The following is a 57671-nucleotide window of genomic DNA, read 5'->3' as shown; positions in this document are numbered from 1 at the left end:
AAAATCGGGTATATTTCACCATTGATTTACAAGCCGATACTATTTTTTCTGAAAACTGGCGACGAACTACTGTAATTTCAGCAGAAATGCTTCAAGAATTAACAGGCGTTACTGATTCTTCCCTAGAACTTCATGCCGCTTATAACAGCTATGATTATCGTTCTGGCTGGAATTCTGCTTGGGGACTGATGAAAGATGTGGAGTTAGTTACCAATAAAGGGTCTGTATATTTATTTAGCACCTCTGGCGAAGATTTATGGATAAAAGCTTTGGAAGATTTAGAAGTAAAAGGAATAGGCGATCGCACTTGTGAAGGCTTTGGACAAGTGGAGGTTTGTAATGAGCTTCATAGTGTATTTCGGGAGAATGCGGTATAAATTATGTCAAAAATTTCTGTTATTGACTTGGAAGAACAACTAGCGTTGAGAATTAATCAAGAATTGAGTAAACAATTAGATGATGTCATCATAAAAATGCAACAAATCGCTCAAGAATTTGCTATTAAGCAAGTCAAAGAACGTTCACCTCTAAAAAATGTTTTGACTACAGCTACAGATCCAATGTCTTCTATAGAGGTAATTAAAAACTATATCCGTTATCAAGTAGGTCGTAAGGATGCAAGTAAAATTTGGAAGTTAGAAAAAATTGAGAATGGTAAAAAAGAAATATTTGCTAATGCAGTAATTACTCAAATTAATGATTTAACAGCTAATATTGAGAGTATATTTAATGCTATCAATATTAGTCTTGATAAAGAATTAAAGCCGTTTTTGGAGAAAGATAAAGATAATCAAGACTCTATTAATCCCAAGCTAAATCATAATCAGCTAGAAAAATTAGAGTTGCTAAAGGAATATTTACATAATAATAAATCTCATATTAGACAGAATATTCATCTAAAATTAACTCAACTATACCTTGGTTATCTCAGTCGTGAACACACGGCTTTAATAGGTTCATAAATCAATAAGTTTAAATTGTAAGATGATAGTTTAAATATGTCAAAAATTCTGTTAATTACAGTTGAAGGTTCTCACCAAACTATTATTAATGCTAGAGCTTTGGAATTATTAGCTCAGATTCGGCTTCTGAAATCTTATGGTATTAGAACAGGCGATATTGACATTCAAAAACTACCGGAATCTTTACAAAATTAGTATGAGCAAAAGCGCTCTCCTGTTAAAGATAAAATTCAATTAGCTTTGATAAGTAGCTATGAGCTTTTAAGTAAGCTTCCTGATGACCATATAGGTAAACTTTATCAAGAAAGTGCAAACAAAATTATGAATGCTCTAGAAGTTCGCAATAATTCACTATTTGCTCATGGATTTCAGGCGATCATTAGTAGTGACTACCAGAAGGTAAGAGAAGTCTTTGTCAATTTTATTGAAGCTGCTATTACGGCTGTTATTCCACCTAAAATTGCAATTAAAGCCACCACAGTTTCCTAAGAATTTAGAAATTTCAAGTACTACTTACAAGTGATATTCAGATTAATCAATGTCAGTTGAAAATTTAAATCATGTTTGACACATTCAAAAATCGCTTAGAAATCACAGGTAAACTCACCACAATTACAGCATTACGCATCAGTGCAGGGCGCTCTAGTGAACCGATAGGATCTGATTTACCTGTTATTAAAGATGCCTTGGGTAATCCATTAATACCAGGTTCAAGCTTTAAAGGAGCATTGCGATCGCGCCTCGAAAGTTTTCTTCGTAGTATCGTTGGAAATAATCGTAAATTAGTCGCAAATCCTGCAATTGAGGAAGAATGGTCACTTACATCTAATGAGCTTAAAAAAATCAAAGGACTTAATTTACAAGAGTTAATAATTCTGCATCAACTTCGGACAACAGAGGCTTTTATTGATTTATCTTTGGATAAATTAATTGAATATATTAAAGATAAAAGTTTGCTCCCTGAAGATGAAATAAAGAAGCAGATTGTAGAAATAAAAGAACTGAATCTAGAACAATTAATAACCTTGCATCAAGTGTGGAAAACAGAAGATTTCATAAGTTTATATTTTGAGGATGTAATGCAGCATATACAAGCCGGATATTTACTACCAGAAGATAAACTAAATAAATTGAAGGAAAAATACAATAATGACTTTGCTTTAACATCTGTAATTCAGCAAAATACTGACTTAGTTTCTTCTCTCTTTGGTTCACCCTGGATTGCTAGCAAATTCCAAGTCAGGGATTTAACTGTATTATCTGATACTTGGTTTGGACAATATCAAGAAAGAGACGGTGTAGCAATTGACCGAGACACCGAAACAGCCGCAGATGGTAAACTTTACGATTTCCAAGTAGTTCCGGCTAGTACACAGTTTGAATTTCGGGCTGTGGTAGAAAATGCCGAAGAATGGGAATTGGGACTGTTGATGATTGGGTTACACCAGTTTGAGACAGAACAAATACCTCTGGGTGGGGGGCGATCGCGTGGATTGGGTGTCGTTAAACTAGAAATTGACAAAATGCGCTGGTTTGATGTCAATAACGATCCAGAAAAATTACTGAGATACCTACAAGAATTAGTCAGCAGTAATACAATCGATGACATATCGAGTTATGAAGACGGTAAGCAATCCAAAGAGACTTGGACTCATGCTCTCATCAATCATTTAAGAGACAATATGAATAAGAGTTCTACGGTTGAAGCAACACAAAATTCTTGAAGAGGTCAACATGGATTTCAGTAGTTTCAAAACCATTGGTGAAGTTATCAAAGCATTTCAAGTCACCTATACAGAATCAAATTTCATCAGTGAAGTTCAGTTCAATATTCCTGATTACTTCCGCGAAGATTTAGAACTTATGATGCGGGATGCTGTCGTTGATAACTCGGAATTTGCTATTTGTGAAAATCTTATTTATCCCGTACTCAAATGTGAATTTTATATTCCAACAGTGTGAAGCACAGCTAAATACTTTAGTAGCAGCTTAATCTGTATATTTGTCCAAATAAATCCAGTCATGCACAAAAAATTTGTTAATCACTGCACCATTGATTTAAGCATTATTCCCGACGGGCCAATTCTAATTAAATCAGGTAAAGAAGGAGCCGATCCGACTAAGCCTGATATGGAATTTGTAGAAACTTACCATGCTGGCGGACGTTCTATATATTTACCTGGAAGCAGTTTAAAAGGTGCAATTCGCGCCCATGCAGAACGGATTGTGAGAACGGTGGGTAAAGACAGACGCGATCCAAATAATTCGGATATACTTTGGGCTAATGATCCTTTGACTGATAAGTACGATTATCTCCAGAAAAAATCAGCACCAGATATTTACAAACTCTCTAGTTTTACAGACCAAATGTTTGGTAATACTTCCATTGCTAGCAGAGTCAGAATTGAAGATGCTTATCCTGATAAATCTCAGCCTCTCAAAATTGAAGAACGTAATGGTGTAGCAATTGATAGAGTGTTTGGTTCTGTAGCAGTTGGGCCATTCAATTATCAAGTTTGCACTGCTGGTGAATTCCACACAAAAATTCATTTGAAAAACTTCACTTTGGCACAATTAGGTTTAATTGGTTTAGTGTTGCGAGACTTAGATGATGGCTGGTTTGGTTTAGGTTTTGCCAAATCTCGCGGATTAGGTACTGTGCAAGTGAAATTAAATCAAGCCGTGGTGCAATATCCAGGTTGTGTTCTGTCGGAAGATAAACAACAAATTAACGCTTTCGGTAGTCAAAAACAATGGAATAAGACTTTTCTCTTGGGGGCTGGAGAATTTTTAGAATCTGAAGAAGCAAAATTATATAGTTTTCCCAAACCAGATAGCCAATATACCCCTGTTGCTGCACAAGAAATGGATTTAGGTTTTGGCGTGCAGCTAACTTGGCGAGAAGGTACCGTTAATGATTTGTTTGAGCGAGGGGTTAGGTCTTGGAGTAGTCTACTTGTGGGGTCAAAATGAAACCTTTTGTTGGTGTTAGCAAAGAATCTTTATCAGTACCTAAATTGCTAAAGTTAATCGCAAAATTGGCAACTCAACCTAGCTATTACTTCTTGCGCTGGACTCATAAAGTTAGTAAAGATTGGGAAATAGCACCCATAGAAACTGACTTTCCCATGATTGAAGGCCAGATGTTTAATCAAAATTTTGAACTCAGGTGGAAGCTAAAACGCAAGGATAGTTATGAAGTTCTACTTTTAAGTATAGCTGGTGAATATCCTGATTTTACAATAGTAGGTGAAGATTGGCAGACTCAAGACCAAGATGCTCATTTATATTCTTCTACTGAAACTCGTTTTCCTAAAGGTTTTCCATCTAAAAAATTGGATATCGCCCAGCGCTATTTTATCGATAAAAAAACGGCAACGGTACACTTTGTTGCTCTCACAGTTAAAAAATAAATATGACTAGTAATCGTCCTCAAAGACCTCAGCCACCAAGTAGGCCTAATCGTTCTAGTGATGGAGGTTCATCGCCTGAACTTGCACCGAAACCTTATGAATTCGTCTCTTTTCCCAAAGAACGCCCTAACTTACAGCGTCCTGTTGGACATCACAAATATTTTAGCGATCGCTTGCATGGCACTTTATATCTTACCCTAAAAGTGCAGACATCCCTCCACGTCTCCACAGGGGTAGTTTTCATGGGTAGCGACATTGGCAACAATCGCATTCCCTTAATCAAAACAATGGTACAGGGTATTGACCAAAAGCTATCAATACAAGGTAGTTCCCTTAAAGGCTGCATCAGGTCTGTGTATGAGGCAATTACTAACAGTACTTTAGCAGTAATTACTAATAAATATAGAAATCAAATCCCTACCGAACGTTTACCTTGTCGCAACAAAGAACAACTTTGCCCAGCTAGTCGAGTATTTGGTGCATTAGATTGGCAAGGTTTGCTTGATTTCAACGATGCTAAATGTGAAAATATGGGCTTTTCTACAGGATTTATGCCTTCCTTGTATCGTCCCCGCCCAGATGAAAGTAGTGCATACCTTATTCAAGGTAGAGTTGCAGGACGAAAATTTTACTACAACACAATTAGAGCAATTGATAAAGGGCAAAATGCTGGTATTCCTGTACAGCAAGCGGGAAGAGAATATATTTTCAAAACTAAATTAAATTTCAATAACTTGCTACCAGAAGAGTTAGGAACTTTGTTGATTGTCTTAGGACAAGACTCTAAGTGTCCTATTGCTTTAAAAGTAGGTGGCGGTAAGCCGATTGGGATGGGAACTATGACAGTAACTATAGACAAAATTGCCCGGCCGCAAAGTCTGCAAAAGCGATATTCTGCCTATCAACTGAATGAATCTGATGAGTTAACGGAGGATGCTTTACAACAGTTTATGCAAACACAAATCAAAGCAGCTTACTCCCGCCTGATTCAGCAACCCCAACTAGACGAACTTAAAGCTGTGCTGCGCTATCCAAGCGATCGCGAACCCCCATCGGGAATGTACTAATTATGACTATAGTTGAATTTACCTCGGAAACCCTTACAGATGCACAGTGGGAAATTGCTCATGCGATCGCTCAAACACTGGTAAAAGAAAATATAGATGTTAACGAATTGGGAAAAGCAGTTGCTTATCTCCGCGCATCCATCCACCAACCAGATCCTACGTCCAGATTTTTCAAATATTTGAAAACCCTAGTGAGTAGTGGTAGACAAATTGGGCACAGTGGTAGAACCCCAGATTATTACCGCAGTATCGATAAAGCTTGTGGTTATTATCTCAAAAATGTTCAAGATGCCTACACAATACTCCAAATTTTAGGCTGGGTATCTCGCTTGATGCGTTACTACAAAGATGCAGGGCCAATTGGAGAAATTCCAACTCCCAGCACAGCTACTTTTGAGTCACCCCGCCAAGTGGAAATTAGCAAAGTTGCTAAATCGCAAAATTTTAAGGTTGACCAGATATTAGAGGCAACAGTGACCAAAATCAATGGTAATAAGGTCACTTATGAAATTTTGGGGACAATTAAGCTAACTGAGAAAGAACCGAAGAAAGCTAGTTTGCTTCATGAAGGGCAGACAGTTCAGGTGAAAATCGTATCTCTCAAGGACGATGGGAGTATTAAAAGCGTCAAATGTGTTGATTTATGAAGAGTTTTTTGCAACTCACTTTATCTCAAGTAATACAACATAATCTTGACTTTTTGCATACTTCATACCCTTTTGGGGACGAAAATAATTAGATTAAAGCGCATTCTTCCCCTAGAGGGGATGGAAGTTGATACAATATTTGACATCATTTGCATAGCAATCAGCGATGCCAAAAGCAGCTATATCCACTAGGCGCAAAACTAAGCCACAGCCAGAGTCTCTTCCCACATGGGCAGATGACACTGAACTGGTGGGATTGGTGTTTGAACTTGAGCCAACCACTTCCACTTCCCTCTACTCTCAATACACCATTGGACTCCATGCCTGGTTTCTTGACCAAGTAAGGAAATTCAACCCAGAACTTTCTGCATATCTCCATGACGGAGAGTCAGAAAAGCCCTTCAATATTTCGGCGCTGGAAGGTCAACTCCTCGCCAGTGGAAGACAACTGCAATTGGAAGCCAAGCAAATTTACTGCTGGCATGTTAATGCTTTGTCTCCAAGAGTGGTGCAGTTTCTCAAACAATGGTTAACCCAATTGCCCCAAATTCTGGACTTAAGAGGCGCTCCCTTGCAAATAAAACAGGTGAGTATCGCCCATCCACCCACTACCTACGCGCAATTATTGCAGTCACAGCCAGAGAAACCCTCTAATGTTAACTTCAGCTTTGTCTCGCCTACCAGCTTTCGTCGCAAGGGTCATCATTTCCCCCTGCCGGTGCCAGTAAATCTCTTTCACAGCTATCTGCGTCGCTGGAATGACTTTTCAGGAATCCCAATTGCACAAGAAGCTTTTCTCGATTGGATAGATGAAGGGGTAATTATCCATCAGCATCGCTTGGAGTCGGTGAAGGTGGCGGCTGGCAAGCGGGGTTCGGTGACTGGATTCACAGGGGCAATGTCTTGTAGTTTGAGTAAGGCGGCTTTGGCGAATTCTGAGTTTACCGAGTTGTTTTATGCTTTGGCTCGACTGGCTCCCTACTGCGGTACGGGACACAAAACTACTTTTGGATTGGGACAAACTCGCTTAGATTGGGTGGAACCAGTGGTAAACTTACCGACCCAAGTGCTAACAAATCTGCTGGGAGAACGCATTGATGAATTGACAGCGCTATTCACTGCACAACGAAAACGCACAGGAGGCGATCGCACTGATAAAATTGCTTCTACTTGGGCAACTATCTTAGCACGCAGAGAGATGGGAGAATCATTGCAGGTTATATCCCAAGATTTAGAGATGCCCTATGCTACTGTGAAAACTTACGTAAAGTTAGCTCGGCGGGCGCTCAAGGATAATGTCAATCAATGAAGGGGATTGGTTGAGATTGAGAAGAATATAAGTTTCCGTTGAATAAACCAAGCAAGAAATGTGCCCATTTATACAACAAAGCAGTAATGATTGTTATAGGCTTGAAAAGCCCTTTACTTTTATACTTTTGGCGAAACTTCACCGCCAAAAAAGCACCAGAGCGATAGGAAATTACCTGTGACCAAATGCGATTGATACTTATCAAACGTTAATCTGGTTAAGTTGAACATATTCCTGTCAGCAGCATAGGTGACTTCCTACGCCCTGGTTATCTCTTGTAATTATTTTAGGTCAAGGTAACTAACGTAATAGCCAATACCATCCAGAACCTTTACGGATTAGCCAAGAGTCATCTAAGTAGGGATGATAGGCGGGGACATCAGAAAAATCTGAGTCGTTTTGAGAGCGAATCCTGAAATTGCGACAACTTCCCTCTACTTCAATGATAACAGTGTGATTGCGATCGCTAGGAGTAGGTTGCAGGATGCTATCTCTAATACTTTGTCGGTTCCTATCTATGTAAAGACAGCGCACTCTTACCAATGAGTTTTCATTGGGATTATCTAGCAAATAGGGAAGGATTTGAGAGTCACGAATTGTGCGAGAAGGATTGGCAGTTTGTGCGCTTGCCAAAGATGCTATGGACAAAAACATGGTTGTAGTCAGGATAATAATTTTCCCTCTTAGCCTGTTTTTCATAGTTTCTCCTAACGGCTAAAGAAAGCAATTGTTTGTTGTCCTTTGACTTCTGAATTATTCTTCAGTAACAGCTTATTTATTTTCCAACAGTTGATTGACTTGCTGTCCCCGACGACCAGTTTTTATTTCATAGCGCTGGGTGAGGTTATCTTCGTAATTCATATCTCTAGCAGCGGCGGAGTTAACAAAAGCATCGCAATTCCTGCCTTGAACAACTGTTGAAGAACTACTACTATTTTCCTCTGTGCGGTTGCTGCTTTGATCGCGGGAATTACTATTATTTTTACTACCTTGGCTAGAACCACTACCGCTAGCACCAATACCCAAAAAGCTAAAACCTCCACCACCACCGTCATTGTGGCTTTCGGCAGAACTAGAACGAGTATTGTTAAAGTTTGCCAAGGCAAGTTTGCTAGAACTGCTGCGGGTGCTATTACCCAAGCCAACATCACTGCACAAAGCGCGGGGGTCATTTGCTAGGGTTTTCGGGTCAACCCAAGATTGATGGTCGCCTAATCCTTGAATTTCAGTATTACCAACTGGATTGCTAGGTGAGCTAGGAGTTGGAGTCCTAGGAATTGCATTCCCTACAGCTGCTCCGGGGGTAATAGTAGCCGGTTTGAAGATACCAGTTGACTTGACATCAAAAGGGCCGGCGAAAGCTGGTAGTGTAATGCCCAGAAGTGCGGTAGCTGTTAACAAAGAACTAGCTAAGTGACGGAATTTCATGGTCATTTTCCTAATGTTTAAGTGTTAGTGTGTTTTGGGTTTTAACCCCTTCACTTACCTAATAGGTTGACCTTTATTTGTTTATGCACCCTTGACTAAAAATTTTTAACTGCTGCTAGCAGTCACCAGGATTAATATCAATATGCTTGGGTTAAGGGCTAATTGTACAAAATTGTGGGTTTTCGAGACGCGATAAATTGCCGTATCTATAAGACGCGATAAATCGCCGTCTCTACAAGTGTTTTGGTCTTATCTGAACTGTATTGGGATTAATGTTACTTTTCCCCTAGTATTGGGATTAATAGGATGATAATTTTCATGTTTTACCCAAAACTATGCAGTATCCTCTGGAGCTTACCTTTAAATTCTGGGCTTTAGCACCACAAATGTCTGTTGTTGATGCTCAAGGTAATTTGGCTTTCTATGTCAAACAGAAACTCTTCAAGCTCAAGGAAGCAATTACAATTTTTGCTGATGCTGAACAAACTCGTCCTACATACTACATCAAAGCAGATCGCATTATTGACTTCTCGGCACGCTATAACTTTACCGATAGCAACGGTACTTACATTGGTTCAGTAAAACGACGCGGATTAAAATCACTTTGGCGTGCGCGTTATGACATCTTTGATGGCGACACGACTGTTTTGAACATCCAGGAGAAAAATCCGTGGGTGAAAATTGCTGATGCTCTCTTTGCAGAAATCCCAATTGTGGGTATGTTCACTGGTTATGTTTTTAACCCAGTCTACTTGGTTAGCCGAACTGATGGCACGATTGTGATGCGTTTGGAGAAAATCCCCACTTTCCTCTCCAGAAAATTTATCATCAAAGCTGTGGATCAACTCAGCGATCGCCAAGAGCAGCAAATTTTGTTAAGCTTGATGATGATGCTACTGCTAGAACGAAACCGTGGCTAATTCGACTAAAAGCTGAAGCATGAAGGCACACCACTGAACCTCTACTCAGTTCAGTGGTGGGTAGTTTACGCTTTACACTTCAAACAGCTTTAGTCTAACCGATTAATTTCTGCCAGCTAGCAGGCCCGACAATCCCATCGGCATCTAAACCATTTTGCTTTTGAAAGTTCTTAATTGCAACCTCTGTTTGCGGGCCATAGACGCCATCATTATCAACACCTACACGGTATTGCAAGTATCTGACAACTGCACCACCAGCATGGTTTGGTCGGATAATTCGTTTTGCCAAAATTAGATTGATAGCATTCCATGTAGTTGTATCAGCAATTCCAGTCGGCTGAACTCCAACAATAGTCTGAAATTTTTCTGTGGCGGATTTTGTGTTAGCCCCAATGAAGCCATCTTCTACTAAAACCTTACCATTTCTATCAGTTATTTTGAATCTATTTAAGGCTTTTTGCAGTCTGAGAATAGTTTCATCTACATTATCTTCTTCATCTTGTACAGGGGTAACAGGGGCACTTGGCAGTTTACCAGTTAAGCCTTTAACAATTGCATTAGCCATTGTTTCTGGATTAAAAAGATTCATATCTTTTTGCGAATCAATGAAGCAACATTCTACCAAGATAGCAGGCATATTTGTATTTTTCAGGACATACAAGTGGGAACCACTCTTAACACCGCGATTAAAAAATCCCAACTTGACGATTTCATCTAATACAGGTTTAGCGATTTTTCTCCCATTTTCGCTAGTTGCAAATACTTCTGTGCCATTGGCTTGCCTGTTAAAAGCATTAAAATGAATCGAGACGTAAATATCTACTCTACTGGCATTAGCTGTAGAACATCTTTTTGATAGTGATTCCGTGACTGTTCTAGCACTACTTGGTTTACATACTACGACTTCATGTCCTAAAGCTCTTAACTTAGCTATAACTCTATTACCTACATCTAGAGTTAAATTATCCTCAACTTTGATTCCTCTAGCTCCTGTGTCTGGTGGACAATTGTGCCCACTATCAATTCCAATTTTCATGATTTCATCCTCAACTTACTTATTTTTACGCTAGTTCAAAACTTTTACAATTATAGAGACAAAGTTTTGTTAATAAATTTATTGAAGTACTTGTTAGCAACACCTGCATTATTTTCAGCATTACTACGCTAGTAAACAAAATAAGTTTTTGTGCGAACCTGAACAGCAAATTTTATGTGTAAAATTCACTAATCCAAAGTGTATTACCACAAAAAACACAACCATTATAATTTATCAATATCGGGAATAACCAGTTAATTTTTGCAATAAATTGCAATGCGGTAATTGCCTCCATTATTCAGATAATAACTCTTTATAAAAGTAGAAAGCTATGACAAATGTACCTAGTAAACTGTGGCGGAACTTTGTTTAGGGCTTAAGCCCCTTATTGAGTCCCAAGTCTTGTTAATTGAGATGGTGCATAGGTTTACACTGTGCTGTAGTAGTTCGATGCCCAAATCCCTAGACCGAATACACCCTTTGATATGAATGTGGGCTGATAAAATCGTAAACTATTTACAGACTCTACCCTAGGCTTTTTTACCTGAGCAGCTTAACACATAATGCTTTACAGTACTAACTAATACCTGATGGCTTCTAGACATCTGCCTGCGGGAGATTAATCAGATAAACTGCTCAAGAAACGAGGCTCAACATGGGATCTTTAAATTTTGTGAAGTTACTGGAGAATTCCATCAATGAACCCGGTTTAGGGTGGACTCTCTGCTTTATAGGAGAAGATCAATCTAACAAACTTGCAGAACTCACGCAGGAATTGAGAGGAGAATTTTCCACCACAGGCGATGGAAAAGAGATTTTATCTGGTTTTTCCTATTGGGGAATAGGCCCAACGATCGCATGGGATCATGCTTGCAATGATCGATTCTATCTCGTGATGAAAGAGAGTATAGAGTCTTTTAGATATCGATGGCATCAAATTCATTCTAATCATATCAGAGATCAGAAATATCATTATGTAAGTTTAGGTGTCGGCACAGGTGAAAAAGACCAAAATATTTTAAGTTTATTACTCAATACAAATTCCGATTTACTCTATTTTCCTGTTGATATGAGTTCGGAGATGTTAAGGCTAGGTGTGCAACGGGCAACTCGAGGTTCACAATTGCAAGGTAGTCATGTGCTGCCAATTCAAGTTGACTTTTCAATCGAGAGAAATGTTGACGAATTACGAAAACTACTAGATAAAGTCATCAATGATAGTCCTGTACTATTTTCTCTATTGGGAAACACATTAGCTAATTTTCAACGAGATACAGAACTGCTGGAAAGTCTTTCTAAGTTAATGCGACCTGAGGATAGGCTACTCCTAGAAGTAGCAACCACTGAAGATTTAAGCGAAGAAGCAGCACAAAAGGCAGCGAAAGAGTACGCTAAAACTAGGTCTTTTAAAGAGTTTGTCACAAGTGCATTGCTGCAAAACACTGATTTACATATCGACTTGAATAGTGTATTTTTTGATGGTTCTATAGAGACTGATAGAGGAATTTTAATAAAAATCCTATATCGTAACCTCACTGGAAACAAAATTGAAGTGGTGTTACCTGATCGGTCAGTAATGAATTTTGAAGACCAAGACACGATTCGTTTGCTTCTGACTCGGAAATATACTTCTAATGGTATCGATAAAACTATATCAGACAGTAAGCTAGTCCTTATTGATAGGCTACATACAGTATTGGAACCACGTTTGAAGAATGGATTTGGTATGGATTTAATCTTAGTTGCCCCTGACTCTTCAGGAATTAACAAGAATTCTTCTGTAGCAAATAGTATATGGTCTAAACGGTAAGATGTGATATGAGTATGAAAAACTTAGTGACATTTATCACGTTTTTCCCTTTACTTCTAGGATTTATTCTAGCTGCCGTCTGGTGGACTCAGGGAGGAAGTTTTGAGTCACTACTAACAGGCTTGGGATTATTAGCAACAATTACCGGGATTTTTGGCGAACGATGGGCATCGGCTAACGAAAAGAGGATAGAATTTCTGCGTGCTTTACTGAATGAGTGCAGATCAAATGAGGTAATTTTATCTGATAGCCGCTTCAACCCAAACTCACATAAGCCGGGACGACCAATAGTCTTTCCGCGATTAATTATATCTGTTACCGAAACAGCGATCGCATCTAATGTTTTTGCAGAACGTCAAGATAGAGAGTTGTTTTCGCTTATACATCAATGGCGACATACTGCTAATGAGTTTAACCGGAGATTAGATATTACCGAGTTGCGTACATTCACAAACCTGTCACCACAAGAAATTCGTTCACTATACGAAGCACTACAGGAATCAAAAGAGTTCAATGAAGCACTGAATTTGACTCAACACATCACAACTTTTTTGAAATCAAACTATCTAAAAGGCTTTGGTGATAGTGAAGTTTTAACTCCTTCAAGGAACTAATGACCGGAATCTGTGGGTAGATATTTAACAATCAGCCTGAAAGCATGTTTAAAATTTAAGTAAAGAAATATTTCGTAGTTTACAGGCATGAAACGCATCGTCTTGGTTGCTGGGTTTGAATCGTTCAACGCTGACTTGTATAGAAAAGCAGCCTTTTTGGCTAACTCTCGCTGTCTGGAGTTGGATATTCGGGTATTTAGCGATCGCGATCTTACCAACAAACGCACCGAGGTAGAAGCAGCACTTGATGGCGCTGATGTGTTTTTCGGCAGCCTCCTATTTGATTATGACCAGGTTGTGTGGTTGCGCGATCGCATTGCCCAAATTCCCATCCGCCTAGTCTTTGAGTCAGCCTTGGAATTGATGAGTTTAACCAAGCTGGGGGACTTTGCCATTGGGGACAAACCCAAAGGAATGCCCAAACCAGTTAAATTCATCCTCGACAAATTTAGCAACGGACGAGAAGAAGATAAACTCGCTGGTTACATCAGCTTCTTAAAAATTGGCCCCAAACTACTGAAATACGTCCCAGTGCAAAAAGTCCAAGACTTACGCAACTGGTTAATTATCTATGGTTACTGGAATGCTGGCGGCCCAGAAAACGTCGCTTCATTATTCTGGACACTGGCAGAAAAATACTTGGGTTTAAAAGTCGGCGACATTCCCCCGCTAGTCGAAACCCCCAATATCGGATTACTCCACCCCGATTATCAAGGATTTTTTGAATCCCCCCGTGAGTATTTGGAATGGTATAAAACCCATTGTAGAGACGCGATGAATCGCGTCTCTACAAAACCGATTATCGGAATTCTCCTCTACCGAAAACACGTCATCACCAAACAACCCTACATTCCGCAACTGATTCGCAGTTTTGAAGAAGCCGGCTTAACTCCTTTACCCATCTTCATCAACGGCGTAGAAGGACACGTGGCGGTACGAGATTTGATGACAACCGACTATGAAATTCAGCAACGACAACTAGGTAATATAGAGACAGCCTCACTTTCTAGTGAAGCAGTAAAAGTAGATGCGATCGTTTCCACAATTGGCTTTCCTTTAGTGGGTGGCCCGGCTGGTTCAATGGAAGCAGGGCGTCAGGTAGAAGTAGCAAAGCGCATCCTCACAGCCAAGAATGTACCTTATATTGTTGCAGCACCACTATTAATTCAAGATATTTCCTCGTGGACGCGCCAAGGTGTCGGCGGATTGCAAAGTGTAGTGTTGTACGCGTTACCAGAATTGGATGGGGCGATTGATACCGTTCCCCTCGGTGGTTTGGTGGGCGAAAATATTTATCTGGTTCCCGAACGGGTGCAGCGATTAATTGGTAGGGTGAAAACTTGGGTGTCTTTACGGCAAAAACCTGCATCAGAACGCAAGATTGCCATAATTTTATATGGATTTCCCCCAGGTTATGGTGCTGTAGGCACAGCTGCATTATTAAATGTGCCGCGTAGTTTGCTGAAGTTTCTCCACGCACTCAAAGAACAAGGTTATACCGTCGGGGATTTACCGGAAGATGGAGAAGAATTGATTCGCTGGGTGAAAGAAGCGGATGAGGCTAATCCTCTTGTGGGTGTAGATAATGATGCTCATATTGCCCACTCCACAAATAGTGTAAACGTCCGCACATTAGAAAAATGGCTGGGATATCTGCAAACCTCGCGCATCGAAAAACAATGGAAATCTCTTACGGGAACTGGAATTAAGACATACAGTGATGAATTTCAGATTGGCGGTGTGCAATTAGGAAATGTGTGGATAGGTGTACAACCACCTTTGGGGATACAAGGCGACCCGATGCGCTTAATGTTTGAACGAGATTTAACGCCCCATCCGCAATATGTCGCTTATTATAAATGGCTGCAAAATGAGTTTCAAGCTGATGCTCTAGTTCACTTTGGGATGCACGGGACGGTGGAATGGTTACCTGGTTCTCCTTTGGGTAATACTGGTTATTCTTGGTCAGATATACTGTTAGGAAATTTGCCTAATCTATATATATATGCAGCAAATAATCCGTCTGAGTCCATGTTGGCAAAACGTCGTGGTTATGGTGTATTAATTTCTCATAATGTACCGCCTTATGGTCGTGCAGGTTTATATAAAGAATTAGTGTCATTGCGGGATTTAATCTCGGAGTATCGCGAAGATCCGCAAAAGAATTATCTGCTTAAAGAAGGGATTTGTAAAAAAATTGTGGACTCTGGTTTAGATGCAGATTGTCCATTTGAAGATGCGAAAAAGTTAGGTATAGCCTTTACTCCCGAAAATGTTCGGATGTTTAGTAGTCATGCTTTTGATGATTATTTGGTGGAATTATATGAGTATTTGCAAGTTTTAGAAAATCGGTTGTTTTCTTCTGGGTTGCATATTTTGGGGGAAGCACCAAATGAGGAGGAATTGGCGTCGTATTTGCAGGCTTATTTTGGGGATGAAGAAGGAATAACTGAAGAAAGAGAAGAGGAGGAAAGACTAATCAAAGATTTGTTGATGCAATCTACGGATGAGTTAACGAATTTATTAAGGGGTTTGAATGGGGAATATATTCCGCCTGCGCCTGGTGGAGATTTGTTGCGAGATGGGGCTGGTGTGTTACCAACTGGGAGAAATATTCATGCTTTAGATCCTTATCGAATGCCTTCACCTGCTGCATACCAACGGGGACGAGAAATTGCTCAAAAAATTATCGCCCAGTATTTGGATGAACATGATAAATATCCAGAAACGGTGGCGGTGATGTTATGGGGATTGGATGCAATTAAAACGAAAGGGGAATCTCTGGGTATTCTGCTGGAATTAGTGGGGGCTGAACCTATTAAGGAAGGAACTGGCAGAATTGTTCGTTATGAATTGAAACCGTTGATGGAAGTTGGACATCCCCGCATTGATGTGTTGGGTAATTTATCTGGGATTTTCCGGGATAGTTTTGTAAATATCATCGAATTGTTGGATGATTTATTTCAACGGGCGGCTGATGCTGATGAACCGGATGATCAAAATTTTATTAGAAGACACGCTTTGGCTTTAAAAGCCCAAGGTGTGGAAAATGCATCAGCGAGATTGTTTTCTAACCCGGCGGGTGATTTTGGTTCTTTGGTAAACGATCGCGTTGTGGATGGTAACTGGGAATCTGGTGAGGAGTTGGGGAATACTTGGCAAAGTCGCAATGTATTCAGCTATGGGAGAGAAGATAAAGGTCAAGCTAGACCAGAAGTTTTGAATACGTTGTTAAAAACTAGCGATCGCATTGTCCAAGAAATTGATTCGGTAGAATATGGTTTAACGGATATTCAAGAATATTACGCCAACACCGGCGGTTTGAAAAAGGCGGCAGAAAAACAAAGCGGTAAGAAGGTTACAACCAGTTTTGTGGAAAGTTTCTCGAAAGATACTACACCCCGTAATTTAGATGATTTGCTGCGAATGGAGTATCGCACCAAATTGCTAAATCCCAAATGGGCGCAAGCGATGGCGAATCAAGGTTCTGGTGGTGCATTTGAAATTTCCCAACGGATGACAGCGTTAATTGGTTGGGGTGGTACTGCCGATTTTACCGATGATTGGGTTTATGACCAAGCGGCTGATACTTATGCATTGGATGCAGAGATGGCGGATAAATTGCGTAAGGCAAATCCTGAAGCTTTTCGCAATATTTTAGGGAGAATGTTGGAGGCGCATGGGCGGGGTTTCTGGGAAGCTGATGGTGAGAAGTTAGATAAATTGCGCCAATTGTATGAGTTGACAGATGAAGAGTTGGAAGGAGTGACGGTTTAGTGAATTGGGTACATTAGTGTACGTCAGGATTTGATGTCTGTCTTAGAGGTTATTTGAAAAGTGTTTCGCTGTGACTTTAGACACTTTTATATCCCCCTAAATCCCCCTTAAAAAGGGGGACTTTGAGAATTTTTTGCCCCCCTTTTTAAGGGGGGTTGGGGGGATCTAAAGGCTGTGAAGCAATTTTCAATACTTGTGTGTACACCGTAGCCTTTTTAAGGGGGGAACCAGAATCAAAGTCTCCTTTTATCCGGGAATTTAGGGGGGTCTAAAATTTTTGATGCCGACAAGAGGACTTTTCAAACATCCTTTTATCAATTCAAAATATACCAAATACCATCATTACTTTTGGATAAAATACGATATCTTTTCTCAATCAATTCTAGAATCTTAGGAAACCCTTCTTTAATGCGACTCTCATCGTTATCACTAATAAATATATAAGGAGGCTTGGATAAATCTAACTCCTGTAGAAGTTGTGGCCATTGCTCAGATAAAAATAATTCCAGTGACCATCCATTTAATGATGTTGCTTGAGTCCGACCAGATAAGTAGTAGATAGATGGATCACCAGCAACAAAAATCTCACCAGGTAAACTTCCTGGTTGAGAGAGAAACTCAACCTCAGAACGAAGCAATGTATAGTCTTCTCTAAATACATTCTGATATTTAAATCGTGTATCTTCAGTTAAAGCAAAATTATTCTTCACTAAAGCCACACTCTTGAATTGGAAATTTAATAATAAAGGTAATAAAAATAAAAATGACACCAGAATCTTAATTCGTCGTGAACTCAATTCCTTGAAAGGCTGCCATAATATGTCTAAACCTTTAGTTGCTAAAATACCTGTAGGCACAAATAATAGTAAATAATGGTAGCTCCATAGTGACCTGGTTTGTATAAAAATAATACCCAGCCCTAAAACAAACCAAACAACAAGTAACAAAGTCAATAAATTTTTACCCTTACGCAAGGATATATTTACTGCAACAATAGCAATTAAAACTAAAGTGACAAAATTCTTTAAGAACCATGCTGTTCCAAAAACTAACTTAAATATATTAAAAGTGCCATCAGCAACTACTTGCCTGGGATATACAAAAAATGTCTTATATACAATTGATAAACTATTAACTCCAGCAAAGTAGCTGACAACAACTAGGATGGGAAAGATAAGTCCTAGAAAAATTGGCACGCAAATTTCAATAAATATTTTCTGGAAATTCTGATGTTTGATCAATACAGAATGGAGTAAGATAGTTAGCCAGAAAGCAAGCAAAATAGGCAGAAATATTAATTTAAATATCAGGACGATTCCACCCATAAAGCCTGATATTAAAAGTTGAATAAATCTTGCCTTGCCTTCATGATAAAAAGATTGATAAGTCAGCCAAAGGCAGATAAACAAAGGAAAACCAACTAGTCCTTCTACTTGAGTAAATTGCCGATGATATGAAGAAATATAGTAAACACCAACCGTTAACAAAGGTACTAAACTTGCAATTATCCGATGCTGAAAATAAGTTTTTAAAGTCAGTTGCAATATTATGGAGAAAAGCATCATATATATCAGTTCAAATATATGGATGCCAATCTCATTAAAACCAAACAAATTTCCTGCTAAAAAATAAAAGTAATAAATTCCAGGTTGCTTTAGATCCCAAAAATCCCGATAGAGTACCTTTCCTTGTTGCATCTCCAAAGCACCTGTTGTAAATAGTGCTTGATCTCCTGAAAATGGAAAAGGTAAATGCATCAAACCAATTATGACGACAGAAATTAAAACCAGAAAGTCAATTTTGCTTAATTTAGGAAGATTAATCATGAAAATTTACTCCTGTTGACTCAATATAATATAGGACTTAAGCATTGACAGAAAATACCAAATATGTGTTCTTTGAAAAGTCAACTTAAGCTAACACCCTTTTCAAATCTCGTTTTCAGCCTCTGGCTGGAAATGCGGCTCCTGGCGGCTCTGCCGCCAGTAAGCGAGGCGGAGCCTCAACGACGAGCATTCCCAGTCGGAGACTGGGAACGAGGCAATCTAAAAGCTATTTATAGACTTGCTTTGACGTTAAGTTGACACCAATGAGCAATGTGCTTTACCCCTACAGCTGACCATCAAAGAACGATTAATAAAAGGCTGAAACGACCCATTCTCGTATATGCATACCATGATTAAGTCATAGGAACAAGATAAATGACAGAACAATCGGAAATTGAGCTTTTTTGACTTGTATGTACACCGTAGCTTTGCTAAGGGGAGGGAAACCAAAGCTACGCTTTGTCTTGTTGAGGTTCTTATTTTTGATTTATGCAAGAGGTATTATTTCAGACAACAAGCAGAAGCTATGTCTACGACGGGCTACGCCTATGCTCCTACGCTTAAGGCTATGAAAATTTAAACCTTTGCAGCTAATGTTACTTCATTTATAAGAAAGGCTTAAGTTTTTCTTGCAAATGTATAAGTCGTTGCTGCAAACGCTTAATACTTTGCAACAAATGTTCTTTCATGTATAAGAAAGGCTTAAGTCTTTCTTGCAAATGTATAAGTCGTTGCTGCAATTGTTTAATACTTTGCAACAAACGTTATTCCATATATAAGAAAGGCTTAAATCATTGCAGCAATTGTTGTAACGAACTTATGTATCTATTTACTGCCGGAAATAAAATATAGTCTAAGTGAAATTAACTAAATTTTTTGAGATGCGATTGCAACTGATTTGCTATATTTTCCCATGACAATTAGAAATACCTTGGTATAAAACAGTACTAATAACCTAGTAGCAGAGATGCATTATGGCACGTCGTAAAAGAAATTCCAGCATTTTAGAACGAGCCGATCGCCGGATTGAAAGTTTGCAATCTATCAGTGTAGAACTTGACTTTGGCGAAGGATTGACTATCCAAGCTTACACCATGACAATTAACGATCTCCGGTCTAAGCTTGCTGCTTACAACACTGCATTATCTACCATTGACAAACTTACAGATGACGTGAATAACGCAGAAAAGGCTGTAATAGCAATGTCAGAAAAAATGTTACTAGGAGTTGGCAGCCGTTACGGTAAAACCAGCCCACAATACGAGATGGCAGGTGGTGCGCGACGAGGTAATACCAAGAAGAAGCAAAGCGTACTAAGTAATTCTAAACTCACCAATTCTTTAGCAGCTGATTCTGTGAAGCTTTCTTCTGCAAATGGATCTATGAATGGGGTGTCGGGTGCGGGTGCGAGTTGAGTACAATCCAATAGGGTTTAGTGTCAACTTAAGCTCAAGTACTCAATTTACCGTGCTTTGAGATCCCCCAACCCTCTTAAAAAGGGGGCACTAGTTCCTCTTTTTTAAGGCTACGGTGTATAAGCCAAATTACCCCCCTTAATCCCCCCGATGCATTGGGGGGAAACCGGAAAATCTTGTTCCCTCCCCAATGCATTGGGGAGGGTTAGGGTGGGGTAAAATCTAGAATTTATGCTGCATAACATAGGCCAACTAGCTATCATTAGCTAAGTGGTATGTCAGATATGACGGCAATACTATTTAGTTTGCAGTCTTTATCAACTGCTTACACTCGCACCCATAAAAATTAGTTTAATCCACTTTCTATTCCCTACTCTCTATTTTTATCCGCATTACCTAAAAGTTATCTCACTAGGTACGGGGTGCAAAAAATACAAAAAATTCCTCAAGATTCAAGATTAAGGATAAGGCTATGGCAACCGAACAGTTAACTAGAGACAGCGACAATCTAGATTTAAATCAGCTATTGAGAACGCTGAATGCTGTTAAACAGGGTGACTTCTCGGCTCGGATGCCCATAGATCATACTGGTGTGGCGGGGAAAATCTCTGATACGCTCAATGATATTATTGATCAAAATGAGCGGATGGCGGCGGAGTTACAACGGATTGGTAATGTTGTCGGCAAAGAAGGCAAAATTGCCGATCGCGCCTCTCTCGGAGATGTTCGTGGTTCTTGGTCAGATTGTGTTGCTTCTGTCAATACTCTGATTACAGATTTAGTTCAACCAACTGCTGAAACTACTCGTGTAATTCGGTCAGTCGCCAATGGTGATTTATCCCAGACGATCGCAACAGAAATTGATGGCAGACCCCTCCAAGGTGAGTTTCTCCAAACTGCTAATATCGTCAACACAATGGTAGAACGGCTTGGTTCCTTTGCATCGGAAGTAACACGAGTTGCCCGTGAGGTGGGAACTGAAGGGAAGTTGGGCGTTCAAGCCGAAGTGCAAGGTGTGGCGGGTACTTGGAAAGATTTAACTGATAACGTGAACTTGATGGCGGGTAATCTCACCGGACAAGTTCGTAATATTGCCGAAGTTGCCACCGCGATCGCAAATGGCGATCTATCAAAAAAAATCACCGTCGATGTGAAAGGCGAAATTCTGGAACTTAAGAACACCGTCAACACGATGGTGGATCAACTGAATTCTTTTGCATCAGAAGTCACAAGAGTTGCCCGTGAGGTGGGAACTGAAGGTAAATTAGGTGTCCAAGCTGAAGTGCGGGGAGTGGCGGGTACTTGGAAAGATTTAACAGACAACGTGAACTTAATGGCGGGTAATCTCACCGGACAAGTTCGCAACATCGCCGAAGTTGCCACTGCGATCGCCAATGGTGATCTATCGAAAAAAATCACTGTCGATGTCAGAGGTGAAATTCTCGAACTCAAAAACACCATCAATATTATGGTGGATCAACTCAGTTCTTTTGCATCGGAAGTAACGCGGGTTGCGAGAGAAGTGGGAAGTGAAGGTAAACTGGGCGTTCAAGCAGAAGTGCGTGGAGTGGCTGGCACTTGGAAAGACTTGACCGACAGCGTAAACTTTATGGCGGGAAGCTTAACGGCACAAGTACGGAATATTGCCGAAGTGACTACTGCTGTGGCAAATGGCGACTTATCAAAAAAAATCACCGTTGATGTGAAAGGCGAAATTTTGGAGTTGAAAAACACCATTAACACAATGGTGGATCAACTTAGTTCCTTTGCTAGTGAAGTAACGCGGGTGGCGCGGGAAGTAGGAACTGAAGGAAAACTGGGTGTGCAAGCAGAAGTTAGAGGAGTGGCTGGCACTTGGAAAGACTTGACCGACAATGTAAACTCAATGGCCGGGAACCTCACCGATCAAGTACGAAACATTGCCGAAGTTGCAACTGCGATCGCCAATGGTGACTTATCCAAGAAAATTACTGTTGCTGTCAAAGGTGAAATTCTCGAACTCAAAAATACCATCAATATCATGGTGGATCAACTCAACTCCTTTGCAAGTGAAGTCACAAGGGTGGCGCGGGAGGTGGGAAGTGAGGGTAAATTGGGTGTCCAAGCAGATGTGCGCGGCGTGGCTGGTACTTGGAAAGATTTAACCGACAGCGTGAATTTCATGGCGGGAAGCTTAACGGCACAGGTGCGAAACATTGCCGCCGTCACCACCGCCGTAGCTAATGGCGACTTATCTAAAAAAATCTCCGTTGATGTCAAAGGTGAAATTTTAGAGTTGAAAAATACCGTTAACACAATGGTAGATCAACTCAATTCCTTTGCAAGTGAAGTCACGCGAGTTGCTCGTGAGGTGGGAACTGAAGGTAAATTAGGCGTACAAGCAGAAGTCAAAGGTGTAGCCGGCACTTGGAAAGATTTAACTGACAGTGTAAACTTCATGGCGGGAAGCTTGACAGCGCAAGTGCGAAACATTGCCGAAGTTACCACAGCCGTAGCAAACGGCGACTTATCTAAAAAAATCACCGTCGATGTCAAAGGTGAAATTCAGGAACTCAAAAACACCATTAATACAATGGTGGATCAGCTAAATTCTTTTGCATCGGAAGTTACCAGGGTTGCCCGTGAGGTGGGAACGGAAGGTAAATTGGGCGTGCAAGCTTACGTCAGAGGAGTTGCTGGAACCTGGAAAGATTTAACAGACAACGTGAACTCAATGGCGGGGAATCTCACCGGACAAGTTCGCAACATCGCCGAAGTTACGAAAGCGGTAGCAAATGGAGACCTTTCCAAGAAAATTACCGTCGATGCCAAAGGCGAAATTTTGGATTTGAAGAATACTACCAACACGATGGTAGATCAACTCAGTTCCTTTGCCAGTGAAGTGACGCGGGTGGCGCGGGAAGTCGGAACTGAAGGGAAATTGGGCGGACAAGCGCAAGTCCAAGGTGTAGCAGGTACTTGGAAAGATTTAACAGATAACGTGAACTCAATGGCGGGGAACTTAACAGCCCAAGTACGCGGTATTGCCAGAGTTGTGACAGCCGTTGCTAACGGTGACTTGAAACGGAAACTGATGCTAGATGCCAAAGGAGAAATTGAAACCTTGGCAGAGACAATCAACGAGATGATTGATACCCTAGCGACATTTGCCAATCAAGTAACCACAGTGGCGCGGGAAGTGGGAATTGAAGGGAAGTTAGGCGGACAAGCTAGTGTCCCTGGGGCGGCTGGGACTTGGAAAGATTTAACAGATAATGTGAATGAACTTGCTGCGACACTGACAACTCAGTTGCGAGCGATCGCAGAAGTTGCAACAGCTGTAACTAAAGGTGATTTAACTCGTTCAATTGCCGTCGAAGCATTAGGGGAAGTTGCGATACTTAAAGACAACATCAACCAGATGATTGCCAACCTGCGGGAGACAACGCAGAAAAACACCGAACAAGACTGGTTGAAAACTAACCTAGCCAAATTTACCCGAATGCTCCAAGGTCAGCGAGACTTGGAAACTGTATCTAAATTAATTCTCTCAGAACTAGCACCCTTGGTAGGAGCGCAACACGGCGTATTCTTCCTCATGGAGTCTGGGGAAAATATGCCGTATTTGAAACTAATTAGTAGCTACGCTTATCGCGAACGCAGACATTTAGCTAACCGCTTCCAATTGGGTGAAGGTTTGGTGGGACAATGCGCTTTAGAAAAAGAGCGAATTCTGCTAACGGAAGTACCGAACGATTATGTCAAAATTACCTCTGGCTTAGGAGAAGCCACGCCCCTCAATGCCGTGGTGTTACCTGTATTGTTTGAAGGACAGGTGACAGCAGTGATTGAATTAGCCTCCTTTCGCCGCTTTAGCGAAATTCATCTGACATTCTTCGACCAACTTACCGAAAGTATAGCGATCGTTCTCAACACGATCGCAGCATCGATGCGAACGGAAGAATTACTCAAGCAATCCCAATCTTTAGCCGAAGAACTACAAACCCAGCAAAGCGAACTCCGAGAAACCAACCAGCGTTTAGAACAACAAGCCCAATCACTCAAAGCCTCCGAAGATTTACTCAAAGGACAGCAAGAGGAACTGCAACAAACCAACGCCGAATTAGAAGAAAAAGCAGAATTGTTAGCTCAACAAAAGAAAGAAGTCGAGCGCAAAAATCGTGAAATTGAACAATCAAGACTGTCTTTAGAAGATAAGGCGGAACAACTCGCCCTTTCCTCAAAATACAAGTCAGAATTTCTCGCCAATATGTCCCATGAATTACGGACACCGCTAAACAGCTTGTTGATTTTGGCCAAGTTGTTAACAGATAACATCGATTGCAACCTCACCGCCAAGCAAGTCGAATACAGCCAAACAATTTACTCAGCCGGTACTGACTTGTTGACGTTAATTAATGACATTCTGGATCTCGCCAAAATCGAATCTGGAACGATGTCCATTGACATGACTCAAATGCCATTGGCAGAGTTGGGTGAGCAGATTGAGCGTACCTTCCGACAAATCGCTCAGAGTAAAGGACTTGCTTTCGCAATTGAATTTACTCCTGAATTGCCAAACAGCATTTATACAGATGTCAAACGCATACAACAGGTGTTGAAAAATCTCCTCTCCAACGCTTTTAAATTTACAGAACAAGGAGAGGTACGCTTACGGATTGCGGTGGCCAAGCTAGGCTGGAGCAACGACCATCAAACCTTAAATCGCGCCCAGATGGTAATTGCCTTCTCAGTCAGCGATACAGGCATTGGCATTGCTCCCGACAAACAAAAAGTAATTTTTGAGGCATTCCAGCAAGCCGATGGCTCTACCAGTCGCAGATATGGCGGCACCGGATTAGGCTTATCAATTAGCCGTGAAATCGCCCGTCTCTTCGGCGGTGAAATTAAACTAATTAGTCAACCAGGTGAAGGTAGCACCTTTACATTCTATTTACCACAATCGAGTGCTGAGTCTAGATCGGCACTCCTCACTCCCTACTCCCTACTCCCCACTCCCCACCCCCCACTCCCCACTCAGCACTCAGCACTCAGCACTCAGCACTCAGCACTAATTAGTGATGATCGCACTACTATAGAAAGAGGCGATCGCGTCTTACTAATTGTCGAAGATGACGTGAATTTTGCGCGTATCCTTCTAGAGATGGCGCAACAGCATGGATTCAAGGTGATAACGGCCCAAACCGGCAGTACAGGTTTGATGTTAGCGCAGCAATTCCAGCCTTCAGCCATCTTGCTAGATATCCGCTTGCCAGAAATGGATGGTTGGACGGTATTGGATCGTTTGAAACATGACCCGAATACCCGTCACATTCCCGTACATATCATGACCGTTGAGGAAGGCAGACAACGCGGTTTGCAACTAGGTGCGATCGCATATCTGCAAAAGCCCTTAACCAGCGAGACAATATCCGAGGCGTTGAGCAAAATTAAAGGTTTCGTTGAGCGCCAGGTGAAAAATTTATTGGTAGTGGAAGACGACGACACTCAACGGCATAGTATTGTTGAGTTAATTGGCAACAGCGATGTTTCGACCATTGCCGTGGGAACTGGTGCAGCAGCATTAGAAGCCATCCGTTCACAGCATTTTGATTGCCTTGTCCTCGACTTAGGGCTACCCGACATGACTGGGTTTGAACTGATCGAGCAGATAAAACTTCTACCTCACGGCAAAACTTTGCCAATTATTGTCTACACAGGTAGAGAAATTAGCAAAACTCAAGAAACGGAACTCAGACGGATTGCAGAGACAATCATTATTAAAGATGTGCGATCGCCCGAACGTCTCCTTGATGAAACAGCATTATTTTTACATCGAGTCCAAGCAAATTTACCAGCACCCAAGCGACAAATACTCGAACAACTGCATTCACAAGACTACTTACTCACAGGCAAAAAAGCGCTAATTGTAGACGACGACATGCGTAATATCTTCGCCCTTACCAGTATGCTAGAGCGTTATCAAATACAGGTTTTATATGCTGAAAATGGCAGAGAGGGAATCACCCTGTTACAAAATACACCAGATATTGATGTCATTTTGATGGACGTAATGATGCCAGAAATGGATGGTTACGAAACAACACGCTTAATCCGCCAAAACGATCAATTTAAATCTTTGCCGATTATTGCACTGACCGCTAAAGCCATGCAAGGCGATCGCGAGAAGTGTATAGAAGCAGGCGCATCAGATTACATCACCAAACCCGTAGATACCGAACAATTGCTGTCTCTATTGCGTGTTTGGCTATACCGTTAATTTGATCTAGAAATCCTTACTTCAATTTCCAATCCGGTTCGGGTTTTGGATTTTAAACTGGAATTTGGTTTGGGAAAAAGGTTAAAGGGGAAGGGTTTTATGCTCAGATCGCCGTCATCCTTCTCACTTCCTCCCAAGAGGGGTGAACTCTTTTCAAATGCGATCGCTAATGCACGGATGTGCTATGAACTGAACCCGCATTTCTCACAAGCTTCAGGCGCTTGATAGAGCAGAAGAGAAGTAATGAGTTATGAGTTATGAGTTATGAGTTATGAGTTATGAGTTATGAGTTATGAGTTATGAGTAAAAACTTCTTACTCATTACTTATTACTCATTACTTATTACTTATTACTTATTACTCATTACTTATTACTCATTACTTATTACTCATTACTTATTACTTATTACTTCTCCTCGGCACTTGCACAGGCTTTAAGAGGTGTGGTGAGAAATCCGGGTGAAGCGCTTTTATTGGGGGTCTATGTTAAAACTGCTGTAATTCATGTGTAACAAACATTTCGGCAGATATTCAGTTCAAGTTAGAGATTTTGTGAGAAGTTGACCATCCAAAACCAGGGTAAGTTGCCCATTGGCAAGAACGCTAGTTCCTTGGATATAAGCAGCAACTGGGATTGCTTCCCCCAGAGGATGGATCGCAGCGGATTGCTTGCCGATGATGCAATCTACTTCTAAAGCACATCGTTTGTCTAAATAACGAAATACTAATAAAGGCTTATCTTGCTTGAAAGCATTTAGTGTATCTGTGCTGTAAGTGGTAACTGAAGTGGGAAGCTGGTTAGGACAAATCAGCACATCAGTCAATAAGTGGATAGGGACGAGCATTTCTGTTGTTAAATCCTCATCAGCACAACCAAGGAAGCCACTGGTGCCAGAAGACTGCAAAAATAACATACGTCCCGCTTGAGTTTGGATAATTTGTTCGGATTGGGATAGATAAATCTGCTCTACAGAATCGGCAATAAATGCATAAACTCTGGAGTTAGCTTGACAGACGATAAGTTGAGCAATTTTTTGATCGAGGGGAATTTGGAGCGAGAAGGCTGTACCATGTCCAACTTTAGACTTCAATACTATTCTTCCCTGAATAGCTGTTAATTGCTTGCAAACTTCAGTTAATTCTACTCCTAACTCTAAGGCAGCGCGATCGCATAAAACAGATGAAACTTCTGGTTCAATTACCAGTTCTTGTAAGATATCCCCTGGTTTTGTCAGGGCGAGTCCTTGGGCTAAAGCTTGTTGATAGATTTGAGATAAGTTAAGTCCTGCGCCATCATCACAGCCATCAATAATTAGTTGATTTCCCTGCTGGTAAATTTGAATTTCAATAATACCGTTGCTATTTTTACCAAGGTGTTGGCGTGTTTGACCAGACTCAATACTTTGCTCTAGTAAATAGCAACTTATATGCAACAGGAGAGCATGGAGGCGATCGCTAAATGCCCGATCGACTTGGATATCGCTAATTTGTAAATGTAGTCTAGCAGACTTATCTTGTAGAGCTTGTAACTGAGACCAAAGCCGATGCAACGGTTCTAAGGCTACTTTTAAAGGAATAGTTGTAACTGTTTTGACTAAATTGGCAGAATGGTTAAGTAACTTTTTCTGCTGTATAAGTTCTTGTTTGAGTTGGTGATGATTGTTATTCAGCGAATCAACAGTTGATACCACCTGAGACGCTTCAGCTAAAACAGATTGCAGAGTACTGTATAATTGCTGAGAGCGAGAAGCAGCTAGAGGAGAAAGAGTATCTGAAATTGCTGCTAAACGTCCTGACCATTCCTGTAAGTTATCCAGCAGGTGTTGTAATCGTTTAACTTGTCGGAGCAATCGCCCAATCGTATGTTGCTGTTGTTCTTCCTGACAGGCTTGCTGATTATATGTAGTTAATAATGTTGCAACTAGCGCGTTTAGTTGTTCGAGATGCTTAATATTGATGGGTGTAGCGGCTGGAATACTTGTTGCAAGAATGGTAGAAATCGATTCTTGCAAAGAGAGTGGATGGCGATCGCCAAAAGATTTAACTAGAGATGCAACAGATGTTTCAGTAGGCAGGGAAAAATCCCCCAACCAAGCATGAAAATCTTCTTCCCCATACTCCTTCGGGTTTGCTAGTTCCCCTACCTTGATGGGAAGTTGTTCGGTATCTACGCGAACAAGGCTGTCAGACTGGGGGCTAGTCTCACAAGAGGCAGGGAGAGGGGCGGAGGGGCGGAGGGGCAGAGGGGCAGAGGGGCGGAGGGGAAAGAACTTGGTATTTGAACTCTCCTTTGCTCCCCTGCTCCCCTGCTCCCCTGCTCCCCTGCTCCCTACTCCCTGCTCCCCTGCTTTTTCACATTCGTGCGGTTGCTCTATCGATGTCTCAAGGTTTGTTTCTTGGGGGATAACGCTTTGTTGGCGATCGCCAAACTCTGCTTGTAGACGAGCAACAATGGCAGACATCCGCTCCAGAATTTCTACTTCGTCAATTTGCGAGCCTGTTAAAAATGCCATCAATAGCATCTGTAGGCAATCTAATCCTTCTGACAACAGGGAGGCGATTGGGGCGTTGACAGTTGCCTGATACTGATGCAAAAGCTGAAAAATCTCTTCTAGTGCAGCTGCGACTATGGCAATGGCATCTAGCTCGGCTGCTATGGCAATCGAATGCAGAGAGCGAGCAGCTTCCATGAGAGCCGAAGCTGTACCAGGGTTACTGTCTTTTGTATAGTTAGGCAACTCCTGCTCCAAGAACAGCAACAGATCGATCGCTTCTTCTAGAAAGCGATCGTCGTTCTGCGGTTGGGGGACAAAATCGGTACTCATGAAAACAACTCTCAGTTTCTATGGGGTTTGTGACAATTCTATGGCTTCGATATTGTTTGGAGGCTACAAGCAGCAATCTGGGCGATCGCTCTGAATTGCTCCTGGATTTGCGCGATTGACTCCAGCCCAGCACTGATTTGGCGATCGCACGGTTCGATAGCAGAAGCAACGTCTGTTGCTGCCACTTGGAGTTCCTGGAACCACTCCTCTATATTTAGGGTGCTGTCGCGGGCTTGACGGGCGAGAATTTCCACCTGTTCGGCAGCAGCTAACAAACCTTGTTCCCGATCGCTAGCTTTTGTGGCTTCGATAGCTGTATTCAGGGATAAAATCTGAATTTTGCTACTCAAGCCTTCCACAAGATGAACAAAGCCAGAAGCTTGCTGGCAAAATTCACCAAGATATTGCAGCTGTTTATTAGTAATAGCAACAGTATCTTGAATAGACATTAAATGCTCGCCGGCAAGCTCGGCGATTCTTGCTCCTTCTTGTACAGCGTGGCTCACCTGCTGAAATGGCACTAGTAACTCAGAGCGATCGCCGGATTCAAGCTGTTGAGCAGGTGGAGCTACTATTTCAGCCCAACGCAAGTTAATTGTCAACATCATTCCTACTTGTTGTAGCAAACTGCGCTCTGCTTCCTGCCATTGTCGGGTTTGGAGGCAATGATGAATAACTAAAAAACCCCAAGGCTGTTGTTTGACAATCAAGGGCAAGCACAGGCTAGCTTGTACCTGAAAGCGTTGCCAAAATTGCTGTTGGCGTGGGGTTAATTCTAATACTTCAGTTAGGTTGTTGAGTAAGTTTTGTCCGTCGCCAACATCGGGTTTATTAACAAACAAATTTATCGGTAGGGATTGGTTGAGCAGGGATGTCCAACCCGCTTGTATAGCTTCAGCGATCGCTCGACTGCGATTATCTTCCTCAAAACGATAAATCAAGACGCGATCGGCGTTGAGAACATCTCGTAGGGCGGTGGCTGTAACCTCCAAAAGTGCAGTTTGACTTTTTGCCTGCTGCATTTGTCGATCGATGGCCGCAAGTTGTTCTCGCTGGAGTTGAAAAGCCCCTCGAACATTTTGATCGTTGTCACTGGGCGAATCCTTAGCCAAAGCTTGGATAAAAGCTTCGATTTGACTTACCTTGTGCTGCAATTGAGCGACCTTTGGCCCCTTAGCAGATTGAAAGACTGCTTTGATTAGAGCCACATTAGCCAAAATTTCTTCTATCTGGATTTCATTTTCAACAGGCTGGGTTTCAGAATTAGGGTCTAAAGTTGCGATCGTCACGGAAAACTCCTTGGCAGCATCAAGTCAAATAGAAAAAGCAGGGGAGCAGGGGAGCAGGGGAGCAAGGGAGCAGGGGAGCAAGGGAGCAAAGAAGAGTTCAAATACCAAGTTCTTTCCCCTCCGCCCCTCTGCTCCTCTGCCCCTCTGCCTCTTATGAGTGGGTTTGCCATTGCAATGTCTGAGCGATCGCTCTAGTGTCTAAAATCCAGCGATCGCCTGGCAGAATACCTCGAACAAAATTTAGCAGTTTGTTTGGGGAAAAGTCGGTTGGTGCCGATTGTGCTTGCTGTAAATCCTGCCACTCTACATCGTAGACATGAGCCACCAAAAACCCGACTACCTGATTTTGCAGTTCGATAACCAGAACCATTGGCTTTTCTGGTCGTGACTGCCGCTTCAAAAGCGGCGCATAACCAAGCAAATGTTCCAAGTCAACCACCCGCAGCATTTGTCCTTGCCAATTATAGAAACCTAAAATCCAACTTGGTAAGGCCGGGGCTGGAGAAATTTCTTGGCTAGCGAGATGAATCATGTCCACTATTGAGTCAAATGGTAGCAATCCACTTCCTTGATTCCCCAAGGAAAAACGCAGAAATCTTTGCCGTTGTTCGCCTGATGTCAGCCCAGGAGGCAAGGTTGGGGTTGTTCCGGGCAACCCCAACTTATCAGCCAATATCTGGCTCATACCAAAAAGAAGTACTTTGAGTGGTTCTTCGTTTGGTGCTACAGGCAAAACAGCCATGTGGCTCACACAGCTTAATTCCGCCACTTGCCGATAAGACCAAGGCACGGGACGCACAGCTGACAAAGGAATATCGATTAAGGCAGGGGGCTTGTCCACAGGAATGCCACAAATTTCCCCAGTCCGCGTTTGAGTCAGAAGTAAGAAGCGCCCTGAAGTGTCAACCGGAGAGTGAACTTGATGCGCCTGTTGGGCTTGTACTTGCTGAATGAACTTCTGGCGCAAGTCCACAATTGTGATCGTTTGCGCTCCCAAATCAACCATCCCGATACCACTTTCAACCGTACTGCTAATAGGGGGACAAGCCATCACCTTGAGAACTGCCCCAACTGGCAGGGCAAATAAATAGTCTGCGATCGCAAAAACAACGACTCGTAATGAGTCGCGCTCGCTGACAGCGCCAGATAATCGCTTAAACGGAAAGGGAGTGTTAAGCATAAATAATAGAAAGGGTAAAGGGAAAAGGGGAAAGGGGAAAGGGGAAAGATTTTATTATTTTGATGACTGATTTATAGATTGAATTTGATTAGATAGCATACGGCTCAACTCTATAGCTTGATTAGAAAGTTGTGTATAAGTTGGTTGGTCTAGATAGCCCACTTCTAACGCTACTCTTAAAAGACTGCGAACTTCACCGGCAGACCCTTTAGCAATATTTAGAAAGTTTAAGTATTCTTTGCGAGAATATCGTTCAAATCCTTCTGCAATATTTGTAGGTATTGATACGGTTGCACGTCTTAACTGATCTCTTAAACCAAAGTCTCTACTCAGTTCACCTTCCTTAGTCCTTAAGTATATTTGCTTAACTAAGTCAATACCTTTTTGCCATACTTTTAAATCCTCAAAAGTTTCAATTTTTTTCCTTTCCATTCCTTCCCCTTTCCCCTTTACCCCTTCCCCTTTACCCTTTACCCTTTACCCTTTACCCATTAACCAATTCAGCGATCGCGGCTAGAAAGCTCTGTTCTGAATAGGGTTTGGTCAGGTAAGCTTTCGCCCCTAGAGCTAAAGCTAATTGGCGGTGCTTCTGTCCGCTACGGGTAGTCAGCATCACCACAGGAATCCCGGACAAACGCTCGTCTTGGCGATGGTGTTCTAAAAACTCAAATCCATTCATACGTGGCATTTCAATGTCACAAATCACTAAATCGACATCACCATGTTGCAGCAGTTGAGCGATCGCCTCTCGACCATCGCCTGCTTGCAACACTTGATAATCGGCTTTCTGGAGCGTCTGCACCAAACTTTGCCTTTGTACAACCGAATCTTCCACGACTAACACTGTCAGTCGGTTAAGTTGAGCAACGGCTGTATTAACTTCCATCGGCTGTTGCTGCGGTTGCGTTATAGTTAGCTGCCCTTCTAGAGCAAGAACAGGCTCAGGCGCGGGCAATAGTTTAGTTGCAATTGATGCCGGGGAAGTTGGCATCATATCTGTCTCCCAAGTTTGCCGAACTAACTCCAACGGGTCAACGATTAGGGTAAGGCTACCATTTCCCAACACACTGTAGCCTTGGATGTAACTAGGTAAAGTCAGGACTCTGCCGAGGGATTTAATTACTAATTCCTGCTCGACTAAAATCTGATCGACTTGCAAACACAGATATTGATGCTCTGTTTCCAACAGCAGCAGAGGTTCAACGGTGTTCCGTTGTTTGACTGGAAAAGGACTTAGGTTTAAATTGTGGTCTTGGGTGAATAAAGGATATTTGTAATCCAGCAAATTCGCAAGCGAGCGGATGGGAACTAGTTGCTGACTTTGCCCTTCTCCCCACTGCCAGAATTTTTGGCTGCCTTGCCCGTGTAAAGATTGCTGGACTTGAATCTGCTCTGGCTGCGGTAATAAAACCTGGCTAACTCCTTCAGATAGCAAGCCATAAGTAATACCTTGAGATTGACAAACGAGCAAGCGTGCTGTTGTCAAGCTCAGGGGCAATTGCAGGATGAAGGTGGTTCCCTGCCCTGAAAGCGATCGCACCACAATCGAACCTTGTAAAGCTTGCAATTGAGTACGAACGACATCTAAGCCGATACCACGGCCTGATAACTCACCAATCTGCTTGGCGGTAGAAAAGCCTGGTTCAAATAATAACTCTGCCAGTTGGTCTTCTGAGGCGTAGGCGGCTTGTTCGGGAGTCAGCAGGTGTTTTTCTATAGCTCGCTGACGAATGGATTCCCAGTTAAAGCCTCGACCATCATCCCGTACTTCAATAGTAGTGCGGTTGCCTTGATGATAGGCTTTAATTGTAATTGTTCCGGTTTCTGGTTTACCCTGTTCGCGGCGAGTTTCTACCGGTTCAATGCCGTGATCGAAGGCATTGCGAATCATGTGCAGCAAGGGATCGTACAACTGCTCAGAAATGGCTTTATCCACCAGTACCTTCGTACCGCCAAGCTTGAGTTCAACAGGCTTATGATAAGTTGCTACCATCTGTTGCAGGAGGCGGGGTAATCGATTCAACACTGTTCCCAGTGGAACCATTCTGGCTTGCAGCAAATCTTCCTGCGCTCCTGAAAGCAGTTGCTTGCGCTTGCCAAGACTGAAGCGAGATTGCTGAACTAAGCCATTAACAGCCTCAATCCGTTCTCCTAATTGCACCATGTCTTCTGTAAGATTTTGCAGGAGAATGTGCAACTCGCTATAGTTATCCATTTCTAAGGCATCAAAATTGGATTGTGCCTCGGTAGTTGGAACTGAGCGTGGAGAGCCATGTATATGTCGCTGCTTGCGTTCGGGAAGCAGCAGATGCCGATCCGACCAAGTAAAAACTTTACTCAGTTGTTGTTGACAGTACAAAAACTGTAGTAAAGTGTCTTGGGCCGCTTTGTGGATATGGTTAGATTGCAGGTTTTGTTGGTTTTCGCTGATTAGCAATTCCCCAATTGTATGGCTGAGGCGATCGAGTTGTTCTATCGCTACTCGGATACTGGGAAGTGATGCCGATGACTGAGCTTGGAGGCTTGGCGCTGGTGGTGGAGAGGCTGGCCGATCTGAGTCTGAGTATCGGCAGGATGTCTGTGGATCTCCGATCCAGATTGACTGTAAAATCCGCTCTATGGCAGAGGGGGCTACTACCGAATCCTGAGAAATAGGTGCTAGTACCTCCGGTGTTTTCGGTACGGAGTTATCAGTCCGCTTCGGGAAAAACGACCAAATTGATTCCGCTTCGCTGGCACTGAGGAGGGGAGATGGCTGATTCTCAGTTGTAGTCGTTTGTGTTGGTTGGGCAGCGATCGCAACTGGCTGTTCTTGCGGTTCTGGGACGGGAGTAGTGAGCATTGCCCATTCTCGTAATTGTGGAGATATCTCTCCTCCTTGAATGCGATCGCCTGTAAGTACTGCTGTTTGAGCTGCTTTAAAATTTTCTAAAGCCGCCTGAGCGATTTGCAATACTTTGTCTGGATGTGCTTTGAGCGCGTTTAGAGTCGCCTGGGCAATTTCTTCCAATCCAGATAAGCCATAAGATGCTGCTAGTTCGACAAAAAATTCGGCTTGGGAGTTGAGTGTTGTTTGAATTTGTTGCGGATCTTGGCTTTGAATGTCAGTTTCGAGCTGTTGCAAATCCTGGAGTACACTCCCGGAAAAGATTGACTCTACCACATCAAAGCCAAGTTCTTCCGAACTGGGAAGCGGAGCCTCGCGGCCAAAAAAGTCGCCTAGTTTATGTTGAAGTTGGGCAAAGATTGAGGCAGTGCGATCGAGTATTTCTGCCTCATTGCAGGATAAGCCCATCAAGGCTGCACTCAATGGAGTTCGCAGGCATTCATAAGCATCTAGAAGCAAAGCACCCAATTCTGGATCGATTTCCAGTTCTGGAGCGTATAACGCTTGGAATACATCTTCCAAATGATGGGCAATTGTCTGAATAGTTTCTTGCCCAACACTGGCAGCACTCCCTTTGATAGTATGGGCGCTTCGCATCAAGGCATGAACTTTTTCTATTGTTTTTTCATCAAGTAGACCGATCAAATTCTGCTCAATGGTTTGTAACAACTCTGCCGCTTCCGCAAGAAAAGCCTGCTCTTGATTACTGGGATCGGGGTTCATAACACAATACGCTTGGTGTTAAGGAGATTTATCTGTTAAGGCAGGGGGGCAATAAGGTTAGGATAAGCATTTTGAACTCAGAATTGGGTTTGGGGAAAAGGTTAAAGGGTAAGGGTTAAAGGTTTTTTCTTCCCCTGTCCCTTTCCCCCTTTCCCTTTCCCCTCCCTGTTCCCGCACGGAACGGGCTAGTCAACTTTGAACTGGCTAACGCTGGTTTCCAGTTGTTGTGAAGTCATCCGTAGTTCCTCAAAAGACTCGGAAATGTGGATGGCACTTTCTGAAGTCTTACGGGCGATTGCCGAAACATCCATCATCGCCTCTGTCAACATCTGGGATTGCTGACTTTGATGGGAAACTGCTTGGGTAATTCCTTGCACCAATCCACCAATTTCGTTGGTAGCTACCACGATCGCACTTAGGGAATGACGAGTCTCATCGATCAAGTTCGAGCCTTGAACAACTTGGGTAATCCCTATCTCCATTGCTTCGGTAACTTCGTTGGTACCAGCTTGAATTTCTTGCACGAGTCGCTCAATTTCTGTGGTGGCACTAGCCGACTGATAAGCCAGAGAACGAACTTCATCTGCAACCACCGCAAAGCCTTTGCCATACTCTCCGGCACGGGTAGCCTCGATCGCAGCATTGAGTGCCAGCAAATTAGTTTGAGTGGCAAAGTTTTCAATCAGACTCACTACTTTCGAGATTTTCTGAGAAGCTTCACCGAGGCGTTTAATCTTCTTCGCTGTTTCCGACACGGTTTCCCGAATCTCCAAAATGCCATCTACGGTTCTTTCCATCAAGGAATCACCAGCTTGGACGGTATTGTTAGCTCTTTGAACCGCCTGTCCGACTTTTTGGGCATCAGCAGCGACTATCTGGGTGGAAGTTACCATCATTTGTAATTGTTCCAGAGCGTTTTCCAGCCGTTCTGCCTGCTGTTGAGCTTGGTCAGATAGTTTTACTACTGAGGTAGTGTTATTGCTGGAATTTTCACTCACCTTGCCAGCAGCAATCTGCACTTGTCGCACTAAATCTCGCAAACTTTGGATCGTAGTGTTGTAACCATCGGCGATCGTCCCAATTTCATCTTCAGATAGGGGCGCTCGAACGGTAAGATCGCCTCTGAAGGATGGTTCCAAAGCCATGAGAACGCGGATTGCTCCTTGTTGGAGTTTTTCGCGGGCGGTGCGTTCGCGCTCTGCTGCTTCTGCTAGTTGCTGCTCTTGAATACGCACCTGTGTTAGGTAATCAGCAAGATTGAGGGCAATACCAATCTGGACGCTGGCTTGGTTGAGAACATCCTCCTCGGATTGCTCCCACTGACGCGGTGCGCTATTTTGATAAACTCCCATCAGCCCCCATAGCCGATTTTCTTGAAAAATCGGAGAAATCATGTAGGCTTTAGTTCCCCACATCTCTAACAATTGGACGTGACATTCGTCATGACCAACAGTATATATATTGTCAACCCGCAAACTTTCTTTGCGGACATAACGTCCTCCTTGGTTGTACTGAAGATAGGTATCTCTAACTCTGGCCAGGCTAGTTCCCACCAACTTAGGCCAATCCCCAGTCACAGACTCAACTACAAATTCTCCAGACCAATCAGGCTCAAAACGGTAAACTCCAACTCGATCTACTTTCAGCAGTTGACGAAGTTCGTGGGTGGCAAACTGGATAAATTCCAGAACATTACCACGACTTTGGGCCATCTCTGTTAACCGACTTGGCAGGCGATAGGAAAATCGGGCGTTTGCTACTTCCCGTTCTGCCAGTTTGATCAGTTCCTCATTCTTGCTTAAGGTTTGTTGTAAGTATTGCGATTGCTGGACGGCAACCCCAAACTGCGTACCGATTTTTGCTACCAAGTTGACTTCATTCTCTTGCCATTGCCGCGGCCCGCTATTTTGGTAAGCTCCTAACAAACCCCAGAGCTTGTTTCCGGCAATAATCGGGGTGATGATATAGGCTCTAATCTGGAATTGCTCTAGAATTTTCAAGTGGCACTGGGCATGACCAGCAGTGTAAACGTCATTAATCACAAACGTCTCGTTGTTGCGATAGCGTCCACCTTGGGTTTGTTGTAGGTGTTCGTCTTCCCATACAGTCCTGATATCGGGGCCAACCAAAGCCACCCATTCGCGACTTACGGATTCGGCAATAAACTCCCCGCCCCAACCTGGATTGAAGCGATACACGGCTAGACGATCGCATTCCAAATGCGATCGCAATTCTGGTAGGGCATTGCGGAAAATCGTATCTAGCTCTTGAACTTGGCGAATTTTTTCTGACAGCCGTGTTAATGCTCGTTCCCCTTCTGCGGTTCTGGCTAACTCTGCATTCTTATTCTTGAGCTGTTCGATATACTTAACCTGTTGCAAGCCTATACCCATTTGCACAGCTACTTTTCGCAACAGTTGCACATCCTTGGATTTCCACTCGCGAGGGCCAGTATTTTGGTATGCTCCGATAAAGCCCCAGAGTTTGCTGCCAATAAATATCGGAGCGATCGCGTAAGCCTTAGCCTGGATTTTTTCTAATATCTCTAGGTAGCACTGAACGTGACCGGCAGTGGAGATATCATTGACAACAAAGGTTTCATGATTGCGATAGCGTCCGCCCTGAGTTTCTTGTAAATGTTCGTCCATCCAAATCGTTTTGATGTCGGAATCAGCTAAAGACAACCATTTATCTTTTACGGATTCGGCAACAAACTCCACACTCCAGTCGGGATGAAAGCGAAATACTGCTAGGCGATCGCACTGTAGTTGTTTGCGTAAACTTGGCAGCACATTCAGGAAAATTGTATCTGCCTCTTGAGCTTGGCGAATTTTTTCCACCATCCCTGTCAGCACCTGTTCCTCTTCTGCTGCCCGCGCCAACTCTGCATTCTTCGTTTTCAGTTCTCCGACGTACTCAACTTGCTGCACGCTTAACCCCAATTGAATGCCCAATTTGCTTAGTAATCGCACCTCCTCGGAATTCCACTGGCGCGGGCCGTTATTTTGGTAAGCTCCTAATAAACCCCAAAGTTTGTTTCCAGCAAAAATAGGGGCGATGGTGTAAGCTTTAACCTGGAACTGCTCTAACAGGTCAATGTGGCACTGGGCATGACCAACAGTATAGATATCATTAACGACAAAAGTTTCATTGTTGCGATAGCGCCCGCCTTGGGTTTGTTGTAGGTGTTCGTCTTCCCATACTGTTTTGATATCGGGGCCAACCAGAGGCACCCAGTCACTTCCTACAGATTCAGCCATAAATTCACCACTCCAATCAGAGTTGAAGCGATATATTGCCAGGCGATCGCATTTGAACAGCTGGCGCAATTCTGCCAAGGTAGTGCGGTAAATGGTTTCTAGCTGTTGGGACTGACGCATTCTATCCGCCATTCGGGCGATCGCGTTTTCTACTTCAGCTACTTGGGTCATTTCGATATTTTTTAACCGTAGCTGTTCGATATATTCAGCTTGCTGGAGGGCAATGCTCAACGGTTCGCCGATTTGTAACAAAGCACCTGTCTCTTCCTCAGTCCATTTCCGAACATCAGAATTCTGATAGGCTGCTAACAAACCCCAAAGATTACCAGCGCGGAAGATGGGAACAATGATGTATGCTTTGGCTTGGAACTTCTCTAATGATTCTAAATAGCAAGGTGAAAAACCAGCAGCAGAAATATCGTTGACTTTACGGAAGCGCGTTCCTTTGGCGTACATTCCACCCTGGGTTTCCTTGAGATAGGTATCGGCATCAGCCTTAACAGGGGAGCCATAATCCTTAATATTGCAACGTTCTGAAGATATCAGACCTGTTTTTAAAGTGCTATCTTGTTCCTGCATCTCCACCAGTGACGACCAACCAGCACCCACAGATTCAGCGATAACTTCTCCACTCCAGTCTGGATGAAATTGATAAACGACAACGCGATCGCATTTTAAAAATCGCCGCAACTCTTGGGTTGTAGTGCGGAAAAGGGTGCGGAGATCCGTTGCTTGTCCAATCTTTTCAATGATGCCGAAAACAGTACGTTCTCGTTCCACAAGTTTGGCTGACTCCTCAGAGCGGTGATAAAGTTGTTGCTGATATTGCACCTGTTGAATCGCAATACTAGACAGAGTTGCAACCTGCACCATTAGGCGAACTTCACTATCTTTCCACTGACGAGGCTGAGAATTTTGATAAGCAGCCAGCAAGCCCCACAACTTTTCTCCCTGGAAGATAGCAACAATAATGTATCCTTTGGCTTGATAGGTTTCTAAAATTTTGATATAGCAGTCAGAAAAACCAGCGCTGTAGATATCATTAGTGACTCGATAAATCTGTCCGCGATGGAAATTTTTGCCTTGGGTGTGCTGAATGTAGCTATCTGCACTGTGCGATCGCCCTGTTGTCCCAACCAATCCCCCTTCGTCTGCAAGGTTCCTCACACTGCAATAGTTAACGTTATTGACAATTGCTGGATTGTTTCGCTGTTCTTCTAATAGAGAAACCCACTCAGATCCAGCAGATTCAGCGACAAATTCCCCACTCCAATCTGGCTGGAAACGATAGATTGCGACGCGATCGCATTTTAGTGACTGTCGCAATTCTTGGGTGGCAACGCGAAAGATGGTATCCAAATCTTTGGACTGGAGAATTTTATTCGCTACACCAACAAGGATTTGGTCTTTTTCTACTTCTTGTTGCAACGTAGCCTGAATCACGGCAACTTGCAGTTGCGCTTCTAATTCCTGCTCGATTAATTTTAGTAACTGAATTTCAGCATTCTGCCACTGGCGAGCAGCAGTGCATTGCTGCACCACCAACAAACCCCAAACCCCATCTTTTGCTAAGATCGGCAAACTCAAACAAGCTCTTACCTGAAACCGCTCCATTAACTGCTTTTGGTAAGGAGACAAGCTTGCAGTGTGGGTATCTGCGATCGCGACTAATTTTTCTTGTTGATAAAGCTTGGTAGAACCTAACCCAAAAGTGACGGCGGGCAGTTTTTCCTTCAGCATTGGAGTAAAGCCATCCCTCATCGCCTCCGCAACAACTATCCCCTGCGTCGGATTCGTAAATTCATACAGCACCACGCGATCGGCTTGCAGGGCGCTTTGTATCTCCATGACAGCAGTAGCCAGCAAGGTATCTAGATCGGAAAATTGGCGGATCTTGCTAGCGATCGCCTGTACTTGCTCTACCTCTAATCCATCTCCTCCGTCTTGATATGGCAACACACTTAGCAGTTCTTTTAACTTGCGGATTCTCTCTCGCAATGGCCCTGTTTCCACCCAATCAGCTTGATCCAATTCAGTTCGCAATTCTTCTAGAGCGGAGGTGATTTGCTGTTTTGCTGGTGCATCAACGGTATGCCCGTTATCGGTTTCCTTATAACCGTTGCTGGGATTTGAGTGAGGTTGGCTCGGTCTAAGATTGTGTTGCGCTACCATGATCTTTCTTGCTATGAAGGTTGTCGGAATTAATAAGTAGAATGCAGAGTAAACTTCTTGCAGAAGTCAGGAAAAGGGTAAAGGGATAAGAAAGAGGGGAAAAGGTTAAAGGGAAAAGGGAAAAGGAATGAACAAGTCGCCCATGTTAGCGTAGCGGCACGAAGTGCGGGACGAGGTTTTTCCCCTTTCCCCTTCTTGATAAAAAAAACCCTTTCCCCCAAGAGTGCAAAACTATTTTTGCAAGAGGTCTAGTAGTCTGCCAACCCAAAATTGTTAGGTGAGTGCTGGGAAAAGGTTAAAGGTTAAAGGTTAAAGGAGTAAACATTTTTTCCCTTTCCCCCTTGCCCTTTACCCCGCCAAGTTTCCTTGGCGAACTACTAGTGTTAAAGAGGCTGAAGGGCTTGAATCACAACATGGGTGTCAAGTAACATCAAAGGGCTACCTTGAGAATCCACAAAGTAACCCTGTAAGAACGAGCCTAGTCGGCCAGGTAACATCGATGTCGAAATCGCTAACCGCTCTTGGGGATCGTGAACTTCAATAGTATTGACTTGCTCTACCAACAGCCCGATGGTTTGATTCTGGACTTGAACAAGCATCGCCATGCCAGAGTTACGCACACTTTCTCGCCGACACCAGTGTGTTGCTCCCAACAAACCTGCTAAATCAAGAATCCAGATCGCTTCTCCCCGCCAATTCATGATGCCTAACAAGAATTCTGCTACTTGCGGTACTGGCAAAATCTCGGTCAGCGCAACCTGAATTACTCCCCGTAAATCAGCTAATGGGAGTAACCCATTTACTTTTCCATTCAACGGAAATCTTAAAAACCTCTGGTTGTTTCCTTGAGGAGAGTTTTCAAGTCGAAATTGGCTATTTATGGGTAGCGAAGAAAAGCTATCATTGCCCTGTACCATTGCCCTAGTTTCCTTTAGCGAATAAATTTATTAACAGTCTGGAGCAAGGTATTTTCATCTACAGGTTTGACTAAATAGCCATCGGCACCACTCATATTGCCCCAAGTTCTATCAACATCTGTGTTTTTAGTTGAGCAAATTACTACCGGGATTCCTTTTGTTGTCGGATCGGCTTTCAACTTGCGGCAGAACTCAAATCCACTTTGGCCTGGTAAAATCAAATCCAGTAAGATCAAGTCAGGTTTTTGTTGTTTCAACCTGAGTTGAGCCTCTTCACCACTGCGAACTTCATAAACTGAATATCCTCCTTGTTCTAGGTAACGTGTCATCTTTTCGGATTCTGTGAGGCTATCTTCAACTAAAAGAACTTTTTTCATTTTTTCCTAACTATTTAATTTAGAATTTGACAAATTATTGCGACAAATGAATTAACACCAAGCCAGATATAGAAAGTAATTTGCAATCCAAAATCTGTTTTGAAAATGGATGTAGGAGAGCCACTGGCATGACTACCGCTTCAACCTAAACGGTTAAATACTTGTGAAGCATATTGAGTACTTTGTCTGCTTCTACAGGTTTACCCAAAAAGTCAGTTGCCCCTACTAATTTTGCTCGCATCCGATCTACTATTCCATCTTTGCCCGTTAAAATGACAACTGGCACATTTTTGAGACTTGGAGTTTTACGGATTTGAGAACAAATTTCATAGCCATTTACTTTTGGCATCAAAAGATCCAAAAAAATGAAGTCTGGCTTGCTTTTAATTAGGTTTAAAACTGCCGTCAAGGAATCTTGAATGCCAACAAAGCGATAACCTTGATGGGTGAGAATTTCCTCCAAACTGCGACAGATCATTGGACTATCATCCACACAGGCTACTAAAGGTCTTGAGACATCAATAATTGCTTTACTAGCCGCTGGGGGTGCAACTTGTATAACAGTGTTCTCTTCTTTCTTCACTGAAGAATTGAAATTATTAACTGCACTGGACGGACTGACAATTTCTTTACTAGTCGCTGGGGGAGCAACTTTGTTGAAATTGGGCGCAACTTGTAAAACAGTGTCCTCTTCTGTCTTTAGTGAAGAATTGGAATTATTAACTGCACTGGACGGGTTGCCAGTTTCTTTACTAATCCCAACCTGCCTGAGCTTTGGAGTGGGTGAAAAAGCGATCGCCCCTGTTTTTACCAATGTCATCAATAACCGAGTCAAAGCTAAGACATCCCGACCGCTTTTTTGCCCTAAACCTCGTAAAGTTTTTGTTCCATCAACTAGAGCAATAATCTGTTTAGAGGATGCTTGTCCTTGGAGTAGCTCAATTTGTTGAATGATCGGAAATAAATTGGGCGAGTAGGTTGCTAGTCCTGCATCTCGCCATTCTTGCCAGGCTTGTGTAGCACGTTTCAAAACTTCCTCTGTTGGTATTACAGCTAGGAGAACCCCAGGAACTTCACCAACAACGGTACTATATGAAAACTGCCCTGCTGGATTGTCGCCATTTCTTTTGGCTTCAATGTACTGCATTATATCAAACAAGACTTCAGCTATTGAGCTTGCAATCAGGCTCACAAGTTGTTGTTGTTCGATTAATTTTTGTTCTCGTAACTTAGCAAGAATGGAATACTCGCGATAATTTTCTTGGGGAGAAACAAGCTGCTCCAACTGTGTCACATCCACATTAGAACAGTACCGCAACAAGTGTCTTCGCCATCGCTCATCGGCATTAGAACCGCCAGCCTGCCAAATTAATCGTCCTAAACGAAAATATAGCGTCCAAGTCGGCCCATCCCTTGCTTCAAGATTCAGCCTGCCTGTGAATAATTTAGTTTGAAGTTGCTCGATCAATTGATTCACAATGGATCGCACCTCCTTATATATCTTGAGTTTTGCATTTACATTAGAATTGCTCAAATAATCCAGTTTACTAACTTCATCGTGCGATCGCCAATAGCACAGTTAAAAACCTTGATTGAGCTACCCCAGCTTGTTATATCCCTTTCCAACCGGATATTTTTCAAGTTCAAAGCCGGAAGTTTGAACAAAGATTTAAGCTATTTTTCTAATTATTAATAGGTTAACTAATTATTAATAGGTTAACTTGTTGCCATGTTACATCTACTGAGCAAATTGCTTGTACAAATGTAGTTGCAATACAGACCGGAAAAAGATGGAAATGTTGAATACTACAAAACATAGACCAGCTTTAATGCTTATCGATTTTGTACTCTGCTGCTTAAGGCGAGAGAGACAAGCGATCGCCCAACAGCTAGTCTGCAAATACAAAAAATGAGCTTGAATTAAGTTTGTCAAGAAATTGCTTGTTGCCGAATAAAGTATTGGCGATCGCGTTGTTCCAGTACCCCTTGCTTGATCAAGGAGCGCAGGATATCTATCGTTTGTACTCGGCTTAAGCCTATCACCTCTTCAATTTCTATCAGAGTAGCTCCTTCAGCTTGCTGAATGTATTGCTGCACTTTAGATTTAGCAGTATCCGTATTCAAGACAGGCGCTTTCTTAGCTATGGTATTGACGGAAGTACGAAAACCAGTGGCTTTAATTGCAGAACGGGAGATTGACCATTTTGGAACTGTTACAACTGATTTCTCTTCTTTAGCAGGAGTCGGGGAAACTGCTTGTTCATGAGTGCGATCGTCCCAAACATTGTTATGTAAGATAGCCCGGAAATTTTGCAAGTTTTGGAATAATGCCTGAGCCTTTGCTGCCCGCTGTTGGCGGTATTCTTGCTGGCGTTGGCAGACATCTGTTTTTATTTGCAATATTTCCAATTGCCGCTCTACAATCTCTTGCTGAAATTGCTGCTGTTGTAAGTTCCTGTCGTTGTGAAGGCTGGTAACAAAACTGCTCAATTCTTGATGAAGCAAATCTGCTTGCAGCTGCAATTCTTTTTGAGTTAGCTGTTTCCACTGGTTAACTTGTTGACGGCGTTCAGCAGTTATTTGCAATCGCTGCGATCGCTCTTGTTCCCATAAATTCTTGAGAGCCATCAGCTGAAATCTCCTATTTTGTTAACTAGAAATATTAAATAGGAGCCATGATGACTCCCTTTTTCTAATATGCTGTTAAGCAGCAGATGGAACAGCAGCCTGAGATGTTAAACCAACTGCTTCGGCATATCTTAAGTAAGTTTCAACTGAAGCAATAACAATCCGAGCTTCTATTGATAGCAGTTCAATACCAACTAAAGAAACACGTACCCAAGCATCAACTACAATTCCTTTATCCAAAATGCGGTCAATAACTTCAGCCAGACTTGAAGATGAGTTAACTTTTTCAACAGCCATTTTCTTTTACTCTCACAACTCTAATTATTGATTTCATTCTGCTCTGATTGAGCAGTAGGTAAAACTTACACAATGTGTTTTATTCTTCCTGAGTTTAGTGTTCCCAAAAATATAAGATAAATATAAGAAAATAAAAAAATATTAAAAAGTTAACAATATTTTTTTTAGACAAAAATTCAAGAAAAAATCATCTCATCTTGATTTTTTCTGAGAAAGTTATAAATATTATTTTTTATGAATTTATATGAGAGTGTTTTTGAGAAAATGATAAGGTGGCAGAGGTTCGCTGAGTGCTAATTGCCAGTGCGAGCATTGTACCTGCCAGAGGGAAAACTGTTGCGTACTGACCGTTGAATCGTTGCGCTGTGCCAAAAAGTGGATTTGCCGCACATCTGACTGTCGAGTTTCACAGATAACATTTGTATATGTTTTGAGAATTAACTGGTTCAAGAGTTCCAACTGTTCGCATTGTTGTGCTTGAAATGTTTGCTGTGTTTGGTAGCGTTGTTTTTTAGCTAATAAATAGGCTTTTCCCTTGGCATCAATGGTGTCAGAATCGTCAAGTAAATCACAGGGTGTCAATTTTAAAGTGTACTCAACTTTGTCTGCTAGCTGAGTTAGGGCTTCTAGATATTGCTCTTGGTGCTTTTGTAGATGATTCAGCAGTTTTTCTTGCGAGGTAAAACCGTTGCCAAAGCGTAAGGGAAGAAGGGGAGTTTGTTGAAAAAGTTCTCGAATCACGCGATCGTGGTTTAATACAGCTTGAAGTAAACGCTCATCCGTTGCCTGTATTGCCTCCAGTGAGATTTCCGGCTCTACGATCGCACCTAAACCAGAAGAGTAAACTAGTTCAATATTCCTTTCCATCCCTAAAGGTAGAACAAGCGGTGATGCGGTGGGGACTAGAAGAGCATAAGCGTATATTGACATAAACTTGGGATACTTATTCTGTAATTAAGTTTGTACACATAAAGTTCTCCGAGACACTTTTTTTACATCAAAGGTGTTTCTGGAGGGTAAGTATCGCTGTGTGCAACGTTCTTTCAAACCTAACCCCCAGCCCCTTCCCTTGTAGGGAAGGGGAGCAAGAATCAAAGCCTCTCTCCCTGTGGGGGAGAGGTTTGGAGAGGGGTTCTAAGGATAAGTTGCACATTGTCTTAAGTAGCTTCGGCTCTGACATTTCTGTGTTTTTTCAAGTTAAAGACTATTCAGATTGATGCTGGTTAGCTAGCATTTGGTATGTAACTTGGAAATCATCATTTGTAATCTGAATCAAGCTGGAGTCTGTCAATCCTTGGGCGCGGTATCGACGAATGGCGCTTAAAGCAGCTTGATTGCTTAATAAAGCCAAATCTGCCCCATTCCAACCCTCGGTAACTGTCGCCCAGGTTTCTAAATCGACATCAACCAGGGGACGATCTAGATTGTGAACTCGTAAAATCGCTAATCGGCTGGCTCGATCTGGTAGATCGATTTTTATTTGTAAGTCCAATCTTCCGGCTCTGAGTAAAGCAGGATCAAGCGTTTCTGGACGATTGGTTGCTCCTACTAACAGTACTTTCGGGCATTCATGCAACCCATCCAGTTCGGTGAGCAATTGACCGACAACGCGATCGCTAACTCCAGAATCACCAGTGAATCGTCCCCGTGCTGGTGCTAGGGTATCAATTTCATCTACAAACACAACGCAAGGCGCTGCTTGCCGAGCTTTGCGAAAGAGTTCTCTAACTGCCTGTTCTGCTGCTCCTACCCATCGGCTGAGTAATTCCGGGCCATTCACAGCAATAAAGTTGGCTCTGGCTTGGGAAGCGATCGCTTTTGCCAGTAATGTTTTTCCCGTTCCCGGAGGCCCCCACAACAGAATCCCACGAGGAGGCTTGGCTTTGGTTTGCTCGTATAGTTCGGGATAGAGAAGTGCGCCCTCTACAGATTCTTGAAGTTTTTGTTTAACATCATCCAATCCACCAATGTCATCCCAACTGACACTTGGTACTTCAACTGCTACATCTCTAAGAACTGAGGGTTTTATCTCCTTAATTGCTTCGAGAAAATCCTGCTGTACGATAGTCATGTTCTCAGGAACGGGACTGTTGAGTGAGGGGACTTGACGACGAAGGGCAATGTAGGCTGCTTTTTGACAAAGTGCTTTGATATCGGCTCCGACAAAACCGACAGCCAAATCAGCGATCGCTCCTAAATCAATCGCAGTCTCCAAGGGCATGGCACTTGTTAAAATCGTGAGGATTTCCAATCGTCCATTGCGATCGGGAACCCGAAACTGAACTTCGCGATCGAAGCGTCCCGGACGACGCAGCGCCGGATCGAGATAATCGGGACGATTTGTTGCCGCTAATACAATTACGCCCTCGGTTTTGGCAAACCCATCCATTAACCCAAGCAACTGCGCCACTAGTCTTTTTTCAACTTCACCTTCTACTTGGCTGCGATCTGGGGCAAGGCTGTCAATTTCGTCAATAAATATCAAGCAGGGAGCAGAACGAGTTGCTTTCTCAAAAATACTTCGCAAACGAGCTTCTGCTTCCCCGTAATACTTGCTCATCACCTCTGGGCCATTGATGGCAATGTAGTTTAACTCTAACTCTTCTGCCAAAACACGGGCTGTTAAAGTTTTTCCCGTACCGGGCGGGCCAACTAGCAAAACCCCACGCGGAGGCTCTAACCCTAATTTCACCAATAAATCTGGACGCTTAAGTGGAATTTCAACTAACTCTCTGATTTCTTGGAGAACATCAGCCAAGCCGCCGACATCTTGCCAAGAAGTTTTTGAGTTCGTCTTATCTGATGGGGGAGTGACATCAGTATCATCCATTGGTGTAGTGCCAACGGTGGAATTGGATCTGACTCGGCTGGAATTATTTGTTCTGGGAATATTGCCTTGCCGGGGAATACTACTGAGATTATGAGAGCGAATTTGAATAGAAGTTTTTAACTCCCCTTTCTCTGCTTTTTCTTCTAAAGCTTTGGCAATTTCTAATAGGTGTTCAAATCCTTTAAATATGTCGTCCATTGATTTTACTTAGAGGTTGTTTGAAAAGTGTTTTACTGTGATTTTGGGTACTTTTAGAGCCTCCCTTAATTACCCCCCTTAATCCCCCCTTGTAAAGGGGGGAAACCAGAAAATCTAGTTCCCTCCCCTTTACAAGGGGAGGGTTAGGGAGGGGTAATTCCAATTCCATAAGTTGTATGTACACCGTAGCTTTACAAGGGATATTTAGAGGGTTCTAGAAGTTTTGCTATCGACAAGAGGACTTTTCAAACATCCTCTTAAATAAAAGGCAGAGAAAAATTTAATTTCCCAAAAAAATAAAAGTTTCAATAATTTTTCATTCTCAATTTTTATTGCTATTCACAGAGAGAGGAATTAATCAGTTTGAAATTGTTAATCGAAGACGAGCAAAGTTATACGGGGCAGTGAAATTGTTGTAACGAATTCGCAAACGGTTTTCAAATTGACGATCGAGTGCTTCAACGTGTTCGCTAAATTGTGATTCTGCTTCCCAAGGAATTAGGTAGGCTGAATTGTAGATCATTGTGTCCATTTGGGGAGTATTTTCTACTACTTCGATCGCAATGGAGTTGAGCGTGCTTTTAAATACATCTATGATTCCTTGCTTGCGATCGCTCATTCCCTGTTCGATGGTTTGCCCTATTTGGATTACCCGCTCCATACTCAGGGGTTGACCCACTAGCTTATCCCTTTCGGCTTTGAGATTTGGATGTTCTGCCAATAGTCCCTGAATTTCTGCCTCAGTATCCCAAAAAACTTTGACACTAACTTCTCGGCAACCCGATAACTTCGCAAGCAATTGCGTCAATTCTTCTTGATGAGGACGAATTAATTGCTGTGCAACCGTTTCCCAGCTTGAAACCAAAAGTCCAAATTGCACGGGCAGTAAATAGCGTTGGCGTAGCCCGTCGTAGACATCGCCTCCTTGCATGATCTCCTCAAGGACTTTCTCATGACTTAGCAGGTTACGACGGCTGGCCAAATAACGCTCTTGCTGTGCTTCTGAGTAGATGACTGCAAAATCATCCAAAATTTTAATTTGTACAGGTTGCCGATCCAAGCCCTGTAAATTTAAGTTTTCTGGAGCAGGCAAGGTCAAAATTCCATAAATGTAAAAGCCATAACTCATAAAAATGTCTTACCAAGAAGAATGTAGATAAAAAAGTTACAGGGGTTTAGAGGTGAGTACTAGTCTTAATTTGGCATGAACTAAGCTTAACTGAGCCAGTCCTAAGTCCAAGTCACCTTCAACCACAACACCTGTATTTAATAGGCGATCGAGAAGTTCTAAAATAGAGGGTTGACTAGAGGTTTCACCGGGGTAGTATCCTCCAGATTGGGGAAGTAAATTTCCCATTTCACCCAAGTTAATATTTAGATCGGCTGGGTCAACATCAAATATCTCGCAAAGCTTAACAACCTGTTGTTCAAGCTGTTGCAGGCTTTCGGCAGCTCGATCTAGTTCAGAGTCGCTGAGATTGCCAGCATCCATGCGCCGAATCACCTGAGCTTCCATGAGTTGGCGTATCAGTTCAACAACCGTTAGTAACAACGGCGCTAAACCGGAATCGGAACCTTTTGATTTGCTAATCGCCTGCATTCTGATGATTAATAGGATTGAGTGCTTGGAGCGATCGCAGTTCTGTTTCTAGACTGACAAGACGCTCTTGAAGTTGTTGATTAGTTGCTAATAAGGTGCGAGTTTGACTATTAAGATAGGGGTCGCTCTCCCACCAATTAATTCCAATCTCTTTGGCTTTATCAACAGAAGAAATCAACAAACGAATCCGAATGTTGAGCAGTTCTGTGGAGCCTACGGAAATAGAAATATCTCCTGCTATAACAATGCCTTTATCCAGAACCCGTTCTAGAATATCTGCCAAGGTAGAACCTTGAGTTGATGTGGTGATAGCTCCCCGATTAGTATTAGTACTCATTTGTTTATTAAATGGCCAGAATCAAGAGCAACTGTCTGTGATATACTCGGCGGCTCGGCATTGCCCTGCATTTGCACTAATACTCCCTGCTCTCTGAGAGACTTGAGTGCAGCCACAATTTGACTGCGATCGATCCCTAGTTCTACTGCCAATTCAGAGAAACGCCTTCCTGGAGAATTACACAGGTAGTTGTAGACTTCATGCTCGTAAGGTACTCGTTGTTCCAATACAATCCGATCTTGGTTGTTTGGTATTATCTCTGACGGCTGAGATTGAGTATTTATACGATGATACAATTCACTTAAAACCTCTTCCAGTAGCCGAGTTGCTTCTATGAGAGGTTGATTCGTGCGAGAAAGCAGGATATCGGCACAAATATCTTGGAAGCTAGGATCTCCAGGGTTGACGGAAATTTCGTGTTCGTGGCAGATTTTGGCAATCATCAGACAGGAACGCAATCCACCACCCTGTCCAGAGCCAGAACGACTCCAAAATGTCCGTACTATGCGGACAATTACTTCTGCTTTCTCAGAATCTATACCTGTTTTATGAACTACAATTTCCTGCTGACTCAGTTCATCAGGTGTAGGCATATCAATGGTAATAACACGATCCATCAAAGCATCCTGAGTTGCATGAACTCCACAATACTCTTGAGGATTTGATGTTAAGATTGCCCGAAACTGAGGATGAACCCGGATATACTCGGCTCGATGTTGGTTTGTTGGTAATACTAACAACCTCTCCTCAAGTACGGAAAGTAAAACGTTATTTACCTCCGGGTGCGATCGATTGAATTCGTCGTAAACCAGCGTAAATCCTTCTTTACAAGCTAGGGTTAATCGGGCATCAACCCAATGTTGTCGCAGTTCATCCTCAACTTTCACAACGCTGTGGATGAAATTATCAACAACCTTTTTGCGAGTGTAACCTAATTGATTACCAATCAAGTCTGAGGTTTTAAACTCATCATCTCCAAATAAGAGGATGATAGGCTGGTTGAGTAAATCAGCCAGATGCATTGCCAGAGTAGTTTTTCCGACTCCAGCCGCGCCACGTAAATGTACCGAAAAACCTGACTGTAGATAGCGCAAAGCACGTTGAGCGACGCGTTGAACAGCAGGGGTATTGACAAATCGTTGGGGAGATGCATTTAATACTGTTGTCAAACTCTAAGTACCTCGTAAATAGTAATGTGTCATAAAAAAGTAATTTTTTTTACATTGCAAATATAAAATACAGATGTCAATCAGCCTTAAGTGGACTCAAATCCAACGCATTTTGGCATCAACACAAGACTAGTAATGTTTAATATTTATGTCATCAGCATGATTACGGTCTTGAAAGGATACCTTTAATAAATCCACACAGGTGTAAAGCAATATGGTTCTGCGCTTTTTACTATTACCGATTACCGGCCCATTAATGGGAGTAACGTGGCTTGGGGAAAAAATTTTAGAACAGGCGAGTACTGAAATTGATGATAAAGAAAATCTCAGCAAGCAGCTTCTTACACTCCAACTTGCTTTTGATATGGGAGAAATTCCTGAAGAAGAGTTTGAAATTCAGGAAGAAGCTCTTTTGTTAGCGATTCTGGAAGCAGAACAGCAGGAACGCGATCAAACACAAGAGGATTGAAATTCTTTCCTAGCTTGTGTGATTTATTGCTTTAACTAACGTGCGCCTCCATTGGAGACTCACGTTAATTTAAAAAATATTGTTAGCTATTATACTTAAATAAATTATGCTTCTACTATACAAGTATTAATTTAATGGAAGCTTTACCCGATAATTGGGCAGATATTCAACCTGATACTGTATATCTTTCAATCAGTGGTCTGCTAGTTTCATTTGGCAGCGAACAAATAAAGCTGGGATTAAAATACGATCAAAAGGGGAAACATTTAAAAGCCATTGAGAAAGGGCTTGTACCTACTCGCGGTAATGTTGGGTTGGTGGCTTCTCAAGAATCTGGCTACGATTTGAAATCTAAAGTCTTAGGTAAAGGTGGCGATGCCTGCGGCGGGCTGCGCCTACGCCGATTTCATGCAAAATTCATTGATGATATATTGCACTTCCCTGGTTTGGTAACAGAACATTAAACCCACATAACTATGACAAGGCTTGAATTAAAAAATCATCAAGTTTGGCAAGATTTAACTGAAATATTTCAAAGTTTAGATGCTAATCTTCTTGTTCAAGAACATCTTGACCAATGTGATTATAAAGTGTGTGGCTATTGGGATGAACAAGATGAATATTATGAGAAAATTACGTTACCTCGTACCCTAGAAGCCGAATTAGTTAGCAGTTCAATAGGCGTTACTCACGAAGAAAGTTTTTTACAACTAAAGTTTTTGCTCATAGCTGATGCTGTTGATAATACGAAAACTGCAAGTAGCAATGCTCAAAAACTTGGTGAATTAGTTCTTGTTTATGATGAAAATGTAGAATTTATTGATGAGAATTGGCTTTTAGATGTCGATTCTCCATTCCTTGTGAAGCGATCGGGCTAATTTTAGGTAATTGAGTAGAAGTAAGAAATAACTAATCAACGAATTTTCAGTCTTTTAAAAAAATGCAATGCTTACATACTTTGACAGATTTTAATTACTCTGACTTAAAACAACATCATCCACATTATTTTGCAATTGCCGATTACAACAAGACTCTTATTTGTTATTGGGATTTGGATTATAAATATTCTTTTGTTAATGTATGGAGCTTAAAAACAGGGGAGCAAAGAAGAAATTTAGAGTTAGGTACTGCTCACGAATTTAGGTTAGGTAAAAATGGACAGGTATCAGTCATCAGTTTTCAAGACTTAGTTTGGGTATTAGACACAGAGACACATAAGTTAATTAATGAAGATTCTCCGGATTATTTTATTCATTCTATAATTCCTCATCCTTACTACTGTTTCACTGTTTGCTCAACACAAAATCCCTTGCTGGCAATTGGCTCTAAAGTCGGTAGAAACGGAGAATTTGGAGTTTGGAATTATGAAACTCGCACTCGTCATTTTCATTATCAATTTCAAGATGTCGCTTTAATTAGTCAATGGTCAACATTGAATACCTCAGAACTTCAGCGTTTACTTAATTCTGTTTCACCACTTCTGTTTACTCCAGATGGCAAATTTATAGCTGCACGTTTCAAGCAGCAGAAACACTGTATGCTAAAAATTTGGAACTTAGAAACAGGAAATCTTGTTCAGCAGTTAGAAAATCTCCTTCCTTTAACAGTGCATTCACTTGCAATTAATTCTGATGGGCAAGTCTTAGCTTGTGGGATACGAGACAATCAGATGTGCGTTTGGGAATTGTTGAGCGATCGCATCATTTATAGTTTTTCGGGAGCCGCACCCTGCCTCATGAGTTTCAATGGTCGAATTTTAATTTACTGCACAGATAATAACGAAATAATCGTTTGGGATTTAGTTTTAAACAGTCAACTATGTACATTACAGGGGCATACTGCACCAATTGGTTATATTGCTATGAGCAATGATTATGAATTCATTGCCAGCTACAGTATTGACAGAACAATTAAAATTTGGAGATTGGTTGAAGAATAACAAAATATTAGAAAAGCTATTCTCCAAGAGCCGCTCCAGCTTCCCCAGCCCCTCAGCAAGTGATCGCCCCTGCTTGGTGCGACTGAGCAAGGAAGTTGCGAAGAATAGGCAAACTGAAATCTTAGTAGTTAGTATTCCAATGTTAAGGTTTTGAATTTTGGTGTATTGTCCTCTAAGCCAGTATTTGCTTGCTGATGGATCGTGTTCTCTTCAGCAATTGTTTGACTATTTAAAATAGCAAGACGCTGCTGAATCTGATGTCGGCGTGCTTCGAGTTTCTCTAGTTCCTCCTCTAAACGCTCCTTCTCTAACATCATTTTGTAAGCATTTAAGTAAACTGTTGCTTGAGAACGTTGAGGAGGCATGGTGCTAAGTTTGGCTTGAATTTGTCTGCGGGTTGGAGTGCGATGCATAATAAATTTCTCTTTGGGTATGGAAGTATTTAGTCTAATTAGCCGTTAAAATAAACAGCCGGCTGCTGCTTGGATGCGTTCTAAAGGCTGAACTGAGCGAGGAAGCATTGGTAAGCGAACCATTGTCAAACCTGGAAAATCGCAATTAATGGTTGCTGTAGAAGTAAAGCGGTTGAGAACAAGGTAATTCTGGCTTACACCTATTTCTTGCATAGATTTGAACAGGCGTTGTTGTTCGGCAAGTACACTAGCCTGGTTAAGCGTAACCCCAATGAACTCTGTTTGTTGTGGGTCTTTTAGCACTTTTTGGGCTTTAACTACGCGCTGTCGCAAAGTTCGTAAACGTCCCATAAATTCTGTACGACCAAGAACATTCTGATACTTGATCCAGAGTTTGAAAATCCAACCTAGCCAGTCTGCTAGTGCATTTGGCATTTCTAGAAAACGCAGAAGATGACCTGTAGGAGCAGTGTCTAAAATAATTAAGTCTTCTTCTTGTTGCTCTAGCAATTCCATTACTGTTAACAGGGAAAGTATTTCATCAATCCCTGGTAAAGCTTGACCGACTATTTTGCGCCAAGCAGCAGGAGCATAAGCCATTTCAATAGTTTCGCTTGTTTGGGTTTCGCCACTCATCATTTCGGCCAGTTCCCACAGGTAATCGGCTCTGAATTGATCGACAATGCGATCGCTATCCACTTCCTGACCTCGAAGATTGGCAGTTATTTGATATGGTTCGTGTCCAAAACTCAAACCAAAGGCATCACCCAAGGAGTGGGCTGGATCGATGGAAACCATGCGAATTTTACGATCGGGATGTTGTTGAGCCATAGCCCAACCAATTGCAGCTGCTACTGTGGTCTTGCCTACTCCACCTTTACCGCCAATTAGTAACAGGCGACGACCTTGAGTCAGGAAATCTCCAAAGCTAGGAGGAATTGTTTCAGGCCATTGAACTGGGAGTAGATCGAAAAGAGATAGCGGTTCAAGCTGAGGAATATGGATTTGGTCGATCAGATGGCTGAGGGCTACAATCCCTAAAGGCTCCCGATCTTGCTGTGGCACAATGAACATCGGCTTTCCGTTAGCAAGAGCCGTATACTGGCTGATGAGCGGTTGTTGTTCTTGGTAACGATCTGGGTCAGTCGCACTGGCAAGGATTTGGTTAACAAACAACCCTCCGCAAGGAACCTGCATAGTTTCTAAGGCTTCTAGGAATCGTTTTGACTCCAACCAACTCATTGGTTCGGCGATCGCAACTAACAAACAAGCTGTATGGGTAGGATCTTGAAGCAGACGGCGGCCTTGCGACAGTTCAGCTTTCAGAGTTTGCAAAAACTCATCAGCGCGATCGGGTGTGTAACTCCCGGCAAAGGTCTTACTAATATACCGATGCTTTTCTTGAAACAGTTCAAGAGAGTGAAGGAAAGTGTCTAAAAAATCCATCAATCCAAACAAGTTGAGAGTATGACCGCTAGGAGCCATATCTACTACTACTCGATCTACCTGCTGCTCCTGAAAAAGGCGTTGGATTTCTAACAAGCCCATCAACTCGTCCAGTCCAGGCCAATTTAAATCCCAAACTGGAAGCAAGTCTTCTCCTTCAACAAAACTACCGCGCTCCACTAACAGTTCTAACACCTGACCATAACGTTCTTTAAACTCTTGTAGCAGACGCTTTGCATCCAACGCCCTTACTAGTAGATTGGGTAGTTCCGCTATGGGACGAGGAACGTCATCAACGCTAACTTGTAAGACATCTCCAAGAGAGTGAGCCGGATCGGTTGAGATTAAAAGAATTTGCTCATTGGCAAATTTCTGTGCCCAACGACATGCAAAGGTGCAGGAGATTGTCGTTTTTCCGACTCCACCTTTGCCGCTAAACATAGCAAGGTGTAGGTTATCAAAAAGTTCCATCCCGTTTGTCATTATCCGGCGTTTTAGGATAAAGTTACTACATTTTTTTGAAAGTTACTTAAGTAATTTTGCTGAATAAACCTATTTAAAACCTTAATTTTTCACGGATAGGATTTACAAAACTTCTAGGGCGGCGATAGGGAAAGCTTCACAACAGAATATGTAATTAATTTTGTTGAGTTACTTACAAAGATTAGCCGAGGAACTATAACTGAGGTAAAGATTTAGCCAGAGATGTCCAAAGGTAAGGAGATAAGATGGTTAACAGTTCTGAAGGCGATATAAATATTGGCTGTAATGTCCAATGTATTTCTGAATACGACTTTTTTTCTGACAGTAATTTTGAGGACATTCATTGTCGTCCACTCAAAACAGACTCTCCCTACTTAGGACTAAAAACTTTTGAAATTAAAGATAAAGATAAATTTTTTGGTCGGGTTAAAACAGGCTCTCCCTACTTAGGATTAAAAACTTTTGAAATTAAAGATAAAGACAAATTTTTTGGTCGGGGGAAGTGGATTGCTAATCTGGGCGATCGCTTAAAAAAAGATAATATACTCTTGCTTTTAGGAGCATCAGACACTGGCAAATCATCATTGATTCGGGCAGGTTTAATTCCTTATTTAGGATTTTATAAAAAATCATTAATTAATATAAGTTTTCACCCAGATGAAAATCCTTTTAAATCTCTTTATCAGTGCCTTGCTTCTAATTATGGAAAAAAATCACCAATAGCGGATATTAGCCGAGAAATAAGAGAAAATACCCTAATTAAAATTGTCACATTCCTCAAACAAGATTATCAGTGCGTTCTGATTTTTATTGACCAATTTGAAGAACTATTTACGAAAACTCAAAAGCCGGAACGCGATAAATTTGTTGCTAGTCTCTTTCAACTGTTCCAGCAGCAGGATAGCTCTGTCAAAATTGTTTTAACAATGCGGTCTGATTGTTTGGATAGATTTAGTGAGTATCCCCAACTTGCAAAGATCCACGATCGCTATAGTCGTATACTCACTAGAATGAGCGATGGAGAATTAAAGTTAGCGATCGCTGAACCTGCTGCTAGACATGGCGTGACCTTTGAACAAGGTCTAGTTGAGCAAATTATTCATGATTTTCACCAACAAAATGATTATTTACCACTTCTGGCATACACCTTAGATAGGCTGTGGAAAAAAGAAGATATTGCAAACGGGGTTCTGAAGATAAAGACTTATCAAGAACTAAAAGAGCAAACGTTTGGTTATTTAAGCAAACAAGCTAATCTATTTATTAATCCTAGTGTTGGATGGCACGATCGCCATTCGAGAGAAAAGCAACAAGAGATTCAAAAGTTAAACCTTGCACTGACTGAATTAAAACTGCGCGAGCAATCCGCCAGGATTTTGAATTTACTTCCTGTCCAACCGCTAGAGGGTTTGGTGCTGGCAATTCAAACAATGGGTGAGAATCTAGAGAAATACCCAAACCAGCTTCTAGCTCCTGTTTTGGGAAGCTTAAAGGAAGCAATGAACACACCCACAGAGACGAATAGCTTGCGCGGAAACGAGCAAGAGGTTAATTGTGTAGGCTTTAGTCCTGATGGCAAGTTTATTGCCAGTGGCAGTAGCGATTCTACCGTGTGCTTGTGGAATATCATTGGCAATCCTCCTACTGCTCAATTTTTGTTGGGGCACGAGCAAGAGGTTAATTGTCTAGCCTTTAACCCTGATGGCAAGTTGATTGTTAGTGGCAGTATTGACGGAATTTTGTGTTTATG

45 protein-coding genes and 1 pseudogene (2 of these 46 cut by a window edge) are annotated in these 57671 nt (G+C 42.2%); 22 read left to right on the top strand and 24 right to left on the bottom strand.

What is annotated here, in order from left to right:
- From csx10 to cas6, 11 genes and pseudogenes are all read left to right on the top strand, one after another.
- Nucleotides 1–377 carry the final stretch of a type III-D CRISPR-associated RAMP protein Csx10 gene (gene csx10 / locus ACWATR_RS25410; RefSeq protein ID WP_460338510.1) on the top strand. Its footprint begins 850 nt before the window's first position, so only the last 377 of its 1227 coding nucleotides appear in the window; its start codon lies beyond the left edge, outside the window; the stop codon is at nucleotides 375–377.
- Between the two features lie 3 nt (nucleotides 378–380).
- The gene (locus ACWATR_RS25405) at nucleotides 381–962 is read left to right on the top strand and encodes a hypothetical protein (RefSeq protein WP_460338508.1); all 582 of its coding nucleotides are present in this window, start codon (nucleotides 381–383) and stop codon (nucleotides 960–962) included.
- A 36-nt stretch (nucleotides 963–998) separates the two neighbouring features.
- Complete coding sequence (locus ACWATR_RS25400; protein ID WP_460338506.1) at nucleotides 999–1157, top strand: hypothetical protein; 159 nt, start codon at nucleotides 999–1001, stop codon at nucleotides 1155–1157.
- 45 nt (nucleotides 1158–1202) lie between these two features.
- A complete protein-coding gene (locus ACWATR_RS25395; protein WP_460338504.1) occupies nucleotides 1203–1451 on the top strand; it encodes a hypothetical protein in 249 nt (82 codons plus the stop codon).
- A gap of 71 nt (nucleotides 1452–1522) precedes the next feature.
- Nucleotides 1523–2686 (top strand): type III CRISPR-associated RAMP protein Csx7, encoded by a 1164-nt coding sequence (csx7, locus tag ACWATR_RS25390; RefSeq protein ID WP_460338502.1) that lies wholly within the window; start codon nucleotides 1523–1525, stop codon nucleotides 2684–2686.
- A 10-nt stretch (nucleotides 2687–2696) separates the two neighbouring features.
- Nucleotides 2697–2897: pseudogene (locus ACWATR_RS25385) on the top strand (hypothetical protein); the annotation flags it as partial.
- Between the two features lie 87 nt (nucleotides 2898–2984).
- The gene (locus ACWATR_RS25380) at nucleotides 2985–3935 is read left to right on the top strand and encodes an RAMP superfamily CRISPR-associated protein (RefSeq protein ID WP_460338500.1); all 951 of its coding nucleotides are present in this window, start codon (nucleotides 2985–2987) and stop codon (nucleotides 3933–3935) included.
- Nucleotides 3932–4375, top strand: a complete 444-nt coding sequence (locus ACWATR_RS25375) for a hypothetical protein (protein WP_460338498.1) — start codon at nucleotides 3932–3934, stop codon at nucleotides 4373–4375. The genes ACWATR_RS25380 and ACWATR_RS25375 overlap by 4 nt, the downstream gene beginning before the upstream one ends.
- Before the next feature lie 2 nt (nucleotides 4376–4377).
- Nucleotides 4378–5442 (top strand): RAMP superfamily CRISPR-associated protein, encoded by a 1065-nt coding sequence (locus ACWATR_RS25370; RefSeq protein WP_460338496.1) that lies wholly within the window; start codon nucleotides 4378–4380, stop codon nucleotides 5440–5442.
- A gap of 2 nt (nucleotides 5443–5444) precedes the next feature.
- A complete protein-coding gene (locus ACWATR_RS25365; protein WP_460338494.1) occupies nucleotides 5445–6089 on the top strand; it encodes a hypothetical protein in 645 nt (214 codons plus the stop codon).
- Between the two features lie 166 nt (nucleotides 6090–6255).
- Nucleotides 6256–7398 (top strand): CRISPR-associated endoribonuclease Cas6, encoded by a 1143-nt coding sequence (gene cas6, locus ACWATR_RS25360; RefSeq protein WP_460338492.1) that lies wholly within the window; start codon nucleotides 6256–6258, stop codon nucleotides 7396–7398.
- Here the strand turns inward: cas6 and ACWATR_RS25355 are convergent.
- The 3 genes from ACWATR_RS25355 to ACWATR_RS25345 all read right to left on the bottom strand — a co-directional run bounded on the left by ACWATR_RS25355 (nucleotide 7388) and on the right by ACWATR_RS25345 (nucleotide 8826).
- The gene (locus ACWATR_RS25355) at nucleotides 7388–7603 is read right to left on the bottom strand and encodes a hypothetical protein (protein WP_460338490.1); all 216 of its coding nucleotides are present in this window, start codon (nucleotides 7601–7603) and stop codon (nucleotides 7388–7390) included. The two genes, cas6 and ACWATR_RS25355, sit on opposite strands and share 11 nt — an antisense overlap.
- Nucleotides 7604–7698: 95 nt before the next feature.
- Nucleotides 7699–8097 carry a hypothetical protein gene (locus ACWATR_RS25350; protein ID WP_460338488.1) on the bottom strand — a complete coding sequence of 133 codons (399 nt, stop codon included), beginning with the start codon at nucleotides 8095–8097 and terminating at the stop codon, nucleotides 7699–7701.
- A gap of 72 nt (nucleotides 8098–8169) precedes the next feature.
- The gene (locus tag ACWATR_RS25345) at nucleotides 8170–8826 is read right to left on the bottom strand and encodes a hypothetical protein (RefSeq protein ID WP_460338486.1); all 657 of its coding nucleotides are present in this window, start codon (nucleotides 8824–8826) and stop codon (nucleotides 8170–8172) included.
- Between the two features lie 335 nt (nucleotides 8827–9161).
- On the opposite strand from ACWATR_RS25345, the gene ACWATR_RS25340 reads away from it, so the two are divergent.
- Complete coding sequence (locus ACWATR_RS25340) at nucleotides 9162–9746, top strand: LURP-one-related family protein (protein WP_460338484.1); 585 nt, start codon at nucleotides 9162–9164, stop codon at nucleotides 9744–9746.
- A gap of 94 nt (nucleotides 9747–9840) precedes the next feature.
- On the opposite strand, the gene ACWATR_RS25335 is transcribed toward ACWATR_RS25340, so the two are convergent.
- Nucleotides 9841–10782 carry an N-acetylmuramoyl-L-alanine amidase gene (locus ACWATR_RS25335; protein ID WP_460338482.1) on the bottom strand — a complete coding sequence of 314 codons (942 nt, stop codon included), beginning with the start codon at nucleotides 10780–10782 and terminating at the stop codon, nucleotides 9841–9843.
- Between the two features lie 655 nt (nucleotides 10783–11437).
- Here ACWATR_RS25335 and ACWATR_RS25330 point away from each other — a divergent pair.
- The 3 genes from ACWATR_RS25330 (at nucleotide 11438) to bchH (ending at nucleotide 16983) form a co-directional block, all read left to right on the top strand.
- The gene (locus ACWATR_RS25330; RefSeq protein WP_460338480.1) at nucleotides 11438–12592 is read left to right on the top strand and encodes an L-histidine N(alpha)-methyltransferase; all 1155 of its coding nucleotides are present in this window, start codon (nucleotides 11438–11440) and stop codon (nucleotides 12590–12592) included.
- Nucleotides 12593–12600: 8 nt separating this feature from the next.
- A complete protein-coding gene (locus ACWATR_RS25325; protein ID WP_460338478.1) occupies nucleotides 12601–13206 on the top strand; it encodes a hypothetical protein in 606 nt (201 codons plus the stop codon).
- Nucleotides 13207–13293: 87 nt separating this feature from the next.
- Entirely contained in the window at nucleotides 13294–16983 is a 3690-nt protein-coding gene (gene bchH, locus ACWATR_RS25320; RefSeq protein ID WP_460338476.1) for a magnesium chelatase subunit H, read from the top strand.
- 314 nt (nucleotides 16984–17297) lie between these two features.
- Here bchH and ACWATR_RS25315 read toward each other — a convergent pair whose 3' ends face one another.
- The gene (locus ACWATR_RS25315) at nucleotides 17298–18809 is read right to left on the bottom strand and encodes a hypothetical protein (RefSeq protein ID WP_460338474.1); all 1512 of its coding nucleotides are present in this window, start codon (nucleotides 18807–18809) and stop codon (nucleotides 17298–17300) included.
- Nucleotides 18810–19783: 974 nt separating this feature from the next.
- On the opposite strand from ACWATR_RS25315, the gene ACWATR_RS25310 reads away from it, so the two are divergent.
- Both ACWATR_RS25310 and ACWATR_RS25305 read left to right on the top strand, forming a co-directional pair.
- Nucleotides 19784–20224, top strand: coding sequence for a hypothetical protein (locus tag ACWATR_RS25310; RefSeq protein WP_460338472.1), 441 nt, complete (start codon nucleotides 19784–19786; stop codon nucleotides 20222–20224).
- 472 nt (nucleotides 20225–20696) lie between these two features.
- On the top strand, nucleotides 20697–26483 hold the full coding sequence (locus ACWATR_RS25305) for a HAMP domain-containing protein (RefSeq protein WP_460338470.1): 5787 nt from the start codon (nucleotides 20697–20699) through the stop codon (nucleotides 26481–26483).
- Between the two features lie 535 nt (nucleotides 26484–27018).
- Here the strand turns inward: ACWATR_RS25305 and ACWATR_RS25300 are convergent.
- The 17 genes from ACWATR_RS25300 to gvpN form a co-directional block, all read right to left on the bottom strand.
- Nucleotides 27019–29307, bottom strand: a complete 2289-nt coding sequence (locus ACWATR_RS25300) for a hypothetical protein (protein ID WP_460338468.1) — start codon at nucleotides 29305–29307, stop codon at nucleotides 27019–27021.
- A gap of 38 nt (nucleotides 29308–29345) precedes the next feature.
- Complete coding sequence (locus tag ACWATR_RS25295) at nucleotides 29346–30596, bottom strand: GAF domain-containing protein (RefSeq protein WP_460338466.1); 1251 nt, start codon at nucleotides 30594–30596, stop codon at nucleotides 29346–29348.
- A 151-nt stretch (nucleotides 30597–30747) separates the two neighbouring features.
- Complete coding sequence (locus ACWATR_RS25290; RefSeq protein WP_460338464.1) at nucleotides 30748–31776, bottom strand: chemotaxis protein CheW; 1029 nt, start codon at nucleotides 31774–31776, stop codon at nucleotides 30748–30750.
- Nucleotides 31777–31830: 54 nt separating this feature from the next.
- Nucleotides 31831–32208 carry a four helix bundle protein gene (locus ACWATR_RS25285; RefSeq protein WP_460338462.1) on the bottom strand — a complete coding sequence of 126 codons (378 nt, stop codon included), beginning with the start codon at nucleotides 32206–32208 and terminating at the stop codon, nucleotides 31831–31833.
- Nucleotides 32209–32260: 52 nt separating this feature from the next.
- Entirely contained in the window at nucleotides 32261–35386 is a 3126-nt protein-coding gene (locus tag ACWATR_RS25280; RefSeq protein ID WP_460338460.1) for a hybrid sensor histidine kinase/response regulator, read from the bottom strand.
- 185 nt (nucleotides 35387–35571) lie between these two features.
- Nucleotides 35572–40818 (bottom strand): GAF domain-containing protein, encoded by a 5247-nt coding sequence (locus tag ACWATR_RS25275; protein ID WP_460338458.1) that lies wholly within the window; start codon nucleotides 40816–40818, stop codon nucleotides 35572–35574.
- A 383-nt stretch (nucleotides 40819–41201) separates the two neighbouring features.
- Nucleotides 41202–41735 (bottom strand): chemotaxis protein CheW, encoded by a 534-nt coding sequence (locus ACWATR_RS25270; protein WP_460338456.1) that lies wholly within the window; start codon nucleotides 41733–41735, stop codon nucleotides 41202–41204.
- A gap of 14 nt (nucleotides 41736–41749) precedes the next feature.
- Nucleotides 41750–42112 carry a response regulator transcription factor gene (locus ACWATR_RS25265; RefSeq protein ID WP_069071669.1) on the bottom strand — a complete coding sequence of 121 codons (363 nt, stop codon included), beginning with the start codon at nucleotides 42110–42112 and terminating at the stop codon, nucleotides 41750–41752.
- 145 nt (nucleotides 42113–42257) lie between these two features.
- A complete protein-coding gene (locus ACWATR_RS25260) occupies nucleotides 42258–43589 on the bottom strand; it encodes a response regulator (protein WP_460338453.1) in 1332 nt (443 codons plus the stop codon).
- 452 nt (nucleotides 43590–44041) lie between these two features.
- On the bottom strand, nucleotides 44042–44740 hold the full coding sequence (locus tag ACWATR_RS25255; RefSeq protein ID WP_460338451.1) for a gas vesicle protein GvpC: 699 nt from the start codon (nucleotides 44738–44740) through the stop codon (nucleotides 44042–44044).
- A gap of 75 nt (nucleotides 44741–44815) precedes the next feature.
- Nucleotides 44816–45037, bottom strand: a complete 222-nt coding sequence (gvpA, locus tag ACWATR_RS25250; protein ID WP_163931998.1) for a gas vesicle structural protein GvpA — start codon at nucleotides 45035–45037, stop codon at nucleotides 44816–44818.
- A 240-nt stretch (nucleotides 45038–45277) separates the two neighbouring features.
- Nucleotides 45278–45967: a GvpL/GvpF family gas vesicle protein gene (locus ACWATR_RS25245; protein ID WP_460338448.1), complete on the bottom strand. Its 690-nt coding sequence runs from the start codon at nucleotides 45965–45967 to the stop codon at nucleotides 45278–45280.
- A 274-nt stretch (nucleotides 45968–46241) separates the two neighbouring features.
- Complete coding sequence (locus tag ACWATR_RS25240; protein WP_460338446.1) at nucleotides 46242–48065, bottom strand: AAA family ATPase; 1824 nt, start codon at nucleotides 48063–48065, stop codon at nucleotides 46242–46244.
- Between the two features lie 358 nt (nucleotides 48066–48423).
- Nucleotides 48424–49194: a gas vesicle protein GvpF gene (gene gvpF / locus ACWATR_RS25235; RefSeq protein WP_460338444.1), complete on the bottom strand. Its 771-nt coding sequence runs from the start codon at nucleotides 49192–49194 to the stop codon at nucleotides 48424–48426.
- A gap of 36 nt (nucleotides 49195–49230) precedes the next feature.
- Nucleotides 49231–49665: a gas vesicle protein K gene (locus ACWATR_RS25230; protein WP_069071675.1), complete on the bottom strand. Its 435-nt coding sequence runs from the start codon at nucleotides 49663–49665 to the stop codon at nucleotides 49231–49233.
- The gene (locus tag ACWATR_RS25225) at nucleotides 49652–50002 is read right to left on the bottom strand and encodes a gas vesicle protein (protein WP_460338441.1); all 351 of its coding nucleotides are present in this window, start codon (nucleotides 50000–50002) and stop codon (nucleotides 49652–49654) included. Before ACWATR_RS25225 ends, ACWATR_RS25230 begins: the two co-directional genes overlap by 14 nt.
- On the bottom strand, nucleotides 49999–51171 hold the full coding sequence (gvpN, locus tag ACWATR_RS25220) for a gas vesicle protein GvpN (RefSeq protein ID WP_460338439.1): 1173 nt from the start codon (nucleotides 51169–51171) through the stop codon (nucleotides 49999–50001). The genes ACWATR_RS25225 and gvpN overlap by 4 nt, the downstream gene beginning before the upstream one ends.
- Before the next feature lie 214 nt (nucleotides 51172–51385).
- Here gvpN and ACWATR_RS25215 point away from each other — a divergent pair, with 214 nt between their 5' ends.
- The 4 genes from ACWATR_RS25215 (at nucleotide 51386) to ACWATR_RS25200 (ending at nucleotide 53579) form a co-directional block, all read left to right on the top strand.
- The gene (locus tag ACWATR_RS25215) at nucleotides 51386–51640 is read left to right on the top strand and encodes a gas vesicle protein GvpG (protein ID WP_460338437.1); all 255 of its coding nucleotides are present in this window, start codon (nucleotides 51386–51388) and stop codon (nucleotides 51638–51640) included.
- A 134-nt stretch (nucleotides 51641–51774) separates the two neighbouring features.
- Complete coding sequence (locus ACWATR_RS25210) at nucleotides 51775–52104, top strand: hypothetical protein (protein ID WP_460338435.1); 330 nt, start codon at nucleotides 51775–51777, stop codon at nucleotides 52102–52104.
- Nucleotides 52105–52116: 12 nt separating this feature from the next.
- Nucleotides 52117–52518 carry a hypothetical protein gene (locus ACWATR_RS25205; protein ID WP_460338434.1) on the top strand — a complete coding sequence of 134 codons (402 nt, stop codon included), beginning with the start codon at nucleotides 52117–52119 and terminating at the stop codon, nucleotides 52516–52518.
- A gap of 62 nt (nucleotides 52519–52580) precedes the next feature.
- Entirely contained in the window at nucleotides 52581–53579 is a 999-nt protein-coding gene (locus ACWATR_RS25200) for a WD40 repeat domain-containing protein (protein WP_460338432.1), read from the top strand.
- 128 nt (nucleotides 53580–53707) lie between these two features.
- Here ACWATR_RS25200 and ACWATR_RS25195 read toward each other — a convergent pair whose 3' ends face one another.
- Together ACWATR_RS25195 and ACWATR_RS25190 are read right to left on the bottom strand one after the other, a co-directional pair.
- Nucleotides 53708–53992, bottom strand: a complete 285-nt coding sequence (locus ACWATR_RS25195) for a hypothetical protein (protein WP_460338430.1) — start codon at nucleotides 53990–53992, stop codon at nucleotides 53708–53710.
- A gap of 45 nt (nucleotides 53993–54037) precedes the next feature.
- A complete protein-coding gene (locus ACWATR_RS25190; RefSeq protein WP_460338428.1) occupies nucleotides 54038–55921 on the bottom strand; it encodes an ArsA family ATPase in 1884 nt (627 codons plus the stop codon).
- Between the two features lie 245 nt (nucleotides 55922–56166).
- On the opposite strand from ACWATR_RS25190, the gene ACWATR_RS25185 reads away from it, so the two are divergent.
- Nucleotides 56167–57671 carry the 5' portion of an nSTAND1 domain-containing NTPase gene (locus tag ACWATR_RS25185; protein ID WP_460338426.1) on the top strand. 1807 nt of this gene lie beyond the right edge of the window, so 1505 of the gene's 3312 nt are visible here — the first part of the coding sequence; it begins with the start codon at nucleotides 56167–56169; its stop codon lies beyond the right edge, outside the window.

The organism is Nostoc sp. UIC 10890, assembly GCF_054786515.1.
This window is presented reverse-complemented; position numbering and strand designations above follow the sequence as displayed.

Excerpts from the sequence above, each read along its gene's own strand:
- ACWATR_RS25405 (WP_460338508.1), top strand. The coding sequence starts at position 381 with ATGTCAAAAATTTCTGTTATTGACTTGGAAGAACAACTAGCGTTGAGA.
- ACWATR_RS25400 (WP_460338506.1), top strand. The coding sequence starts at position 999 with ATGTCAAAAATTCTGTTAATTACAGTTGAAGGTTCTCACCAAACTATT.
- csx7 (WP_460338502.1), top strand. The coding sequence starts at position 1,523 with ATGTTTGACACATTCAAAAATCGCTTAGAAATCACAGGTAAACTCACC.
- ACWATR_RS25380 (WP_460338500.1), top strand. The coding sequence starts at position 2,985 with ATGCACAAAAAATTTGTTAATCACTGCACCATTGATTTAAGCATTATT.
- ACWATR_RS25375 (WP_460338498.1), top strand. The coding sequence starts at position 3,932 with ATGAAACCTTTTGTTGGTGTTAGCAAAGAATCTTTATCAGTACCTAAA.
- ACWATR_RS25370 (WP_460338496.1), top strand. The coding sequence starts at position 4,378 with ATGACTAGTAATCGTCCTCAAAGACCTCAGCCACCAAGTAGGCCTAAT.
- ACWATR_RS25365 (WP_460338494.1), top strand. The coding sequence starts at position 5,445 with ATGACTATAGTTGAATTTACCTCGGAAACCCTTACAGATGCACAGTGG.
- cas6 (WP_460338492.1), top strand. The coding sequence starts at position 6,256 with ATGCCAAAAGCAGCTATATCCACTAGGCGCAAAACTAAGCCACAGCCA.
- ACWATR_RS25350 (WP_460338488.1), bottom strand. The coding sequence starts at position 8,097 with ATGAAAAACAGGCTAAGAGGGAAAATTATTATCCTGACTACAACCATG.
- ACWATR_RS25345 (WP_460338486.1), bottom strand. The coding sequence starts at position 8,826 with ATGAAATTCCGTCACTTAGCTAGTTCTTTGTTAACAGCTACCGCACTT.
- ACWATR_RS25340 (WP_460338484.1), top strand. The coding sequence starts at position 9,162 with ATGCAGTATCCTCTGGAGCTTACCTTTAAATTCTGGGCTTTAGCACCA.
- ACWATR_RS25335 (WP_460338482.1), bottom strand. The coding sequence starts at position 10,782 with ATGAAAATTGGAATTGATAGTGGGCACAATTGTCCACCAGACACAGGA.
- ACWATR_RS25330 (WP_460338480.1), top strand. The coding sequence starts at position 11,438 with ATGGGATCTTTAAATTTTGTGAAGTTACTGGAGAATTCCATCAATGAA.
- ACWATR_RS25325 (WP_460338478.1), top strand. The coding sequence starts at position 12,601 with ATGAGTATGAAAAACTTAGTGACATTTATCACGTTTTTCCCTTTACTT.
- bchH (WP_460338476.1), top strand. The coding sequence starts at position 13,294 with ATGAAACGCATCGTCTTGGTTGCTGGGTTTGAATCGTTCAACGCTGAC.
- ACWATR_RS25315 (WP_460338474.1), bottom strand. The coding sequence starts at position 18,809 with ATGATTAATCTTCCTAAATTAAGCAAAATTGACTTTCTGGTTTTAATT.
- ACWATR_RS25310 (WP_460338472.1), top strand. The coding sequence starts at position 19,784 with ATGGCACGTCGTAAAAGAAATTCCAGCATTTTAGAACGAGCCGATCGC.
- ACWATR_RS25305 (WP_460338470.1), top strand. The coding sequence starts at position 20,697 with ATGGCAACCGAACAGTTAACTAGAGACAGCGACAATCTAGATTTAAAT.
- ACWATR_RS25300 (WP_460338468.1), bottom strand. The coding sequence starts at position 29,307 with ATGAGTACCGATTTTGTCCCCCAACCGCAGAACGACGATCGCTTTCTA.
- ACWATR_RS25290 (WP_460338464.1), bottom strand. The coding sequence starts at position 31,776 with ATGCTTAACACTCCCTTTCCGTTTAAGCGATTATCTGGCGCTGTCAGC.
- ACWATR_RS25285 (WP_460338462.1), bottom strand. The coding sequence starts at position 32,208 with ATGGAAAGGAAAAAAATTGAAACTTTTGAGGATTTAAAAGTATGGCAA.
- ACWATR_RS25280 (WP_460338460.1), bottom strand. The coding sequence starts at position 35,386 with ATGAACCCCGATCCCAGTAATCAAGAGCAGGCTTTTCTTGCGGAAGCG.
- ACWATR_RS25275 (WP_460338458.1), bottom strand. The coding sequence starts at position 40,818 with ATGGTAGCGCAACACAATCTTAGACCGAGCCAACCTCACTCAAATCCC.
- ACWATR_RS25270 (WP_460338456.1), bottom strand. The coding sequence starts at position 41,735 with ATGGTACAGGGCAATGATAGCTTTTCTTCGCTACCCATAAATAGCCAA.
- ACWATR_RS25265 (WP_069071669.1), bottom strand. The coding sequence starts at position 42,112 with ATGAAAAAAGTTCTTTTAGTTGAAGATAGCCTCACAGAATCCGAAAAG.
- ACWATR_RS25255 (WP_460338451.1), bottom strand. The coding sequence starts at position 44,740 with ATGGCTCTCAAGAATTTATGGGAACAAGAGCGATCGCAGCGATTGCAA.
- gvpA (WP_163931998.1), bottom strand. The coding sequence starts at position 45,037 with ATGGCTGTTGAAAAAGTTAACTCATCTTCAAGTCTGGCTGAAGTTATT.
- ACWATR_RS25245 (WP_460338448.1), bottom strand. The coding sequence starts at position 45,967 with ATGTCAATATACGCTTATGCTCTTCTAGTCCCCACCGCATCACCGCTT.
- ACWATR_RS25240 (WP_460338446.1), bottom strand. The coding sequence starts at position 48,065 with ATGGACGACATATTTAAAGGATTTGAACACCTATTAGAAATTGCCAAA.
- gvpF (WP_460338444.1), bottom strand. The coding sequence starts at position 49,194 with ATGAGTTATGGCTTTTACATTTATGGAATTTTGACCTTGCCTGCTCCA.
- ACWATR_RS25230 (WP_069071675.1), bottom strand. The coding sequence starts at position 49,665 with ATGCAGGCGATTAGCAAATCAAAAGGTTCCGATTCCGGTTTAGCGCCG.
- ACWATR_RS25225 (WP_460338441.1), bottom strand. The coding sequence starts at position 50,002 with ATGAGTACTAATACTAATCGGGGAGCTATCACCACATCAACTCAAGGT.
- ACWATR_RS25215 (WP_460338437.1), top strand. The coding sequence starts at position 51,386 with ATGGTTCTGCGCTTTTTACTATTACCGATTACCGGCCCATTAATGGGA.
- ACWATR_RS25210 (WP_460338435.1), top strand. The coding sequence starts at position 51,775 with ATGGAAGCTTTACCCGATAATTGGGCAGATATTCAACCTGATACTGTA.
- ACWATR_RS25205 (WP_460338434.1), top strand. The coding sequence starts at position 52,117 with ATGACAAGGCTTGAATTAAAAAATCATCAAGTTTGGCAAGATTTAACT.
- ACWATR_RS25200 (WP_460338432.1), top strand. The coding sequence starts at position 52,581 with ATGCAATGCTTACATACTTTGACAGATTTTAATTACTCTGACTTAAAA.
- ACWATR_RS25195 (WP_460338430.1), bottom strand. The coding sequence starts at position 53,992 with ATGCATCGCACTCCAACCCGCAGACAAATTCAAGCCAAACTTAGCACC.
- ACWATR_RS25190 (WP_460338428.1), bottom strand. The coding sequence starts at position 55,921 with ATGACAAACGGGATGGAACTTTTTGATAACCTACACCTTGCTATGTTT.